General features: G+C 32.0%; 56 protein-coding genes (2 of these 56 running past the window's edge). 30 read left to right on the top strand and 26 right to left on the bottom strand.

Annotated features, from left to right (window positions below; all coding sequences use genetic code 11):
- Together Q7I96_01665 and Q7I96_01660 are read left to right on the top strand one after the other, a co-directional pair.
- Positions 1–1,263, top strand: partial view of an MFS transporter gene (locus Q7I96_01665; protein ID MDO9626319.1) — the 3' portion only. It extends 123 nt beyond the left edge of the window; 1,263 of the gene's 1,386 nt are visible here — the last part of the coding sequence; its start codon lies off the left edge, out of view; it ends in the stop codon at positions 1,261–1,263.
- A gap of 90 nt (positions 1,264–1,353) precedes the next feature.
- Complete coding sequence (locus Q7I96_01660) at positions 1,354–2,085, top strand: CDGSH iron-sulfur domain-containing protein (GenBank protein MDO9626318.1); 732 nt, start codon at positions 1,354–1,356, stop codon at positions 2,083–2,085.
- A gap of 65 nt (positions 2,086–2,150) precedes the next feature.
- On the opposite strand, the gene Q7I96_01655 is transcribed toward Q7I96_01660, so the two are convergent.
- Positions 2,151–2,570, bottom strand: a complete 420-nt coding sequence (locus tag Q7I96_01655; GenBank protein MDO9626317.1) for a hypothetical protein — start codon at positions 2,568–2,570, stop codon at positions 2,151–2,153.
- Between the two features lie 277 nt (positions 2,571–2,847).
- Between Q7I96_01655 and Q7I96_01650 the strand changes: the two genes are divergently transcribed.
- Both Q7I96_01650 and Q7I96_01645 read left to right on the top strand, forming a co-directional pair.
- Positions 2,848–3,348 carry an NAD(P)/FAD-dependent oxidoreductase gene (locus Q7I96_01650; GenBank protein MDO9626316.1) on the top strand — a complete coding sequence of 167 codons (501 nt, stop codon included), beginning with the start codon at positions 2,848–2,850 and terminating at the stop codon, positions 3,346–3,348.
- Positions 3,315–3,509, top strand: coding sequence for a hypothetical protein (locus Q7I96_01645; protein MDO9626315.1), 195 nt, complete (start codon positions 3,315–3,317; stop codon positions 3,507–3,509). Before Q7I96_01650 ends, Q7I96_01645 begins: the two co-directional genes overlap by 34 nt.
- 120 nt (positions 3,510–3,629) lie before the next feature.
- Here Q7I96_01645 and Q7I96_01640 read toward each other — a convergent pair whose 3' ends face one another.
- The 4 genes from Q7I96_01640 to Q7I96_01625 form a co-directional block, all read right to left on the bottom strand.
- The gene (locus Q7I96_01640; GenBank protein ID MDO9626314.1) at positions 3,630–4,439 is read right to left on the bottom strand and encodes a metallophosphoesterase; all 810 of its coding nucleotides are present in this window, start codon (positions 4,437–4,439) and stop codon (positions 3,630–3,632) included.
- 313 nt (positions 4,440–4,752) lie between these two features.
- Complete coding sequence (locus Q7I96_01635; GenBank protein ID MDO9626313.1) at positions 4,753–6,051, bottom strand: DEAD/DEAH box helicase; 1,299 nt, start codon at positions 6,049–6,051, stop codon at positions 4,753–4,755.
- A 287-nt stretch (positions 6,052–6,338) separates the two neighbouring features.
- Positions 6,339–7,013: a Dna2/Cas4 domain-containing protein gene (locus tag Q7I96_01630; GenBank protein ID MDO9626312.1), complete on the bottom strand. Its 675-nt coding sequence runs from the start codon at positions 7,011–7,013 to the stop codon at positions 6,339–6,341.
- Positions 7,014–7,304: 291 nt separating this feature from the next.
- Complete coding sequence (locus tag Q7I96_01625; GenBank protein ID MDO9626311.1) at positions 7,305–7,955, bottom strand: 5-formyltetrahydrofolate cyclo-ligase; 651 nt, start codon at positions 7,953–7,955, stop codon at positions 7,305–7,307.
- Between the two features lie 148 nt (positions 7,956–8,103).
- On the opposite strand from Q7I96_01625, the gene Q7I96_01620 reads away from it, so the two are divergent.
- Positions 8,104–8,622 (top strand): thermonuclease family protein, encoded by a 519-nt coding sequence (locus Q7I96_01620; GenBank protein ID MDO9626310.1) that lies wholly within the window; start codon positions 8,104–8,106, stop codon positions 8,620–8,622.
- Positions 8,623–8,830: 208 nt separating this feature from the next.
- Here Q7I96_01620 and Q7I96_01615 read toward each other — a convergent pair whose 3' ends face one another.
- From Q7I96_01615 to hypE, 4 genes are all read right to left on the bottom strand, one after another.
- The gene (locus tag Q7I96_01615) at positions 8,831–11,050 is read right to left on the bottom strand and encodes an Ig-like domain-containing protein (GenBank protein ID MDO9626309.1); all 2,220 of its coding nucleotides are present in this window, start codon (positions 11,048–11,050) and stop codon (positions 8,831–8,833) included.
- A 750-nt stretch (positions 11,051–11,800) separates the two neighbouring features.
- Complete coding sequence (locus tag Q7I96_01610; protein MDO9626308.1) at positions 11,801–12,064, bottom strand: DUF5654 family protein; 264 nt, start codon at positions 12,062–12,064, stop codon at positions 11,801–11,803.
- A 187-nt stretch (positions 12,065–12,251) separates the two neighbouring features.
- The gene (locus Q7I96_01605; GenBank protein ID MDO9626307.1) at positions 12,252–12,662 is read right to left on the bottom strand and encodes an RDD family protein; all 411 of its coding nucleotides are present in this window, start codon (positions 12,660–12,662) and stop codon (positions 12,252–12,254) included.
- A 273-nt stretch (positions 12,663–12,935) separates the two neighbouring features.
- Positions 12,936–13,952 (bottom strand): hydrogenase expression/formation protein HypE, encoded by a 1,017-nt coding sequence (gene hypE, locus Q7I96_01600; GenBank protein ID MDO9626306.1) that lies wholly within the window; start codon positions 13,950–13,952, stop codon positions 12,936–12,938.
- Positions 13,953–14,614: 662 nt separating this feature from the next.
- Between hypE and Q7I96_01595 the strand changes: the two genes are divergently transcribed.
- The 4 genes from Q7I96_01595 to Q7I96_01580 all read left to right on the top strand — a co-directional run bounded on the left by Q7I96_01595 (position 14,615) and on the right by Q7I96_01580 (position 18,338).
- Complete coding sequence (locus Q7I96_01595) at positions 14,615–14,998, top strand: 30S ribosomal protein S8e (GenBank protein MDO9626305.1); 384 nt, start codon at positions 14,615–14,617, stop codon at positions 14,996–14,998.
- On the top strand, positions 14,976–15,653 hold the full coding sequence (locus tag Q7I96_01590) for a DNA polymerase domain-containing protein (protein ID MDO9626304.1): 678 nt from the start codon (positions 14,976–14,978) through the stop codon (positions 15,651–15,653). Before Q7I96_01595 ends, Q7I96_01590 begins: the two co-directional genes overlap by 23 nt.
- Positions 15,654–15,872: 219 nt before the next feature.
- Complete coding sequence (locus Q7I96_01585; protein MDO9626303.1) at positions 15,873–16,553, top strand: TIGR02253 family HAD-type hydrolase; 681 nt, start codon at positions 15,873–15,875, stop codon at positions 16,551–16,553.
- Positions 16,554–16,781: 228 nt separating this feature from the next.
- A complete protein-coding gene (locus Q7I96_01580; GenBank protein ID MDO9626302.1) occupies positions 16,782–18,338 on the top strand; it encodes an ATP-binding protein in 1,557 nt (518 codons plus the stop codon).
- Between the two features lie 124 nt (positions 18,339–18,462).
- On the opposite strand, the gene Q7I96_01575 is transcribed toward Q7I96_01580, so the two are convergent.
- The 3 genes from Q7I96_01575 to Q7I96_01565 all read right to left on the bottom strand — a co-directional run bounded on the left by Q7I96_01575 (position 18,463) and on the right by Q7I96_01565 (position 22,141).
- Positions 18,463–19,236: an exodeoxyribonuclease III gene (locus tag Q7I96_01575; protein ID MDO9626301.1), complete on the bottom strand. Its 774-nt coding sequence runs from the start codon at positions 19,234–19,236 to the stop codon at positions 18,463–18,465.
- A 150-nt stretch (positions 19,237–19,386) separates the two neighbouring features.
- Positions 19,387–21,372: a ferrous iron transport protein B gene (gene feoB, locus Q7I96_01570; protein MDO9626300.1), complete on the bottom strand. Its 1,986-nt coding sequence runs from the start codon at positions 21,370–21,372 to the stop codon at positions 19,387–19,389.
- On the bottom strand, positions 21,365–22,141 hold the full coding sequence (locus Q7I96_01565; protein MDO9626299.1) for a metal-dependent transcriptional regulator: 777 nt from the start codon (positions 22,139–22,141) through the stop codon (positions 21,365–21,367). Before Q7I96_01565 ends, feoB begins: the two co-directional genes overlap by 8 nt.
- 184 nt (positions 22,142–22,325) lie before the next feature.
- Here Q7I96_01565 and Q7I96_01560 point away from each other — a divergent pair, with 184 nt between their 5' ends.
- Positions 22,326–22,727, top strand: coding sequence for a tautomerase family protein (locus tag Q7I96_01560; protein ID MDO9626298.1), 402 nt, complete (start codon positions 22,326–22,328; stop codon positions 22,725–22,727).
- A gap of 145 nt (positions 22,728–22,872) precedes the next feature.
- Here Q7I96_01560 and Q7I96_01555 read toward each other — a convergent pair whose 3' ends face one another.
- From Q7I96_01555 to thsA, 4 genes are all read right to left on the bottom strand, one after another.
- On the bottom strand, positions 22,873–23,448 hold the full coding sequence (locus Q7I96_01555; GenBank protein MDO9626297.1) for an acetate uptake transporter: 576 nt from the start codon (positions 23,446–23,448) through the stop codon (positions 22,873–22,875).
- A gap of 41 nt (positions 23,449–23,489) precedes the next feature.
- Complete coding sequence (locus tag Q7I96_01550) at positions 23,490–23,693, bottom strand: hypothetical protein (GenBank protein ID MDO9626296.1); 204 nt, start codon at positions 23,691–23,693, stop codon at positions 23,490–23,492.
- A 109-nt stretch (positions 23,694–23,802) separates the two neighbouring features.
- A complete protein-coding gene (gene acs / locus Q7I96_01545; GenBank protein MDO9626295.1) occupies positions 23,803–25,707 on the bottom strand; it encodes an acetate--CoA ligase in 1,905 nt (634 codons plus the stop codon).
- A gap of 303 nt (positions 25,708–26,010) precedes the next feature.
- The gene (gene thsA, locus Q7I96_01540; protein MDO9626294.1) at positions 26,011–27,657 is read right to left on the bottom strand and encodes a thermosome subunit alpha; all 1,647 of its coding nucleotides are present in this window, start codon (positions 27,655–27,657) and stop codon (positions 26,011–26,013) included.
- Positions 27,658–27,945: 288 nt separating this feature from the next.
- Between thsA and Q7I96_01535 the strand changes: the two genes are divergently transcribed.
- Positions 27,946–29,019 carry a hypothetical protein gene (locus Q7I96_01535; GenBank protein MDO9626293.1) on the top strand — a complete coding sequence of 358 codons (1,074 nt, stop codon included), beginning with the start codon at positions 27,946–27,948 and terminating at the stop codon, positions 29,017–29,019.
- A 145-nt stretch (positions 29,020–29,164) separates the two neighbouring features.
- On the opposite strand, the gene Q7I96_01530 is transcribed toward Q7I96_01535, so the two are convergent.
- Entirely contained in the window at positions 29,165–29,590 is a 426-nt protein-coding gene (locus Q7I96_01530) for a hypothetical protein (protein ID MDO9626292.1), read from the bottom strand.
- Between the two features lie 164 nt (positions 29,591–29,754).
- Positions 29,755–30,978: an FprA family A-type flavoprotein gene (locus Q7I96_01525; GenBank protein ID MDO9626291.1), complete on the bottom strand. Its 1,224-nt coding sequence runs from the start codon at positions 30,976–30,978 to the stop codon at positions 29,755–29,757.
- A gap of 210 nt (positions 30,979–31,188) precedes the next feature.
- Between Q7I96_01525 and Q7I96_01520 the strand changes: the two genes are divergently transcribed.
- Positions 31,189–31,974 carry an alpha/beta hydrolase gene (locus Q7I96_01520; protein MDO9626290.1) on the top strand — a complete coding sequence of 262 codons (786 nt, stop codon included), beginning with the start codon at positions 31,189–31,191 and terminating at the stop codon, positions 31,972–31,974.
- Complete coding sequence (locus Q7I96_01515) at positions 31,967–32,917, top strand: pyrroline-5-carboxylate reductase dimerization domain-containing protein (protein ID MDO9626289.1); 951 nt, start codon at positions 31,967–31,969, stop codon at positions 32,915–32,917. The genes Q7I96_01520 and Q7I96_01515 overlap by 8 nt, the downstream gene beginning before the upstream one ends.
- Here the strand turns inward: Q7I96_01515 and Q7I96_01510 are convergent.
- From Q7I96_01510 to Q7I96_01500, 3 genes are all read right to left on the bottom strand, one after another.
- Positions 32,804–33,331, bottom strand: a complete 528-nt coding sequence (locus tag Q7I96_01510; protein ID MDO9626288.1) for a RimK/LysX family protein — start codon at positions 33,329–33,331, stop codon at positions 32,804–32,806. The two genes, Q7I96_01515 and Q7I96_01510, sit on opposite strands and share 114 nt — an antisense overlap.
- A 115-nt stretch (positions 33,332–33,446) precedes the next feature.
- Complete coding sequence (locus tag Q7I96_01505; protein ID MDO9626287.1) at positions 33,447–34,826, bottom strand: cyclic 2,3-diphosphoglycerate synthase; 1,380 nt, start codon at positions 34,824–34,826, stop codon at positions 33,447–33,449.
- 337 nt (positions 34,827–35,163) lie between these two features.
- The gene (locus Q7I96_01500; GenBank protein MDO9626286.1) at positions 35,164–35,469 is read right to left on the bottom strand and encodes a UPF0058 family protein; all 306 of its coding nucleotides are present in this window, start codon (positions 35,467–35,469) and stop codon (positions 35,164–35,166) included.
- Between the two features lie 552 nt (positions 35,470–36,021).
- Between Q7I96_01500 and hisD the strand changes: the two genes are divergently transcribed.
- The 5 genes from hisD (at position 36,022) to hemL (ending at position 42,629) form a co-directional block, all read left to right on the top strand.
- Positions 36,022–37,293 carry a histidinol dehydrogenase gene (gene hisD / locus Q7I96_01495; GenBank protein ID MDO9626285.1) on the top strand — a complete coding sequence of 424 codons (1,272 nt, stop codon included), beginning with the start codon at positions 36,022–36,024 and terminating at the stop codon, positions 37,291–37,293.
- A 144-nt stretch (positions 37,294–37,437) separates the two neighbouring features.
- Positions 37,438–38,757, top strand: coding sequence for an aspartate--tRNA(Asn) ligase (gene aspS, locus Q7I96_01490; GenBank protein ID MDO9626284.1), 1,320 nt, complete (start codon positions 37,438–37,440; stop codon positions 38,755–38,757).
- Between the two features lie 133 nt (positions 38,758–38,890).
- Positions 38,891–40,402: an NAD(P)/FAD-dependent oxidoreductase gene (locus Q7I96_01485; protein MDO9626283.1), complete on the top strand. Its 1,512-nt coding sequence runs from the start codon at positions 38,891–38,893 to the stop codon at positions 40,400–40,402.
- Positions 40,403–40,665: 263 nt separating this feature from the next.
- A complete protein-coding gene (locus Q7I96_01480; protein MDO9626282.1) occupies positions 40,666–41,298 on the top strand; it encodes a cobalt-precorrin-8 methylmutase in 633 nt (210 codons plus the stop codon).
- Positions 41,299–41,369: 71 nt separating this feature from the next.
- Complete coding sequence (gene hemL, locus Q7I96_01475) at positions 41,370–42,629, top strand: glutamate-1-semialdehyde 2,1-aminomutase (GenBank protein MDO9626281.1); 1,260 nt, start codon at positions 41,370–41,372, stop codon at positions 42,627–42,629.
- A gap of 161 nt (positions 42,630–42,790) precedes the next feature.
- Here the strand turns inward: hemL and Q7I96_01470 are convergent, their stop codons facing one another.
- Together Q7I96_01470 and Q7I96_01465 are read right to left on the bottom strand one after the other, a co-directional pair.
- Entirely contained in the window at positions 42,791–43,453 is a 663-nt protein-coding gene (locus Q7I96_01470; GenBank protein ID MDO9626280.1) for a hypothetical protein, read from the bottom strand.
- Positions 43,454–43,688: 235 nt separating this feature from the next.
- Positions 43,689–44,399, bottom strand: a complete 711-nt coding sequence (locus Q7I96_01465) for a DUF4012 domain-containing protein (protein ID MDO9626279.1) — start codon at positions 44,397–44,399, stop codon at positions 43,689–43,691.
- Between the two features lie 383 nt (positions 44,400–44,782).
- Between Q7I96_01465 and mtxX the strand changes: the two genes are divergently transcribed.
- From mtxX to Q7I96_01450, 3 genes are all read left to right on the top strand, one after another.
- Positions 44,783–45,583 carry a methanogenesis marker protein Mmp4/MtxX gene (mtxX, locus tag Q7I96_01460; GenBank protein MDO9626278.1) on the top strand — a complete coding sequence of 267 codons (801 nt, stop codon included), beginning with the start codon at positions 44,783–44,785 and terminating at the stop codon, positions 45,581–45,583.
- 9 nt (positions 45,584–45,592) lie between these two features.
- A complete protein-coding gene (gene uppS, locus Q7I96_01455) occupies positions 45,593–46,360 on the top strand; it encodes a polyprenyl diphosphate synthase (GenBank protein MDO9626277.1) in 768 nt (255 codons plus the stop codon).
- 148 nt (positions 46,361–46,508) lie between these two features.
- The gene (locus Q7I96_01450) at positions 46,509–47,267 is read left to right on the top strand and encodes a TatD family hydrolase (protein MDO9626276.1); all 759 of its coding nucleotides are present in this window, start codon (positions 46,509–46,511) and stop codon (positions 47,265–47,267) included.
- Between the two features lie 122 nt (positions 47,268–47,389).
- Here the strand turns inward: Q7I96_01450 and Q7I96_01445 are convergent, their stop codons facing one another.
- A complete protein-coding gene (locus Q7I96_01445; protein ID MDO9626275.1) occupies positions 47,390–47,770 on the bottom strand; it encodes a carboxymuconolactone decarboxylase family protein in 381 nt (126 codons plus the stop codon).
- 262 nt (positions 47,771–48,032) lie between these two features.
- Between Q7I96_01445 and Q7I96_01440 the strand changes: the two genes are divergently transcribed.
- Positions 48,033–48,302 (top strand): hypothetical protein, encoded by a 270-nt coding sequence (locus Q7I96_01440; GenBank protein ID MDO9626274.1) that lies wholly within the window; start codon positions 48,033–48,035, stop codon positions 48,300–48,302.
- 40 nt (positions 48,303–48,342) lie between these two features.
- Positions 48,343–48,996 (top strand): 2,5-diamino-6-(ribosylamino)-4(3H)-pyrimidinone 5'-phosphate reductase, encoded by a 654-nt coding sequence (locus Q7I96_01435; GenBank protein ID MDO9626273.1) that lies wholly within the window; start codon positions 48,343–48,345, stop codon positions 48,994–48,996.
- Positions 48,997–49,101: 105 nt separating this feature from the next.
- Here the strand turns inward: Q7I96_01435 and Q7I96_01430 are convergent, their stop codons facing one another.
- On the bottom strand, positions 49,102–49,767 hold the full coding sequence (locus Q7I96_01430; protein MDO9626272.1) for a histidinol phosphate phosphatase domain-containing protein: 666 nt from the start codon (positions 49,765–49,767) through the stop codon (positions 49,102–49,104).
- 262 nt (positions 49,768–50,029) lie between these two features.
- On the opposite strand from Q7I96_01430, the gene Q7I96_01425 reads away from it, so the two are divergent.
- From Q7I96_01425 to cca, 7 genes are all read left to right on the top strand, one after another.
- Positions 50,030–50,896, top strand: a complete 867-nt coding sequence (locus Q7I96_01425) for a pantoate kinase (protein MDO9626271.1) — start codon at positions 50,030–50,032, stop codon at positions 50,894–50,896.
- Between the two features lie 247 nt (positions 50,897–51,143).
- The gene (locus tag Q7I96_01420; protein MDO9626270.1) at positions 51,144–51,710 is read left to right on the top strand and encodes a class I SAM-dependent methyltransferase; all 567 of its coding nucleotides are present in this window, start codon (positions 51,144–51,146) and stop codon (positions 51,708–51,710) included.
- Positions 51,685–52,482, top strand: a complete 798-nt coding sequence (locus tag Q7I96_01415) for a 2-amino-3,7-dideoxy-D-threo-hept-6-ulosonate synthase (protein MDO9626269.1) — start codon at positions 51,685–51,687, stop codon at positions 52,480–52,482. The genes Q7I96_01420 and Q7I96_01415 overlap by 26 nt, the downstream gene beginning before the upstream one ends.
- A 154-nt stretch (positions 52,483–52,636) precedes the next feature.
- Positions 52,637–53,761, top strand: coding sequence for a 3-dehydroquinate synthase II (locus Q7I96_01410; protein ID MDO9626268.1), 1,125 nt, complete (start codon positions 52,637–52,639; stop codon positions 53,759–53,761).
- Positions 53,762–54,208: 447 nt separating this feature from the next.
- On the top strand, positions 54,209–54,838 hold the full coding sequence (locus Q7I96_01405) for a hypothetical protein (protein MDO9626267.1): 630 nt from the start codon (positions 54,209–54,211) through the stop codon (positions 54,836–54,838).
- Positions 54,839–55,049: 211 nt separating this feature from the next.
- The gene (gene thpR / locus Q7I96_01400; GenBank protein MDO9626266.1) at positions 55,050–55,616 is read left to right on the top strand and encodes an RNA 2',3'-cyclic phosphodiesterase; all 567 of its coding nucleotides are present in this window, start codon (positions 55,050–55,052) and stop codon (positions 55,614–55,616) included.
- Between the two features lie 237 nt (positions 55,617–55,853).
- Positions 55,854–57,260 carry a CCA tRNA nucleotidyltransferase gene (gene cca / locus Q7I96_01395; GenBank protein MDO9626265.1) on the top strand — a complete coding sequence of 469 codons (1,407 nt, stop codon included), beginning with the start codon at positions 55,854–55,856 and terminating at the stop codon, positions 57,258–57,260.
- Between the two features lie 99 nt (positions 57,261–57,359).
- Here cca and priS read toward each other — a convergent pair whose 3' ends face one another.
- Positions 57,360–57,671 carry the 3' end of a DNA primase catalytic subunit PriS gene (gene priS, locus Q7I96_01390; GenBank protein MDO9626264.1) on the bottom strand. Its footprint extends 669 nt past the window's final position, so 312 of the gene's 981 nt are visible here — the last part of the coding sequence; the start codon falls outside the window, past its right edge; it ends in the stop codon at positions 57,360–57,362.

Genomic DNA, 57,671 nt, shown 5'->3' with positions numbered 1-57,671 from the left:
GATGCTATAGTTCAAAACTGGATACCTGCTTCATATCTTCTGGCAGCAGCTATATTTGCCGTTCCATTTGGTAGAATATCTGAAATATATGGTATGAAAAAAATATTTACCTATGGAATGCTTATTTTCACTGTTTTCTCGATTTTATCTGCATTGGCACCTAATGCCATGGATTTAATCATTTTCAGGGTTTTCCAGGGAATTGGATCTGCCATGATGTTTGTAACAGGTCTGGCCCTTTTAACTCGGGTTTATCCTCCTCAAGACAGAGGAAAAGTAATTGGGATAAATATAGCTGTAGTTTATATTGGACTGTCATTAGGTCCAGTATTGGGCGGATTATTTACCTATTATTTAGGATGGCCTAGCATATTCTGGTTCACAGTACCTATTGGTATTTTAACTCTGGCCATTGTACTGGGTAAACTCAAAGACGAGTGGGCTGATGCTAAGGGCGAGAAATTCGATTTTATTGGCTCCGCATTTTATTCTGTTGCACTATTTTTGTTGATGTATGGATTTTCACTTCTTCCAGATACATCCGGAATCTGGATGCTTTTAATAGGAGTTTTATTATTATTAACATTTGTAAAGTGGGAATTAAGTCATTCTAGCCCGGTATTCAATATGAAACTCTTTAAAAATTATACTTTTGCATTTTCCAGCTTGGCTGCATTAATAAATTACAGTTCAACCTTTGCAGTGTCTCTTCTTTTGAGCTACTACTTACAATACATTAAAGCATTTGATGCCCAGACTACAGGACTGATTCTGGTGGCCCAACCCATAATAATGGCTATTGTAGCACCTATGGCTGGTCGTCTTTCTGATAAAAAAGATCCACAACTTTTAGCTACTATGGGAATGGCCATTACCACAGTGGGACTTTTTATTCTTTCATTAATCAATCAAAATACTAGTTTGGAGCTAATTATTGTGGCTTTAATGATTCTGGGTCTTGGTTTTGGATTGTTTTCTTCACCTAATACCAATGCTATTATGGGCTCGGTAGAGAGAAAATACTATGGAATAGCATCTGCTACGGTTAGTTCCATGCGTTTAATAGGTCAGACATTCAGTGTTGGGATTGTAACTCTAGTTTTTGCTTTTGTAATGGGTAGGGTTGTTATTTCACCAGAATCATATGCTATTCTATTAAAAAGCATACCTATCTGTTTCACAATTTTCACTATAATGTGTTTCATAGGTATTTTTGCAGCAAAGGCTAAAAGAAACAGTAATAATGTTGTTAAAGGAAAATAAAAATTATTTTTTAAAAAATTTTTTTATTTTTTTATTTTACAAACAATTAATTAAAAATAATAAATGAAATATAATTAATAAAGGATTCATATGGCTGAAAAAGATAAAATGAAAATTAAAATAACTAAAAATGGCCCATATATTGTTACTGGTGGGGTTCCCCTTTATGAACAGAAATTAATTACTGATGAGGCAGGACACACCAGGGAATTACAGGATATTCGTCAATTTCCCCCACAAGAAACTTATACTTTATGCCGTTGTGGCGAGTCTAAAAAAAAGCCATATTGTGATGGAACTCATACTGCAGCTGGTTTCGATGGAACCGAAAATGCCCGTAAAAAAACTTATATGGAAAAAGCAGATATATTTGAAGGCCCTGAGCTCAAATTAACTGATTTATATGAATTTTGCGACCATTCCCGGTTTTGTCTAAGGGCAGGGGGCATAAGAGAGAATATAAAAAAATCAAATGATCCAGAAGCTCGTCAAATAGCCATTGAAGAGGCTATGGTCTGTCCTTCTGGGAGACTGGTGTTGTGGGACAAAAAAACAGGTCAAGCTTTTGAAAAAGAATATGAACCTTCTATTGTACTTATACATGACCCTCAAAAGAGCTGTGAAGGACCAATATGGGTCAGGGGTGGAGTTACCATTGAATCTGCTGATGGAACAGAATATGAAATCCGGAATAGGGTAACTCTGTGTCGCTGCGGTAAATCAGAAAACAAACCTTATTGTGATGGTAGCCACTGGATGAATGCCAAGCAGAAATTGAAATTTAGAAAAAAATGGGGCCTTGATGAGAAAAAAGAGGAATAATTTTTTATTTTTATTCAATTTTTTCTTATTTTATATCTTTTAAGACTTTTTTAAAGCAGGATTAATTAAAGTTTTTTTAACCATTCCATGGTTACATCCGCAATTTCATCGGAAATGTCTTCGATATGGTCCTGTTCACTCCAGGTGCATATTTCTCCTTCATCAATATCTCCCACTACATCTTCTATTTTGTCATCATCACTGAATGTTCCATGCTCTGATTCGCAAAAGCTAAACTTTTGGTTGCGATTTTCAAATAGCAGTTCCCAGTTTTCAGAATTTCTTAACTCCCAATACCAGATATAGGTAGTAACAGTTTCTTCTTCAGGATCTTCCTTTTCAAAGTTTTCTTCTTTTTCATATCCAACAATTAGGACTTTTTCATCATCTAAATAAATATTCTTTTCCCAAGTATCTTTAGAACTATTAGCAATTTCAAGGTCTGTTTTTTCTATCTGTTCCACCAGTTCTGCTTTTTTTATCATTTTAATCCCCTGAATAAACATTTGATTTAATACTCCTGAATTAATATAATATTTGTTATTTAAACCAGATATTAGTATCTATAATAATATTATGATTCATTATGATTCCAGTGAATATGGAATGCTTAAATTATTATTTGAAATTATTCATGATGATATTAAAAAGTTTTTAATCAAATTATTTATTAATTAAGTGCTTAAATCAGGTTTATTAATCTTAATCTATTAAATTATTATTCAATAATAAATGTATAATTAAATTATATAAAGCAATATTATGTTAGAAAATATTCCTGAAAAAGGTGCTGCACTACAAAGAGACATGAAAACTTATGCAATAATTCCTTATCTTCCTGGTGGTATCATTTCAGTGGAAGATTTGAAAAAAATGGTAGATATAGCAGAGAAATATAATGCTAAAACATTTAAAATTACTCCTGAACAAAGAGTTGCTGTTATTGGTCTGCCCAAAGATAATCTTGATGATATTTGGAAAGAATTAGGTATGAAACCTGGTGGATTCATTGGCAAAGTGGTGAGATCTTCTAAATTCTGTCCAGGAATAATTCATTGTAAAAAAGGGGAACAGGATACTATTAAGATGGGAATGGCCATTGATGATAAATTTATGGGAAGTTCTTTGCCTAATAAGGCTAAAATTGGAGTAAGTGGATGTCCAAACTCCTGTGCTATGTCTGCTGTCAGGGATATTGGTCTAATTGGCACAAAAATGGTTGGAATGTTATGGTTGGGGGTAATAGTGGAAGAAAACCTATGATTGGGGAAAAAATTGCAAAAAACCTTTGTCATGAGGATGCTATTGAATTAATTGATAAAATTTTTAATTATTATGGGAAAGTAGACACCAAAAGACGGCTGGGGTATTATATAGAAAAAATAGGATTTGAGAATTTCAAAAAAGATTTGCAGATTGACTAATTGTTTGATTTATAATTATTTTCATCCTGTTTGATTTTATTTAATGTCATATATCTATTCTAATTCTTTTTGATTCTCAATAATAAAATAAATAAAAAATCATAACTATAAAATAAAAAATTAAGTGGTTCTTTTTAGGGTTATTACATATATCTGAGGTCTGGCAAAGAACCTGATAGGTGCGTAAACGGTTCCTATTCCATTACTCACAATCATAGTAGAGTTATCTTCATTTATAATTCCGGTACGATATTTATTTCCATAATCTGAATAAACAACCGGAGCCAAAAGGCCAAAAAATGTTACTTGTCCTCCATGGGTATGGCCAGATAATACTAGGTCCACTTTGTTTTTATTTACTTCGGGGAAATAATCCGGATTGTGTGATAATAAAATAACAAAATCCTGCGCGGTAACTGGACCTATAGTGGCATTTTGTATTTGAGCACCATTGTTATAATCCCCAACTCCACCTAATCTGATTTGGGCACCATTTAACTCTATCCATGTTCCTTTGTTACCAATGTAGGTCATATTTGATTTAGGTATGGTGTTTAAAGTCCAGTACTGTGGGTCACTATTCCCTAGAACTGCATAAACTCCTAAAGGTGCTTTTAATTTGGCCAGAGACGAGAATACTGGAGCAATGTAGGTGGAGTTACCACTAACATAGTCCCCTCCTAATAAAATAAGGTCCGGATTTAAGTTATTGACTTGATTTACAAGATCATTGACTCTATTTTTATCAAAAAATGGCCCGTGATGAATATCACTGATAAAAACGATTTTCTTGCCATCGAACTGGGATGGTATTTGACTGGATTCAATGTTCAATTCCTTGGTTTCAATCCAGTAGGGCTCAATGAACATGTAAGCCACAATTAAAAATCCAATTATTCCTAATAATCCTAAAGTGTTCTTTAATTTCATTTAAATCTCTTTTAATCTTTTACTTTTATTTAATAGGGATTTTATCCAATAAAAAGCTTTTCATGAGTTTAATAATTAAATTGACCTATTTTATTAAAATAAGTGTAAATAATTAAAAATTGATTTAAGGGGTTATATTATAAATAACGAGAATATTTTTAATTCAAACAAAGGAATTAGAAAAGATAATTAAGAATGAATTAAAAAGAAAATTTCTATAAAAGAAAATAGTTAATGAAAAATATAAAATCGAATTTAAAAAAATATCTAAAACAAAAATTTAAAAAATAAATTTTTATAATTAAAAATTTACTTAATTAGTGTTTTTATCGTTAGCAATCTTCAATAGGGCAGCTGATATATCTACAGAGTTATAACCGACTTCTATTAATCGCTCCACGTTGTGAACACATTTACTTAAATCTTCATTATCGATAGTTGCTTTAACTTTTTCCAGAATCATATCTGTTTTAAGCTTGTCAACATCTTTTAGTGAAGGAATTTGTTGTTGTTGGATTTTAGTTTTGGTAAATCTTTGGATATCTCTTAATTTGTAGATTTCTTTACCTGCTACAAAGGTAAAAGCCTGTCCTTTTTTACCAGCACGTCCAGTTCGACCAATCCGGTGCACATAATATTCATTGTCGTTAGGTACGTCGTAGTTGAATACTGCTTCCACATCAGGCACGTCGATTCCTCTGGCTGCAACATCAGTGGCCACCAGAATGTCTATTTTACCATTACGGTATTTGTTCATGACCTTATCTCTTTGGCCCTGTCTCATGTCGCCGTGAATACCATCTACGAAGTATCCTCGAGTTTTTAAGTCTTTTACTAACCTATCTACTCGGCGTTTTGTGTTACAGAATACTAAGGCCAATTTAATATCGTGAACATCCATTACACGGGACAGTACTTCTGTCTTCATTTTTTCTTTTGCTTCAAAATAGATTTGCTCGATTTCAGGAGCAGTAAGTTGGTGATGAGCAACTTTAATCAGTTTTGGATTTTTCTGATATTTTTTAGTGAGTCTTAAAATGTCCTTGGACATGGTAGCAGAGAATAATAGGGTCTGCCTTTTCTTAGGAACGTGTCTTAGAATTTCTTCTATATCGTCCCGGAATCCCATATCTAGCATTTCATCTGCTTCATCCAGAACAACCATTTCCACACCATCTAATTTAAGAGTTCCTCTCTGGATGTGGTCGATTACTCTTCCTGGAGTACCAATAACAACATGCACTCCTTTATTGAGTGCTCTGATTTGCCTTCCAATAGGCTGTCCACCATAAATTGGTAGTACTTTAACTCTTTCCATGTGTGCTGAAATTCTTCCTACTTCTTCAGCTACTTGAATACATAATTCTCGGGTAGGACATAATACAATGGCCTGCACGCTTTTGTCCGGAGTGTAAATTTTTTCTAGAACAGGAATCCCAAATGCTGCGGTTTTTCCAGTACCAGTTTGGGCCTGTCCAATAATATCTTTACCGGTTAATGCTATGGGAATAGTGAGAGACTGAATTGGAGTAGCTTCTTCAAATCCCATGTCTACAATAGCTTTTTTAATCTCTTTTGATATATCTAAATCGTTGAATAGTAATTGATCCATATTATCTTCCTTATTTTACAAAATATACAAATTCTAAAAATATGATAATTAATTATTTAAGGCTATTTTAAAATAAAACAAAATTAGCAAATAATCAAAAATCAGTCGTTAACATACTATTAGTAAGAGGATACATTTAAAGTATCCTATTAATATGAGTAATTAATTAAATTTTCTTAGTTTTAATATAATATATTGGGTATTTGATTTATAACTATCTGATTATCTAATTATTATTTTGTCTTAAAATTCTATTTTATAAAATATTTTAGTATAATCCAGCGAATTTATTTAAATTCACAGTAACTACTAAAACGGCACTTAGCACATTTTCGAGGATTATCTGTAGGTAAAAATGCCTTAGAACCATTTAATAAATCTTGCATACGTTTAATAAGAGTTTTTATCTTCTTTTCGGCTGCTGGGTCAAATTCCGCACTCCAAAAAATGTTATCTGTTCCTCTTTCTCTTAGAGCAGCTCTTATTTTACGCCCATTACTTATTTCACTATTTATCTCAATTAGATCTTTAAATGCAAGGCAATAACCAAAAACTTGATTAATGGTGGAATAATAGGCTACGGTACCTGGTTTATCATCGATTATAATAAATTCATCGGGAGTTAACCATATTTCATCAATAAAACCTCTTATGCCATATTCTGGCGAAACTACCCATACTTCTCGGGATAATAATTCTTCCTTTTGGGAAAGTTCCATCATTTCTGCAAATGTGGCGGGGACTGCTTCTTCTTTGAATTTATCTTCCAGTTCCTGGTGAATTTCTTGGCCTTTCATCATTTCTGGGGTGGGTAATGTACTTATTCCTTCCATGTATTCAAGATATATGCTATATTCACAGTAACCCTGTTGATTTAACCAGCTTATTGGAAAATTTAATTTTCCATCTATTATTTTGGCTCCTTTAATAGTAGGATGATTTTTAGAATTTTTATTGTGCATATTAATCCGCTTTATTGTAGTTTATTTTATTTTTGGCCATTTTGGTTGAATTCAATAAATTATTATCCTAAAACGACATAATTGGTGATATTTAAGGTATTATATTGGATAATTTAAGGAGAATTGTAAGAATAATGCTGAATATTATGGCTATAATAATTTCTTTCCAATCAATATTTTTTAAATTCATTATCAGACCTTATTTTAATTGATAAATTCATTATTTAATGTATTATTAATCTTTAATAAACTCATTAATTTTTATTGTAATTAATTTATTATTTTTATTATTTATTTCACCAATGCAATTTTAGGATCTAATAATAATCTAATAACTTCATTGGGAGTAACTATAATGTTAATTTTTTGATCATGGATTTCCACGGGCACATTACTTACTATTTGCAAAGGATGAATAGTGGTGACCATAGGAGTTTGCTTATTTACTGATTTCTGATTTAATAATTCATAAATTTCCTTATCAGCATAACCCCCACCTTTCCCCAGTCTATTTCCATTCATATCCACAGCCACGGATCCTTCTATGACCATATCTACATGCGGAATTTTAGATATTGATTTTCCATATTTAAAGGCCCCTTTTATGGTGGAAGCTATTTCTTTATTATTTTCTTTTAAAGATTCACCTTCAATTAAAAGATATCCATGTTCTAATTTGGGGGTGGCCATGATTAAATCTTTATTTTGGTTTAATGCAAGTTTTCTGATATATTCTTGGGCTGAATCCGGACTGCAAAATATTAATTTAGAATTTGACCATTCTATAGTCCTACTTAATCTTTCTGCAGCAATTTTTGCTCCTTTAAAGTTAGGTATCCTACCATAATCTCCTTCAGGCCTTTTTGAAATTCCATTTTCATTTATTAATTCCCATATATGATTTCTAAGATTTTCTTTTTCTTTTGAAACCTGAAAATTCATTTTAAAACACCATTAATCATTTTTAATTAATTGATTTATTATATTTGGCCTGGGTGGATTCCATAAAACAATAAATGTCTAAATAACAACTGAATACTAAATTTAATTAAAAATAATTATATTGTTTCAATAATATAATCTTACAACAATGCCAATAAAAAACTTCCTTAATAAATCTACAATTATAATAATATGTTTAATTTTATCCTCTATTTTATCTTCAGGATGCATAGGGAATGATTCTTCTTCTAACACAGATAATTATATTTCTAATGATTCTTCTTTAAATAGCTTAGATAATCTCAATAATTCTCTAAACAAAAACACAACTACGGCCCATTATGAGAAACAAGGTTACTGTGATTATGTGGTAGATGGTGACACCATTTATGTTGTTGGGGTGGGTAGAATACGCTTTTCTGGTGTCAACACTCCGGAAAGGGGCCAAGCAGGATATCAAGAAGCAAAAGATTTCGTGAAATCATATTGTTTGGGGAAAACAGTATATCTGGATATAGATGATGCTAAAAATCATGATAAGTATGGAAGGACTTTGGCCGTGGTTTATGTGGGTAATCAGAATATCAACGCCCTTCTTTTAAAGAAAGGATATGCTGAGATTATGTATATTCCTCCTTCGGAATTCCCACGGGGACTGAATACGTAATAACTATTTTTGATATATTAATTTTGATTATTTGAAATATAAAATTCATTCTTTTATTTTATGTTTGATAAAAGCTCAATTAATATCCTAAATTTTTTAATAAGACATTAATAAGTCTTTAATTTTTAATTTTAAATAATTGAAGCAATTTATATTGATATATTGAAAAAAATAAGAAAAGAAAAAATATATGTTATGTTATATTTTTTTATTTTAGGCTCGTTTTTCGTACAATTAATACGTTTAATGTGTTTTTGCTGATCCAGAACCGATTTTTGGCGTGAACTGCTCTTTTTTGTTTGCTTGGGGCGTTTTTCACTGTGATTTTTTGTGTGTATGTTTTGAGGCCGGTTGCGGTCCAGGTATTGGTTATGCTGATTGTTTTTTTGCTGCTGGCAGTATTGTACACGAATTGATCAACGCTTACTGCAGTTCCTATGGGGTAGGTTCCTATGGTGAATTTAGATGTTTTGCCGGGGTTTAGGTAGAAGTTATACTTTTTAAATGTTGGTTTAGTCGTACCTGGTTTGTAAACTGTGACGTAGTAAACTGCGTGTATTCTTGCTTTGCCTGTGTTTTTCACGGTTAGGGTGAAGGTTTTTTCTCCGATTATTTTTGCACTACTAGTTGAACTATTGTACTGGTCGTTTCCAGTGTATTCAGCAGTTATGGTACGTGTTGTGCCGGTTAAATCATTGTAAGGCAAGGTGGCCATACCATTGGAATTAGTGATGCCTGATCCGACAATGGCACCATTAACTTTGAATGTCACGTTTTGGCCAGATATGGCCTTATTATGGTAGGTGTCCCATAAATTAGCAGTTAATTGTAAAGTTTTCCCTTTATAGGCCATTACTTCGTTTAAAGTTAATTTGATTGGTATGTGGTTGAGTGTTAGTGTGCTGTTTGTGGAATTTGTTTGGTAGTTAGTTCCCGAGTATTCAGCGGTTATATTGTATGTTCCAGCAATCCAATTAGATGGTACTTGCCAGTTTAAGGTAGCTAAACCTGATAAAATGTTAGCTGTTCCCACACTGATTCCATTTACTTTGAAAGTTATATTCTCTTCATTCACTGGTGTACTATTGAGATCTGTCACATTTGCCATTAAATTGATTTTTTGGCCAGGGAAACTGGTTATATTGTCCATGACAATGTGAGTGGGTATTTTAACTACATTAATCTTGGTGTAAGCAAATCCATTATCTACAATTGCATATACTTGAACTGGATTATTAACGGGTTTTAATCCATTTGCTGTATAGGTGACTGTACCTGTACCATATTCCAGTGAAGACTGAGTAATAGTTCCCCAAGATGTTAAGAATATTACTGGTATTTGTGCAGGGTATTTTAAAAATTCACTTTGGTGGTCTGTGCCGTCGGAGTCTTTATATAAATCTGCGGTAATTTGAGAAGTTTGTGTATTGAATATTTCACTCGGATTAGAAGTTATAGTAAGAATTAACCACGGATTAGTAGTAATATTACCATAGTTAACTCCTACTGGGCCATTGTTAGAACCCCACCAATTATACTGGGCATTTACATTAACTGGATTATAATTGTAAATAGCAGAACCAAAAGTTGCTGTGTTACCTGCAATCCGACTAAAATTAACAATTAATTGACCATCATAATTATTTTGGATGGCTCCTCCTTGTGTGGCGGTGTTTTGTGTGAGGTTGGTTTGGGTAATGGTGATGTTACCATAATTATTTTGGATGGCTCCTCCTTGTGTGGCGGTGTTGTTGTTGAGTATGCTGTTAATGATAGTTAAATTACCATTATTGTAGTAGTTGTAGTTGTAGATGGCTCCTCCATATGTGGCAGTGTTATTGTTGAGTATGCTGTGGGTAATGGTTAAATAAGCATAAAAGTTTAAGATAGCTCCTCCATTGGTGGCGATGTTGTTGTTGAGTGTGCTGTGGGTAATGGTTAAATTACCATTATTGTAGATGGCTCCTCCACTATATGTGGCGGTGTTATTGGTGAGTGTATTGTTAGTGATAGTTAAATTACCATTATTGCAGATGACTCCTCCCCATAGTGCGGTGTTATTGGTGAGTGTATTGTTAGTGATAGTTAAATTACCATTATTGACTATAGCTCCTCCGATGGTTGCGTTTCCGTTGGTTATTGTTAAATACTGTATGGTTACGTTTATTCCACTGGCGATATTGAATATCTGTGCGTTGTTAGTTCCATTTATAATGGTTCTGTCCTGGCTTTGGCCCATAATGACCATATTTTTATCAATAATAATGCCAGTATTATCCGATCCAGAATATACTCCGTTTGCAACGTGCACAGTTCCATTTTCATTCACTGTTCCCGTTGCATTTTTTATACTGAGTTTGGGCCCACTGGTACCATTATAATTTACTAATTGGCCATCCCAAGAGTCATTTCCTCCAGATCCGTTCACATATATGGTATCACCTGGGGCTGCGGAGGCAGCACCGATACAAGTAAAGGTTAAAATTAAACTTAAAAGGATTAATGGTATTAAAATTCGTTTATTAGAATTATTTTCTTGTTTTTTTATCTTTTCACCCCATTAATTTTTTATTTATTATAATAAATCCTTATTTAGGGGGCTTATTTTATTATAGAAGAAGTATTTGTCTTGAGAATAGAAAAAAGTGAATCCCCCACTTTTGGCAAAATATTGATTATTTTAACAATTTATCTATTTAACTAAACCAGTATTAATTATTTATTATATATCTCGAGGAATAATCATTAAATAAATGGAATATTTTTTTATAAATATTTGAAAGCAAAATTAGAAGTTAATAGATAAATAAAGGCCTTTCCTTTGGAATTTTATCTTTATTTTTGTATAGAACTAGGGATAATTTTTTTTTAGAAGGAATGTATTTATTTAAAAATATTTTCATTCAACTAGATTCTTAAAATAAATCGCATTATCATTTTATCACTTTAGCGCACTTGCGAAAAATATTATTATTAATAAAGATAATTTATAATTGCGATTAGATAGCTTTTCATCTTTTAATTAAGGGGTACATTTGGTAGATAATGTAAAAAGGATTATCAGGGAACTTTTATTATAATTTCTAAATAACTCCCATTATCTCCTATTTTTGTTTTATAATTTTTAACTAAGAATAATAAAAAAATAATATAAAAAATAGTAAAATTAATTTTATTTTTATTCTACAATCCTCACTTCTTGAACTGCAGGCTTAGCGATAAGTTTTCCAATTATTATGGTTGCAATAATGGCCAATACCGTAATAATTATGGCATAAATAAATAAACCAGTTGTTCCGTTTCCTGTTCCGATTAATTGTATTATCAAAGCTTTAATTGCTTCATTCCAGGCCAATGCAGCAATTAATCCGAATGCAGTTGTTATTAAAAGGCCTATGTTTTCTAATACTTGACTTTTCACTTCATTTATATGATCCTTCATTTTTTGCCCTCACTTAATTTCATATTATTATTAATTTTGAATTTTTGGAAGTAAAAAGATAATGGATATGTGAAACCCTATTAATGCATAAATAAAAATTAGAAGTATAAAAAAGCTACTGATTTGATTACTAGAATGCAAAAAGAAATCGAAGATAATAAAAAATGAATAGTATTATTAGATATTTTTAAGGGCTTTCGCTTTCAAAAACAACTTGTGTCTTAGCATATTTATCTAATATCCTAAGAGAGCCGTTTTTAATGAGCTTACCTAATAAAAGGTCAATTAAAACAGGAATCCATAATATTTTAGATAGGTTACGGATAAATGTTTTTTTGTAAGTTAATTCGCCATCAGTTGACTTAACTTCGATTCCCACTAGACTTTTACCTATTGTTTTTGGGTAATGACCTTCTAAATAAGTAAAATAACATATAATTACCAAAGCCAGTAAAATTATCCAGTAGTTAAATATAGTAAAATACCCGCTTACTACTACCAAGGGGTAAATAACAACACTTACAATCCACATTAGTGCTGTAATAACAATGAAATCAATAATAAATGCCCAGAATCTTTTTTTAGTTAAGCTTTCCATTTAAATCCCTATTTTATATTCAATTTTTTAATACATCCTTAAATTCTAAAATTATTGTTCATTATTTGAACTCAATCATGGAAATTATGATGAAATCCTATTAATATTAGTATTAAATTATTATTTGTTAAAATTAATCTTGAATTGAAAATATTTATAATTTCCTAAATGTTCTTACTTACAATTAATGATTATCATGCATTAAAATAAAAATTAAAAGAATAAAAAATTTTAATTAGTTCATTAATTTGATTTAGACTAATTAATAGCTAATTAACAAACTCTAGGTACGGGATCAGCAATTGGTGCTTCTAAAATTCTTGTTCCACCTAAAGAAGTCTCCATTAGAACATGATGGCCTTCAGTGACTTCTCCAATAATTTGTGCTTCAGAGCCGTATTTGGTCTTTCTAATAGCTTTTAAAGTCTCCTCAGCAACATCAGGCTTTACACCCATTACTACTTTTCCTTCATTGGCCACATCAAAGGGATCTATTCCTAACATTTCTGAAACTGCTTTAACCTGTTCTTTTAGTGGTATTTGATCTTCATCAAGCATTAATCCCACACCAGATTTACTGGCCAGTTCATTGACAGCATTGGCCAGGCCTCCACGGGTAGGGTCTTTTAGAGCAGTTACTCCCCCAATTCCCAGAGCAGTTTCTACTATCCCCCATACTGGGGCCACATCTGACTTTAGATCAGTTTCAAATCCAAAACCTTCACGATAGGCCATTAGGGCCATTCCATGGTCTCCTACACTTCCACTGAGAATGATTTTGTCCCCCACTTCTAGTCCAGAGTCTCTTTTAACTTCTCCTCTTTTAGCAAGACCAATTCCCGTTGTGGCAATGACCATCTGGTCTAATTTTCCCTGTTCCATGACCTTGGTATCTCCAGTGATGATTGAAACTCCGGTTTCCTGACAGACTTCATCCATGGATTTTATTATAGTTTCCAGATCTTCTCCAGGGAACCCTTCTCGAATAATCATGGCATTGGTAATGGCCATTGGTTTAGCTCCCATTACCGCAACGTCATTAACGGTTCCAGCAATTGATATTCTTCCAATGTCTCCTCCTGGGAAGAACAATGGGTCTATGGTGTGCCCATCCGTACTTACCACGATTTCATATTCTCCAAGCGGAATTGAGGCCCCATCATCCAGATCATCCAGGCCTACACCACCATTCACACTTTTATTGTGTATGTTGTTTAATATGATATCTGAGATTAAATTCTGCATTACTTCTCCGCCAGCACCGTGGGACATACCAATTTTCATAGAAATTCACCCTTTGAATGTTTTAAATGTGATTAAACTTTATTATAGAAATTAAGATTTATTATAGAATATATCAAATTAAAATACAACTATAATTAATTCATAATTTAATTATACGATATTTACATGATTGAACATTTACAATATTTAAATGTTACAAAAAATTTATTAAATAAACTTCTTAAACCAATTGTAAATTTTTAAACTTTAAATATGAGTTTAGTTAAATTATAATAAATTACATGAAAACACATTTCCTAGCATATGGCTGGTTTCAATAAACGAAAAAAATTTGTATACTGGTTTATTAATAAAATTAGGAATATTGTGTATGGAAATTAAGAACTTAATTGGTTTTCATGTTTTAATATGCCCAACAATCAAAATATTTTTAAAGTTCGATGGATAACTTTAATAAGTAATTAAATTGATATAATTGATATATATTGTTTAAAATAGAATTATTTTAAATAAGATAAATTAAATAGGATACCAGTTGTGTTTTAAATTCAGTTTTTACTGATTTTGGAATTTTAATTAAGGTTTCTAAATGGATATTAAATCTAATAAATTTTAGATAAGTATTCCATATATTATTCTAAAAAGGAAGAATCAACTGTCTTTTTGGATGATATTAATTACAAAAATAACGTTAACAAGGTGAAATAATGGCAATTTGGCAAGGAAAATCAATGAAAAAACCTAGTGGTGGACGAGCAAAAATGAACCGAGGAAAGAAGAAGTGCGAACTCGGTAGAGAAGCTGCTGAAACCAAAATAGGTGACCGAAAAATTAGAAGAATTAGAACTCAGGGTGGAAACGAAAAAATCAGATTATCCAATGATTCTAAAATTAATGTAATGAACCCTTCAACCAAAAAATCTGAAACGGCTGAAATATTAAATGTTGTAGAAAACTTGGCCAATCCCAACTTTGTAAGAAGGAACATCATAACTAAAGGTGCTTTAGTGGAAACCAGTGCAGGTAAAGTTCGAGTTACTTCCAGGCCTGGTCAACACGGTATCATTAATGGTGTGCTCATTGCAGAATGAACTGGAAGCAGAAATTCAATCCCAGAAGGATAAATTTTTAGAATTCATAAACCAGGACCTGCCAGAAGGCATGGAACTGGAATATGAAGGATTTTACAAACGGGGTTTTTTTGTTACCAAAAAGAGATATGCTCTTATTGAAAATGAAAAAATTGTAGCAAAGGGTCTGGAGCTTGTAAGAAGAGACTGGGCTCCTATTGCTAAAGATACCCAGCAAGATATCTTAATGGCCATTTTAAAGGATGGTTCTCCGGAAAAAGCTAGAGAAATCATTAAAAATGTTATTATAGATATAAAATCGGGTGAAGTGGCCATGAAGGATATGGTTATACACACTCAAATCACAAAGAAGTTAAGTGATTACAAGCAGATTGGGCCTCATGTGGTTGCTGCTCAAAGATCTATTGCCAAGGGACGGAAAATAGAGAGAGGATCTATTATTCGTTATGTTATTGTTAAAGGTAAATCTCCCATAAGTAAAAGAGCATTTCCTATTGAAGACACTGAAAAAATGGAATATGATCCGGAGTATTATCTTAAAAACCAGGTTTTACCTGCGGTCTCAAGGATTATGGATTCACTAGGTTATTCCTCAGAAAAACTAGCTGAACTTGCTCAAAAAGAGAAACAAAGCAGTTTAGATGCTTTTTTTTAATCAAAAATTAAAGAATTTTATTATTTGAATGTTTTTAGATATTTTATTTTAGCCCTATTTTTTATTAATATTTTAATATAGTCATTTATTATCATTTAACGAATGAATTAATTTTACAATTTATTCTATGAATTTTAAAAATAAAAGTTTAAAAATATATTATCCTAAAAACAACAACTTATTAAGTTATAATTGCGCAATATAAAATTAGGTGGGATAATGCTAAAAGCGGTCTTTTTTGATATCGATGATACTTTGTTTGACACTTCAGGTTTTGCTAAACTTGCCAGAAAGGCAGCATTAAATATGATGATTGATGCAGGCTTGCCTTTGTCTTCTTCTGAAGCTTATACTCTTTTAAGAGAAATAATAGCCCAAAAAGGCTCTAATTATGATAAACATTTTAATGTTTTAACTAAAACTGTTTTTGGCGAGGAAAAACCTCTTTTAATTGCATTGGGAATGATAAATTACCATAATGTGAAATTTGCACTTTTAAGGCCTTTTCCAGAAACTACTTCGACTTTAATTAATATTAAGGCAAAAGGTTATCGTTTAGGTGTCATATCTAATGGAATCACTATAAAACAATGGGAAAAACTTATTAGATTGGGAATTTACCCCTTCTTTGATGAAGTGGTTACCTCTGATGAAGTTGGTTTTGAAAAACCTCATGGGCGGATTTTTGAGGAAGCTCTAAATCGTATGGGCTGTAAGGCCGAAAAATCAGTTATGATTGGTAATAAATTTAGTGAGGACATTATGGGTGCAGTAAATGCTGGAATGTCTGCAATTCTGGTCAATTCGGAACTCACTCCTGAAGAAGAGAGTTATATTGAAAAAGAAAATCTTGATGTCCAAATTATTTCTAATATCAAAGAATTAGAGAATATTTTATGAAACATAGATTTCATAAGCCTTTTTTTATTTTAAATATTAAAATATAAAACAATTTTAGAACAATTTTTTATTAAGTTATAATCTTTTTATTAGGATAATTAGTTTCTAAATTATTAATTGGGATTATTTCTGCAGATTTCATGATTTTAATTTTAATATAAGCATTTATTAGTAACCTTAATAAATCTATATATTATTATATGTTTAATTTTATTGGGGTTTGGATGAATGACATATTATCACGATGAACAAATGCAAGAACTTTTTGATCAATTAAAACAACCAAAAACATTGGAGGATCTTCGATTATCTGATGTTTTTGTAAGGGACCTTATTTTAAAAATTATTTCAGCTTTTGGGACTGTTAAAACCAGTAGATTAAATGAGTTGACCGGAATTCACTGGGACATTCTAGAAGCTTCACTTCGTAAAATTGAGGAAGATGGTTTTTGTGCTCAAGTAGGTGGAAGTTTTCTTTTTTCAAGTATTGACTACACAGTAACTCAAAAAGGAAAGGAAAAAGTTAGTAGAATTGCTGAAGAAAATCCTTACATGGGTATAGCTCCAGTATCCTATGAAAACTATGAAGATATGATGAATAAACAGCTAAAGGATCGTCATCCAGTCAATGTACCCAAAGATGTTGCTGAAAAAACCTTTAGTGATGTGGTTGGCCTTCGAAAAGCTAAAACATGCCTTATAGAATCATGTACTATTGGTAAGGGCATTTTTGTTTATGGTTCTCCTGGTTCCGGAAAAACTTTTATTATTAGTAAAACTTCTGATCTTTTACCGCCCATTATAATTCCGAAATTTATAGAGTTCGGTGGAAAGGTAATTCAACTTCATGATCCTGATTTTCATAGAAATTGTCCAGAACAACCTGAAGATCCAAGATGGGTCAAAATACACGCTCCTTTTGTTTTCACAGGTGCTGAATTGAGTTTAAATAAATTAGAAACTCTTTATAACCCTAATAAAGGGGTTTATGAAACTTCCCCTATGATAAAAGCAAATGGTGGAATTTTGCTGGTGGACGATTTAGGACGACAAAGGGACGATCACGAACTTATTTTAAATAGAATGATTGTACCTATGGAAAATAAAAAGGATGTTATATATGTTCGGGGAGTGCCAGTAATTGTCCACAGTCACTTTATTCCAGCTTTTTCTACTAACCTTGATGTGAGTATTATGGATGAGGCCCACTTGAGACGTGCTCCACTTCATATTTTCTTGACCCATCCTCCAGTGGAGAATGTGGCTGAAGTTTTCAAACGAAATTTGGATTTAATCGGGGAAAATTATGATGAAAATATAATTGAGAGATTTAAAAAGGTTTATACTCCAGCAGTTAAAGGTGGGGAAGGACTTGAACCTAGTTACGCCCATGCAAGGGATTTGGCCCATATATGCCAAGCAGCACGTATTATCTCTGGTAAGGATATTATTGATATTGGTATTATTGAAGATGCCTTGGAAAAACACGTTTTGATTGCATTGCAACGAATGAATATTGATATTTCGCAAGTGCAAAAGAAAATAAGGACCTTTAGAATAAAAACATCTCAAAAAGAAGAAGCATACAATAATGTTTCTATTTTTGGGGTTGATTCTATATCTTGTGAATCAGATGGAATAATTGCAGATATGGAAGATAGTGTTACTCCTACTCAACTGGCAGAATATCTAAGGGAAAATGATGTTGCATTTGAAAGTATAGATATTATAGCCGAAACTGAAAGGGAACTCAGAAGGACTATCATGGAATATGAAGAAGATTAAGGCAGGAAATAATAAATTATCGGCTTTTTAATTATTTTCATTCTATTTTTTTTACTTTATTTTTTATTTTCCAATATAAAATTATTATTAAAAATAATAAAAGACTATTCTTTTGATAAATTTATTATATTTCTATTTCAATTCCAATAGGACAATGATCAGAACCCATAACATCTGATAAAATATAAGAAGCTTTTATTTTATTTTTAAATTCTTCATTTACAAAGAAGTAGTCCAGCCTCCATCCAACATTCCTTTCTCGAGCTTTGGTTCGGTAACTCCACCAGGTGTATTGTTCTGGCTCTTGGTTGAACATCCGGAAGGTATCCACATATCCATTTTCCAAAAATTTGTCTATCCAGGCCCTTTCCACAGGCAAAAATCCTGAAATTTTACTATTTTCCTTTGGATGAGCAAGGTCTATTTCCTTATGGGCTGTATTGACATCACCACAAACCACAATATTTCTTCCTTCATCACGCAGATTGTTTGCATGTTCAAGGAAAGCATCATAAAAATCGAGCTTGTATTTTAATCGTTCGTCTGACATTTTTCCGTTAGGGAAATAAATATTGAATAAAACAAAATCATCATAATCTGCAATCTGGACTCGGCCTTCCAGGTCAAATTTTTTTATGCCAAATCCATTGTCAATTTTTGTTGGTTTCAGGGATGAATAAATGCCCACTCCACTGTAACCTTTTCTCTCAGCAGAGTTGAAGTAGCTTTTATAACCATCAACATTAACTAGTTTTTTAGGAAGCTGATCTAGATTAGCCTTGGTTTCTTGAATACAAAGAATTTCTGGTTTATCTTCATTTAACCACTCTAAAAACCCTTTTTTATGGATAGCTCGGATTCCATTTACATTCCAGGAATAAATTTGGATTTTTTTCATAGATTCACTTCCAGTATTTTAAATAAACTTAATATTTTTAATTTAATTTTATACATAATTAATATTTATTTTTCAATATTGAATAAAATCTATTTAAATAACAATCCACTTATTCCTGTTTTGTTTTCGTAATTGTTTTATATTTCTATTTTAAAAAATAAATGGAAGTATATAGGCAAAAATGCCCCCTACAATGAATGCGGTAACTAAATTAGCAGTGGTTATCACACTGGATGCTTTTACTCCAAATTCCCGTATTAATATTCCAACTGTTGAAAGACATGGAATATAAAGCATTCCTACTATGGCCAACACAATAAACTGTTGTGAGGTTAAAGCCAGGCTTAAATCAGTTCCCACAAATGAAACCAATGTTAAAAGTATGAATTCTTTTCTTACAATTCCCAGTAAAAGCAGGACTCCTGCAAATGCAGGTAAACCAAGCCAACCAACGGTTAGTGGTGTTAATAGACTTCCTATAAAATTCAGAACTCCTAATACATATAAAACTTGTATTATGGCCCCTCCAATTATAAAAATAGGGAATACTAAATAAATTAACGATTTGGTACGGTTCCAGGTCTGTTTTAATATCATTGATGCGGAAGGCATCCTTAAAGAGTGCATTTCCATAATCAAACTGGTTGATTCTCCCGGCATTGCTTTAAGGGCCAATTTTCCCATAATGAAAATTATAACCAGATCAAGCACATACAATGCCAGAGCCCACCATATGCTGACGAATATGGCCACTAGACTCAATATAATTATTGTTCGTGCTGCACAAGGTGCAAATGTAATGGCGAATGCTGCTAAAAGTCTTTCCCTTCTACTTTCAAGAATTCTAGTACTGTCAATAGCTGGAACACTGCAACCATACCCTAATATGAGTGGAATGAGAGCTTTACCATGCAATCCGATTTTATGCATGAAAGTATCCATCATGAATGCTACTCGGGTTAAAAGGCCGGAATTCTCAATATAAGATAAAAGAATATAAAATGGGACCACAAACGGTACAATGAGAGTTAAACCTGCTACTAAACCTCCAAAAGCACCATTCCATAATATAACTGGTATGTTACTATATGTGCTGGGATCAACTGGCTGGAAAAAACTCAGTGCATTAGTTATTATCCCTGAAATAAAATCTCCAATTATAAAAGTCCATAGAAGCAGCCCTAATATGACCATGGTTGAAGTAATGTATCCATAAAAAGGATGGGTTAAAACATTATCCAACTTATCGGAAAAGGTAATTTTAACGTCAGTCTGAATTTGGGCCCCTGAAGCAATTTTATTAGCCAGCCCATATCTTTCTGATGCCATAACTGCAAAAGCAGGTTCTTGGTGAATTTTTTCTATTCCTAATTCTAGTTGATAGGCAAAGGGGATTATATTGGGAGATTTTGAATTTACTAGATTCTTAATCTCTGGATCATTTTCCAGTATTTTTATGGCCATCCATTTATTAGGATATTTTAATTCCAGATTTTCAGAATCCATTAAATCTTTCAGTAATTTAATTCTGTTTTCAATTTCCCCACCATATTCAATTGCTTTATAATCAATAGGTATTTTGTTCTCTTTCCGGGTTTTTGAAACTTCTAAAGCTTTTTTAATTAATTCTTGGAGTCCTTCTCCTCGAATAGCAACGGTGGGAATAACTGGAATGCCCAATGCTTTCTCCAGTTTTTCAGTATCAATAACTATGCCCTTTTGTTTGGCAATATCCATTTGATTTATACATATTATCATGGGAATTTCCATTTCCATTAATTGTATAGTAAAAAATAGATTCCGCTCTAAAACAGAGGCATCAAGAACATTAATAACTACATCTGGTTTTTCATGAGCTATGTACTCTCGAGAAACTATTTCTTCCATAGAAAACGTGGAAAATGAGTAAATACCAGGTAAATCAATTACATGAATATTATAATCATCAAATAGTAGTTTACCTTCAGCCCTTTCTACGGTTTTTCCCGGCCAGTTTCCTACTGTTTGTTTGGAACCTGTAAGGTGATTAAAAATTACGCTTTTACCAACATTAGCGTTTCCTGCCAGGGCTATGGTAAAATCAGCATTATTATTGGTAATGTTGGGGTTATCTGCATTTTTAGCTGACTTATCCATGAACTGCAGCTCCATCATTATCAATATTTTCAGGTATAAGTTCTACAAAAACGTTATTGGCTATTTCTCTTCCTAAAGCAAGCTTTGATCCCCTAACCGCGATTTCAACCGGGCCTTTAAAAGGTGCAATTTGCATCATGCTTATGGTAGCACCCATGGTTATTCCCATATCCATTAGGCGTCTAATAACCTTGTAATCTCCTCTTATAAATGAAACCTTACCTTTTTCATGTTCATGAAGATCAACAATGGAAACTAAATTCTCTTTTCGATTTCCAACCTGCGCCACTTCTTCATTTTTCCTTTCCATGCATTCTTCACAGCTTTGAAAGCTAAAATTACACGCTGGAATTAACTCTTCATCATCAGGACATTCATCTGGTCTTTCTAAAAGATGGCAAAGGGCTCTTTCTGCATCGTCGGACAAGGTGTGTTCCATATCACAGGCCTGATCATGCACTTTTTCTTTTTTAATTTTTAAAATGTCATGTAAAAATTTTTCAAGTAATCTATGCTTTCTGGTAACACTTTTGGCTTTTTTGAGGCCAGTTTCAGTTAAAATTGCTCCTTTATATGGAGAATATTTTACGTAACCCATAACATCAAGTTTTTTTAGCATTTGAGTGACACTTCCAGGTGCTATATTTAAATTAGTTGATATTTTAGAAGTTTTAACTAACTGGTCTCCTTTACTGAGTTTATAAAGGATTTCCAGATATTCTTCAATGTTTTCGCTTAATGATTCACTACCTGAATTTTTGTCTGACATTTTAGGCCCACCTAAATTAATTAATAATATTTAAATTAAATTCTTATATATAATTTTTGGTTTGCCTAAAATCATTATAAATAATTAGAAATTAGTAGCATTTTTAAATAGAATAAATAACAAATAAATAAAATATTTCATTACATATTTTTTATAAATAAATATTTACCAATAAAAAAAAGGTGTGAGAATATTGCCACTAGTAAAAATAGAAATTTTAAAAGGTTACTCTGAAGAGTATAAAAAGGCCATTCTGGATGCGGTTCATGATGCTTTGGTAGAATCTATTAAAATACCTGATGCTGATCGTTTTCAGCGTCTTTACGAGTTAGAAAAAGAAAATTTTGAATTTCCACCCAATAAATCAGAGCATGTTACTTTAATTGAGATAACTATGTTTCCTGGAAGATCTTTAGATGCTAAAAAAGCATTCTATCAAAATTTAGTGGATAAATTGGCAAAAAATCCTGGAATTGATGGAGATGACATTACTACAGTTCTTTATGAAGCACCAATGGATAACTGGGCTTTAAGGGGTGGCAAGCCAGCCAGTGAAGTAGATATTGGATTTAAAATAGATGTTTAAAAAACTTGATTTTAAAATAAATATTTTTTTATAAAATTATAAAAATAAATATAAAAAATATTGACCCATTGAGCTTAAATAAATCAATGGGCCATTTTTGACATGGAGGCGTCAAATTAAATTTTTTCAAGTAAATATTGGTTTTTTAAGTAGGTAATAACTTTTTACCATAAGTTTCGTTAAGAACCTGGGCTAATCCAACATATATAGCAGCGAAACCAGTGAAGATTCCTTCATAACCAGCTATAATTGTTATTGTAGCATTGCCCGTTATATCTCCTAAGGCTAAAAGGAAGAATAACACAGCCAGTGAGAAAAATACTACTTGTAGCCCTCTGCTAAGTTTAAGAGTTCCAAAGAACATTACTAAGGTAAATAAGCCCCACATGAATAGATATGCTGCTAGAGATAATTTATCCGGTGCAGCAGCTAAATTCAATTTAGGAAGTATGATTAAGAGTACAAAACTCCACCAGAATAATCCATATGACCCGAATGCTACTGTACCAAAAGTGTTACCTTTTTTGAATTCCATCCCACAGGCTAATATTTGGGCTATTCCACCATAAGCAATTCCCATAGCCAGTATCATACTATTTATTGGGAAAAAACCTGCATTATGTATATTCAATAATACGGTGGTAAGTCCAAATCCTAAAAGTCCAAGTGGAGCAGGATTTGACGTCAAATCTTTTAAAATGACGGTTTTTTTATTTTCCATTTTATTATCCTCCTATTTTATTAATTAAAATATTATTGGCATTATTTGGAGTTTTGATACGATGCATAGGTTTTTCGAACACTGTAACAATTGCGCTGGTACATTTTTTCTAATAAATTATTAGAAAGTTCTCTTAATAAATTATATTTTTCTCTCGTGCTGTATGCTGGGCAATTGCTATTGTAGTAGTTCATTTCACTATTCAGATCATATATTCCTATTTGACTTCTTAATGTATGAGGCATTAAATCACCTTATTTCATTATTAACAATTCAATCAATCTTTTAATCCATCTCCTTTTTTTAAAAAATATATTTAAATTTTATTGACATTATTTAGTAATAATTACCATTTTATTCCTCCAAGGTTGAGGTGTCACCTAGATCTTTTCCTTCTTCCTTTGCACGAAGTATTCTACGCATAATTTTACCACTTCTGGTTTTTGGAAGTGTATCAACCTGCACTATATCTCCTATAACTGCTACTGGTCCTAATTCATAACGGATGTGTTTTTTAAGATCTTCAATAAGAATAGTGTTTAATTTATAACCTTCTTTTAGTATCAAGAAGGCTTTAATCACCTCACCTTTAATAGGATCTGATTTTCCAATAACCGCGGATTCAACCACAGCTGGATGGGAAACAAAGGCTGATTCGACTTCAGCAGACCCTACTCTATGGCCAGCAATATTAAGAACATCATCAGAACGGCCTTGAATCCATATATATCCGTCTTCGTCTTTTCGAGCCAGGTCACCTGCCCGATAAACTCCACCAGGAATTTCTTTCCAGTAAACGTTAATAAAACGTTCTTCGTCATTATAAAGGGTTCTAAACATGGCGGGCCATGGTTTTTTAATTACCAGATACCCTCCTTTTCCAAGAGGCACAGGGTTACCTTTTTCATCTACTACATCAGCCTCTATTCCGGGAAGTGGCAAAGTTGCGGTTCCTGGTTTTAAATGGGAAACTGGTAGTGGTGATATCATGTGCATCCCAGTTTCAGTTTGCCACCAGGTATCCATTATAGGTATTTTTTCTTTCCCTATATTTTTGTAGAACCACATCCAGGCCTCAGGATTAATAGGTTCTCCAACACTTCCCAGTATTTTCAACGAAGACAAGTTATACATGTTTGGATACTTGCTTCCGTATCTCATAAGGTGTCTGATTGCTGTAGGTGCGGTGTATAATTTTGTAACACCGTATTTTTCCACAATCTTCCACCAGGCTCCGGGATCGGGATAATCTGGTGCACCTTCATAAACCAGTGTAGTTGTACCCAAAAGTAATGGGCCATATATAAGGTAACTGTGACCTGTTATCCAACCTATATCTGCGGTACACCACCATAAATCACCATTGTGTATGTCAAATACATTTTTCAAGGTCGTGGCCACACCTACCATGTATCCAGCAGTAGTATGCAGGACCCCTTTTGGTTTTCCTGTACTTCCTGAGGTGTAAAGGATAAATAAGGGATCTTCTGAATCCATTTCTTCAACAGGACATTCACCGGATTCACCTTCTACCAGCCTATCGTAAAATATTTCCCTACCACTTAATTCAGAAACATTAATGGGGTTTCCTGTGTGTCTAACCACTACTACTGTTTCGATAGTAGGGCACTGAAGAATGGATTCATCTACGATTTTTTTGAGATCTATTATTTTTCCCCTTCTAAAAGTCCCATCGGCGGTAATCAAAACTTTGGCATCAGCATCGTTCATTCTTTCAACGAATGCTCCTACGCTAAGTCCGGAATAAACTACACTGTGAACAGCACCAATTTTGGTACAGGCCAGCATAGAAATTAGGAGTTCAGGGCACATGGGCAGATACATTGATACGGTATCTCCCTTTTTAATGCCTAAATTTTTCAGAGCATTGGCCATTTTATTTACTTCACGGTAAAGTTCGTAGTAGGTGAGTTTTTTTTCATCTCCCCTTTCATTGGTATATAAAATGGCTACCTGGTTCCTTTTATCAGTTGAAATCCACCTATCAACTGCGTTGTAGGCCAGGTTAATTTTTCCATTGGTGAACCACTTGTAAAATGGTTTTTTACTTTCATCCAGAACTTTGTCCCATGTTTCAAACCATTCAAATTGTTCTGCTTTTTCAGACCAGTATTTTTCCAGGTCTTTTCCTTTTTCGATTTCAGCCTCCCAGTTTTTCACATGGGCTTCTTCCACAATTTTATAGTTTGGTTTAAAAAGCCTTTTTTCATCTAGGAGAACAGAGGTGTCCTTAGTCATATTGCACCATCCTTTCACTTTTCAATGATACTAAGTAAGTTGGCTTTGACATATATATTTTACTATTATTAATCATTATAAATATTGATTAATCATGTTAAATATTAATTTGTCGTTAATATTTCTGATTTATTGATATATTAATAACAAAAAATTAAAGATTATTGCAAATTTATTGAATTATTGGGAATAATGTTGAACATTAGGAAAAAATTAGTTTATAATTTTTTTAAAGTTATTTTAAGACAAATTTTTAAAAATAGAAATAAAAAGAAAAAAGATAGAAGGGTTAATTCCCATCTATTACATCATTGGAGGCATTCCACCGGGCATTCCGCCAGGCATTCCACCCATACCTTCCATTTCGCCGCCTCTACCTTCAAAGGCACCGCTAGCTGCAATCATATCGTCAATTCTTAGAATCATTTCTGCAGCTTCAGCAGCAGATTGAATGGCCTGTTTTTTGACTCTTTGAGGTTCGATTACACCTGCTTCTTTCATGTCCATTACTTCGCCTTGGAAAACATCTAATCCCATGTAGTGGGATTTTTCGTGGGCAGATCGTAAATCTACAAGAGCATCTATACTGTCTAAACCTGCGTTTTCAGCTAGTGTTTTAGGAACGATTTCTAAAGCTTCTGCAAATGCAGCAACAGCTAATTGTTCTCTTCCACTAATGGTATCTGCGAAAGCTCTGAGGCCTTTAGCAATTGCTATTTCTGGAGCTCCTCCACCGATAACAACCTTTTTATCTTCTAAAGTAGCAGCAACTACACCTATAGCATCATCGAGGGCTCGTTCGATTTCTTCAGCCACATGTCTGGTGCTTCCTCTTAAGATAATGGAAACAGCTTTAGGTTCTTTGCAGTCTTCTACAAATATGAGAACTTCATCAAAGATTTTTTTCTCATATACTTTTCCTGCTTCTCCTAAATCATCAGAACCTAAATCATCGATGTTAGTTACCAGTTGAGCACCAGTAGCTTTTTGTAATCTGGTCATGTCAGATTTTTTAGCCCTTTTAACAGCAAGAATGCCTGCTCGAGCCAAGTAATGCTGGGCCAAGTCATCAATTCCTTTTTGACAGAATAAGACATTTGCACCAGAATCTACTACTTTAGCAACCATGTCTTTAATCATTTGCTCTTCATTTTCAATGAAAGCTTGCATTTGAGCAGGGTCAGTTAACTTGATTTTAGCATCAGTTTCCAGATCTTTTACTTCAATTGGGTATTTTAAGAGAGCAACTTTAGCGTTTTCAATCTTTTTAGGCATAGCTGGGTCAGCTCGGCTTTTGTCGATAACAACACCATTAACAATTTCAGATTCGTCGACGCTTGCGCCTTGGATTCTCTGAATGTTTATATTGTCCTTTTCAACTTCCCCATCTTCTTCAACTTGCATAACTGATCCAACAATTAGTTCTGCTAATGATTCTTTAGCTTTTTCAGAACCTTTACCAGTCATAGCAGTCATGGCCACTTTTAATAAAGTGTCTTTATCAGAAGCATCAAATGAAATTTCTTCTAAGATTTCTTGAGCTTTTACTGCTGCTTGCCTGTAACCCATGGCAATGATTGTTGGATGAACATCCATTTCTAGTAAGTTTTCAGCTTTTTTCAGTAATTCTCCTGCGATAATTACTGCAGTAGTAGTTCCGTCGCCTACTTCGTCTTCCTGGGTTTTTGCTACTTCTACTAGCATTTTTGCAGCGGGATGAGCAATATCCATTTCTCGGAGGATGGTTACTCCATCATTTGTTACCACGATGTCTCCTAAGGAATCCACTAGCATTTTGTCCATTCCCTTGGGACCTAAAGTAGTCCGAATGGTTTCTGCTAATATTTTTCCAGCTAAAATATTTAATCTCTGGGCGTCTCTACCCATAAAACGGTCAGTACCTTCAGGTAATATTAATATCTGTTGGCCTTGGCCACCTAACTGTGCCACAATAATCACCTCATAATTGTTCTTGTAATCTATCGATGGGTTAGAGGTTCTATAAATAGTTTCTTATTATAACTTACAATTGATTTATGTATTAAATTTTAATTTTCATCTTTGGTTTGATTTTTTTACTATAATTCCAAAAAGAATATTTTATACATCAAAATCATTTAGAAATTATTAAATATTATTTTAGGCAATTATCTTAAGAGATTAATATTAATAATCTTAATTTTATTTATAAATCTAATTTTCATAGTTTTTTTAATTGATTAGTGGAGAAATAGTAAGATGAAGTGTAAAAACTGCGGTACAGAGAACCCCGATGATGTAGAATGCTGTGTAAAGTGTGGTAAAAGAGTTAATGAGAAAAAATATCGGATTTCCTGGATACCTGTAGGAATAGGGGCTGCTGTTAGCATCATATTATTATTTTTGCTCCGGGCACTGATGGGCGAAGGAAATCTTCTACTAGATTCTTTTACACCCTGGGTCATGCTTTCCGGGGCCATTGCTACTGTTTTATCTTATAAAAATTTGTGTGCAGGATATGATTTTAATCCTCTCATTTCGGGGATAATATCTGGAACTATTGCTGGTTTATTAATACTTGCGAGTACTCTTTCATTTATTGATGTGCTGAGATTCTCATGGATGTGGATAATAGTATGTATCATTTGGGCCTTTGCTGGAACCATCATAGGTATAACAATCAATCTAATACGAGAAAAAGATAAAAGACTGTTTATACCCATTATCATCGTAATCGCAACCATAGTACTATCAATAGGATACGTAAGCAATTCCATGACAACCAATGGGAACTTTAAATTAGCACTTACTGATCAAATCATGATTCTAGAGTTAGATAATATTCTTCAGGCAGAGGCGGATTCTTTTATTAAAAATTCAACAAATTCGAATGGAAATAAGACAGATCTGAAAAAAGCACAGGCAAATTACCAAAAAATGATTGAAATCACCAATAACGGAATTATTTATTGGAATAAGGTTATGCTGAAAAATTCAACATCAGATATCCAAAAAGAATACAGTAAAGAGTTAGAAAAATACCTAGTACTCAAACTACAATACTATAAAACAAAAAAACAAGCCATAGACCTCCAAATACAAGGAAAAACACGACAAGCACAAAACAAATACAAAGAAGCACAGAAACTATTACCACAAATCAAGGCACAAGAAAAAAGAATCAATAATACTCTAGAAAAAGACCCTGAACTACAAAAAATCGTTAAATACGAAATTGAAAGCAATAAGAGGCTTGTTAAAAGATATAAAGAAAAACTGATTAATGACAGTTTCATACCACAATATGTTCTTAAACAAAAATATGAAAAATAAATAATCCCTTTCTTTTTAATTTTAAACACTAAATTTTATCTTATTTTTATCTTATTTTTTACTTTTATATTTATTTAAAATCATTTAGATAATTATTAAATATTATTTTAGGCCGTATACTATTTTAAAAATAAAAAACAATCATTTAAAGCTCTTTTGATCGAGTACTGTCTCGCGGAAATACTTTAGGCACAAAGGTCTTGCAGAAATCAGGAGTTACCCGTATCATTTCAAGTTCCATTTTTTCAACAATCTCTTCTTCCAGCTCTGGACTTTTAGTGGTAGATATGGAAAAAGACTCATCCATAACTTTTAATTCAATTGTTTCATTACCCATAGAAATTTCAAATTCAACTTCGTGTTTATTCTGCATGGAATCAACCACATCATCAAAGATTTCATCAGATAGCTTCAGTAATTTCCGACCTTCAGGAAGATAAGTGTTTTTGGCAGTTTTTATCTGTTTAATACGAACAGGAGCACAACCTTCCGTTTTAATAGTCTTTCTTATTGACCAGAAAAGCCCTAAAACTAATTTCTTCTTGGTCTCTAAAGCATTATCAATTTTCATTGATTTCAAATTAATCCCTCCTTGAAATAAACTTGATAGCTCCCAAATGAAAAAAATAACTCCTAAAGAAAATTAAATTAATAATTTAACTCAAATATATTATACGAATAATTTCTTAATTTAAAAAATATGAATTATAAAGATTTAAATGCACAAATAAGGCTTTAAATCTTTTTAATCTTTTCAGCAACGGATTTTCCTATTTCATAACATTTATCCAAGTTATCTTCTTTTGGAATGAAATCGACATCCAGTGTTTCCACAACTTCAAAACCGCACTTTTCGAGTTCAGTGGACAGTTTTCTGGTGGCTCCTCCACCCCATCCTTTGGAACCAAAGGCAACAGCTAATCTTTTAAGACCAGTTCTATTGAAGCTTAGGCCCTCTAGATAATACATTAAATCTCCTAAACTAGGGTAAACTCCATTATATAAAGTAGGACTTCCAATGAGGATAGCTTTACTGTCCAAGATGTCTTTTACTATTTCACTTCGCTCATCATGACTTAAGAAGTACATAACAACTTCTACGTCTTGACCCATAGCTCCTTCGGCCATGGCATGGGCCATTTTTTGGGTAGAATAATGCATGGTATCATAAACAATGGTGATTTTATCCTTGCATTTTCCAGTAGCCCAGTCAGTGTAGGCACCAATCATTTTTAAAGGATCTGTTAAAATTTGCCCATGTGATGGTGCAATTACTTTAATCTTATCCAGAAGGCCTAATTCTGTGACTTCTGCAAATTTTCTAAGTACTAATGGGGATAAAGGTGTCACCAGGTTGGCAAAAAACTTTTGGGAAGCTTCCATAAGCACATTCTCTGGAATTTCGTGATCATATCGTTGAGTTAAACAGAGATGCTGACCAAAGGCATCATTAGAGAATAGAATTCCATCTTCCACTAGCAAAGTAAACATGCTGTCTGGCCAATGTATCATAGGGGCTTCTAGAAATGCCAGGGTTTTCCCTCCTAAATCCATAGTATCTCCAGTCTTAACAATTCCTATCTCCATGCTTTCCAATGCAGGATAATGATTTTTAAGGCCAGCCACACCTTTTTCAGTACAGTAAACTTTTGCTTCAGGGAATTTCTTGCATACTTCTACTAATGTTCCGCTGTGATCCTTTTCCACGTGATTTTGAATAATAACATCAATTTTAGGTTCCTTACCTTCTTTTTCGAAAGCATCATTAATTCTTCCCCAGAGTTGCCCAGAGGTTCCAGGATAACTGTTGTCAATTAAAGCAACCTTTTCCTCTCCAAATACCAGGTAAACATTGTAAGTTGTTCCACCTAATGTGTATCCATGATAATTTCGGATATCCCAATCCATTACTCCGGTCCAATAGACTCCATCAGCCATTTTTTTTGTGTCTGCTTTCATATTTAACACCTATTAATTAATTAGATTGAATTTTTAGTTTAGGTACCAGCTATTATAGTATAATATTATTATTTCAAAGTATTATATTTTATTAAAACTATTAATTAAGAGAAAATATATTCCATTGATAAATAATGAAACTTAATAATGACTTAATTAATTATTATTCTTACTAAAATTTCTTATTAAAATTAATTTAAGAGGAATAGAATGGATTTATATTTAAAAGAAACAGGAAAAAATAACCCTGAAACTATTGTATTTCTGCATGGTGGGGCACTGGGTGGTTGGATGTGGGATAAACAGTTGGAGGCGTTTAAAGATTACCACTGTTTAGTTCCAGATCTTCCAGAACATGGTAAAAGTAGCGAAATAAAACCATTTACTATAAAAAATGCTGCTGCGGATATACTAGATCTAATCCGTAACAGGGCCCATGGGAGAAAGGCCCATGTGGTGGGAATATCTTTAGGTGCTCAAATTGCGGTGGAAATGTTAAGCAAATCACCGGAACTTATTGATCATGTTCTTATCAGCGGAACTCTTGTTAGAAGAATTCCTGCAACAGATTTTTGGTTAAAACTCTTAAATTATACTATAAAAGCATATATGCCTATAAAAAATTCTGATTTTTTAATCAAAGCAAATATTAGAAGCTATAATTTTCCAAAAGAGTATTTTAAAACTTTAAAAGAGGCCACGAAGTCTATTTCTTCAGATTCACTAAATAGAATTTTACATGAAAATATGCTTTTTAAAATACCTGAAGGTCTGGAAAAAGTAAATAATTCAGTTTTGATTATTGCGGGTGAAAAAGAATATGGGATTATTAAAGATTCAGCCAAAGATTTGAATGATGCACTCTATAATTCTCAATATTTCATTGCTGCTAATATGGTCCATGCCTGGAATTTAACAGAACCTGAATTTTTCAACAGTGTTTTGAGAGCATGGATTATTGATAAAAAACTGCCAGAGGGACTTATTTATGAATAAAATGAAAATAGGATTCATTGGATATGGAAGTATGGGAAGTATGATTTTGAATGGGTTTTTGGATTCGAATTCAATATCTGCTAAGGATATAATGGTTTCCAACCGTACTATTTCTAAATTAGATAATTTAAAGGAGAAATATCCAGAAATGGAAATTTCCCCAAAAAATATGGATTTGGCCAAAAAATGCAATCCCATATTTCTTTTTGTAAATACTGGTGAAGTAAAGAATGTACTAGATGAAATAAAAGATGGAATAGCGAAAGATGTCCATATAATTCATATATCTGCGGGTTTAAGCTTAAAAACAATTGAAAAAAGTTTTTCTTTTAAAATAACACAAATAATTCCCAGCTTAACTTCAGAGCTTAAAGAAGGTGTATCTCTGGTATGTCACAATGGAAAAGTTAATTCAAAGGAAAAAGAGTTCGTAGAAAGTCTTTTTAGCAGAATTAGTAATGTAAAAGTTGTGAGAGAAGAAGATTTAGACATTTCTACGGATCTCACTAGCTGTTCCCCTGCTTTTATGGCATATATTTTCAAGGAATTTGCTGATATTGGGGCTGCTAGAAGTGAATTAACTGAAAAAGAAGCAGAAGAAATGGTTTTACAGACTTTATTAGGTACAGTTAAACTTTTAACTGAAAAGAAAATGAGTTTTGAAGAAATAATATCTCGAGTGGCCACTAAAGGTGGCATTACTGAAGAAGGGATAAAATCACTGGAAACGGATCTTCCATTAGTTTTTGATAACTTATTTAAAAGCACTTTTAATAAACGTGAAAAATTAAAAAGAGATTTAGATAAGCAATATAATGTTTATCTGGAATTAATCCTCAATTTTGTATTCAAATTCCCAGAATGGTTTTCCTTTGGTTTCTTTCTCTTCCAAATGTTCCATTTCATGAGAAACTCCGTAAGCACTAGGCCCTGTAAATTTTAAAGGATTATTTATCTTTTTAAGTCTAATTTCTGATTCTATAGGGTCCAAAGTAGCTTCTAGAATGTAATCAGCATCAACTGAAACTTTATATGGTCTTTTAACCATTTCACGTTCCTGTTTATTACTGCATTTCTCTAAACGGTAAACAGTACCTTCTTGTGCTAAAATAACTGGATTTAAAAATAAATAAACTCTTTCTAAAGTATAACCTAACTTTTTTTCTTCATCATAATGGGTGAGCTTTTCTTTGATGGACATAACTTTTTTAGAATTTTTATTTAAGCTCCAGTCACCACCAAATCTAATAGAAAAAATAAGGGGTAAAAAAGTATCTTCTGGCAGTTCAAGTTTTTTTATAACTTTTTTTTCATTTAAACTAAATTTTAAAAGCTTTTTTAATTCTGAGGATTCCAATATATCACCTAAAAATCGAATAATGGATTTAACTTGATAAAATTAAAAATAAAACTCTAGGAATTCAAAAGAACTCCTTTTTTTTAACTTCTATATATTATATTAATTAACTTAATTATTTTGAATTAAATGATTCAATAGAACGGTCTACCACTTCAATAATTGCTTCAGAAAGGCTACCGTATTTTTCATCAATTACGATAGGGATGTTATCACAGTAAACAACTTCCAGTCCGGCTTCCAGAGAATCTTTAGTAGCCACATCCACTGCCGCTGCCTTTAGCTCAGTTAGCATCACGTCTGCTTTTTCAATGTATTTTTCAATGTCTTTTTGTAAAAGAGGTCTATTAGAAAGGTGAGGTGTAGTTCCTACTACTTTGCAACCATATTCTTTTTCTAAATGTTCTACTAAAACGCTTTTAATTGAATCTGGTGCGGTGGTGGCAAATAAAACGTTTTTACCTTTCACATCTCCCAGTGGTTTTGGCCTAAATACTGTAGGAATAACTTTTGCTGTAGGATTAACTTCTTTCACAAGCTCTTCAACCTGTTTAACTTTTTCAGCACTAGCCATAGGCTCTTCGCACATGGTCAAAACAACTAAATCTGCTAATCCTATTCTAAACGGACCAAAAAAGTTTTCTATATTAATTAGGGGTTGGTTAACACCTACCAGGACTATGTGTTTGTCGGTCTTTACTGGGGGTATGGCTGCTCCACTTCCTTCCATAATTACAAAGTCAGCATCAACTTCATTGGCCAGTTGAGCACCTTTTTTCATGTTGGTAATGAAAACGTCCCCTACCATTCCGCCACCACATCTGCGGCATCCAATAGTGAGTATTCTACTCATTAAAGCATCTTCCCAGTGATCTGATGCAGCATGTACTCCTTTATTTGATTGTTCCATTAAAAATTGAGGAGTTATTTCAATTTGATCTCCACGGACAATTTCGGGTTCTTCTGGCCCTCCACGGCCCATAGCAACCACGCAAGGATTATATTCTTTTTTATGAATTAATCTGGCAGCATAAGCAGAAACTGCTGTTTTACCAATTCTTTTACCGGTTCCCAGGATTTTTAAAGAAGGTTTTTTCAAAACTTCGTATTCAGTCAATGGTTGGAATTTAAAATCAGGCCCTTCATAAGGGACTCCTAATGATAATATTATTGAAGCAATCTTGAATCTTTGGGAATAGTCAACTACTGGTTCATCTGATAAATCCATTACAACGTCTACATCATATTTTTTCACAGACTCTGAAATGAGATCATAAGGAATTTCATTAGTGTGTGGGCCAAAATGAACTGGCCGCCCCATCTTTTTAGAGAAAGATTCTTCACTAGTTTCCCTTAATTTTTCAGTTCCTCCAATAAATACCAGAGCTACAACTTCTAAATGTTCTAAACTATCCAAAGTATCAATTGCTGATTTAGTGACAGGTAGATAATGTTCTCCATCCACTAGACACATCATTTTTTTTATAGCCTTCATATTAAAACTCCTTTTATTAAAAAAAGATAAAAAACAAAGATGAGGTAGATTTAATTATTAAATAAATTGTTTTTAACATTATTAAAATTTTTTGGTATTGATTAAAAATTATAAGCTTAGAATATTTAAAAAAAAAAGAATAATAAAATCTAATTAATATTAATTAGTTAAAATAAAAAATAAGATTATTTGGATATTTAAAAGTTTATTTGCTCCTAAAATTGTATCTTTGAAATAATCCTTTAAATAATCAGTAAAATGGTCTTAAATAAAAATTAGGCATCATTTAAGATAAAACAAGTGTTAACTCCTTTTTAATGCATTTATCTGGATCCATTTATTTTGCTAATTGAACCTCAACCTTAATTAATTCTTTTTTAGATCTCTTTGCAAGTTCAGATAATCCATTTACTACATTAGATGGTAAGGTTCCTGAATTCTCTTTTGCTATAATTTCAGAAATTGCGCTTGACAGAACAAAAATTGCGTATTTATGTTCAGCTTTGGTTCGGTGGATATGATGTGGGCTTATATTGAGCGAAATATAATCTTCACACTCGCTTTTTATTTCATAGCCATTTTCCAAATATTTTAAGACATATACCAAAAATTGGTGGAGTTGTATCATTTCATCTTTATACATGGGTACCAGCCTCATCTCCTATTTAAAATTAGAATACGCACCTTATAGATGCTAGCTTTCTTTGAGAACGCTTAGATTAGTATGATTTTGTAGTATGAAATTAAATAATATTGTGATAAAAATTATCTAAATTAAAGATAATATTTAGTGAACATTCTTTTTTTATAATTGACATTAGATAAGGTTTTCCTTACTAAATAATTTCTAATTGATAATACTAATGACTTTTACTTAATCCTTGTTTGTTTCATATAATCTTATCTAGTTTCTAATTACTTGATTTATTATTACCTATTTAAAAAAATTATTTAATAAAATTTAATTTAAAAATAATCACTATTATTCAATTATTAGAATTATTTTTTTTATTATAAATAAATATAATAATGATTTCTTATAATCTTAATTAGTATTATGGCAATTTATATTTAATAAAAATTTATTTTATAAAATCAATTACTAAAACTATTCATTAAAAAAGACTTTATTTAATATTAAGTGTTATAACTATAAATTAGTTTATAAGATTGATACAATTTTACTGTGATTATAATGGAAATTATAGAATATAAACGTGAAGATGTTATAGAACTTGTTAAACGTTCTCAAATTGATGTTGATGATGTTTTGATTAGTGTGCAATCCATTATTAATGAAGTAAAGATTCATGGAGATAATGCACTGAGTAAATTCACAAAAAAATTTGATGGCGTTAAACTAAAGAATTTCAAGGTTTCTCAAGATGAAATAGAAACTAGTTATCAAAATTTGGAACCTGAAATTATAAATTCGCTGAAAAAAGCTTCTGAAAATATAGAAAAATTTCATCACTCACAGCTTCCTAAAGAATGGTTCCAAGAGGTTGCTCCAGGAATATGCGCAGGCCAAATAATAAGGCCCATTGAAAGTGTAGGATGCTATATTCCTGGTGGAAGAGCTGTTTATCCTTCAACAATATTAATGACAGTTATTCCGGCTAAAATAGCTGGTGTGGAAAGAATTGTGTGCTGCACTCCGCCTCAAGCTGATGGTGAAATTGGAGATGCTTTGTTAGTGGCCGCAGATTTAGCTGGTGCTGACGAGATTTATAAAGTGGGCGGTGCTCAAGCCATTGCTGCATTAGCTTATGGGACCGAAGAAATTAAGAAGGTCAATAAAATTGTAGGGCCTGGAAATATTTTTGTAACCGGGGCCAAAAAGTTGGTCTATGGCGAAGTGGATATTGATTTTCCGGCTGGACCTTCTGAAGTTCTAATAATAGCTGATGAGGCTGCTAATGCAGATTTTATTGCTTTTGATATTCTGGCTCAGGCTGAACATGATCCAAATGCTTCCTGTGTTCTGGTGACCACTTCCAGTGATCTGGCTAATGAAGTACAGAGTATTGTTCTACAAAACATTAAATATATGGAAAGAAGCAATATTATAAAAGAATCTCTGGATAAATATGGCAAAATTATTTTAACGAATTCTACTCAAGAATCTATTGATTTTACCAATGAATATGCAGCAGAACATTTAATTATCATGACTAAAGACCCTGAAGAAACACTTAAATCAGTTAAAAATGCAGGATCAATATTTTTAGGTGAATTAACTCCTGTTTCTGCAGGGGATTATGGTTCTGGAACTAATCATGTTCTTCCTACAGCAGGATGTGCTAAGATGTATTCTGGCCTTTCCACTGAATCTTTTTTAAAGAAACCAACTGTTCAAAGATTATCTAGGGAAGGTCTGGAGAATTTAAAAGATGTTGTTATTCCTTTAGCTGAATATGAAGGTCTTTTTGCCCATGCAGAATCATTTAAAAAGAGATTAAAATAATTGATTAAAATTTTCAAATATAGTTTTTAATATTCAACATGGTAATATTTTAATTTAATATTAATTTAAAATATTCTAATAATGTTTCAAATAAAAAAATAATACTTATTTAATTAATAAATTCAATTTTAGAGGTGTTCAACATTGATGAATTCATTAGGCGATTTAAGAAGAAGTCATTATTCTAAAGAAATTAATCCAGATATGAATGATGAGGAAATCCTGGTTATGGGATGGACTCATGAGATTCGAGATCTGGGTGGAATTATTTTTGTTCTTTTAAGAGACCGTGATGGTTTAGTCCAGATTACTGCTCCCAGCAAAAAGATTGAAACAGATCTTTTTGAAAAACTGCGAAAAATTAAGAAAGAATCTGTAATTGCGGTTAAAGGAAAAGTTCAGGGATCTCCCAAAGCTCCAGGTGGAGTGGAAGTTATACCTTCCGAATTGTACATATTAAATGAATCTAAACAGCCATTACCTCTGGATCCTACTGAAAAGGTTAGAGCAGAGATTGATACTCGTTTGGATTCCAGGTTTTTAGATCTTAGAAAACCATCTATTAGTTCAATTTTCAAAATTAAAAGTACTATGCTCCATTCTGTAAGAGTTTTCTTAGAGAAGAATGGATATTTAGAAATTAACACTCCTAAGTTAGTAGCTTCCGCTACAGAGGGTGGAACAGAATTATTCCCTATCACCTATTTTGAGAGGGAAGCATTCCTTGGCCAAAGCCCTCAGCTTTACAAACAGATCATGATGTCTTCGGGATTTGATCGAGTTTATGAAATAGCTCCGATATTCAGAGCAGAAGAGCATGATACCCTCAGACACTTAAATGAGGTCATTTCAATTGATATAGAATCTTCTTTCATGGATCAACACGATGTGATGGATGTTTTGGAGAAACTGGTTATTCAGTCTATTACTGATGTTACTGAAAACTGTGAAACAGAACTTGAGGTTCTGGGAAGAGATTTGCAGGTTCCAGAAACTCCATTTGAAAAAATCGAGTACGATGAATTGATTGATATGGTTAATTCTAAGGGAGTTCCAATTGAACATGGAGAAGACTTATCCCGAGCGGCAGAAAAAGCTATGGGCGAAATCATGGATGGATATTATTTCATTACAGGATGGCCAACTGAAATTAAACCATTTTATGTCCTACATGAGGAAAAAACACCTGAAAAGAGCCAGGCCTTTGATTTAATGTATAAAGATCTGGAAATATCTTCTGGTGCTACCAGAGTTCATCAGCATGACCTTTTAGTGGAAAAAATTAAAGGAAAAGGATTAAATCCGGAATCTTTTGAGAGATACTTGGCAGCTTTTGAATATGGGATGCCACCTCATGCTGGATGGGGATTAGGGGCTGAAAGGTTCAATATGACTTTAACTGGCCTTAATAACATTAGAGAAACGGTTTTATTCCCAAGAGATAGAAGAAGGTTAACTCCTTAATTTCTATCTTTTTCTAATATAATTATTTGAATTTTAAGAATTTCAACAATTTTTTTATTTTTATTATTTTTAAATATGTAATTTTCAATCAACAATAATCGCTGATTAGAACTTAAAGGATTTTGAAAATATCATGAAAATTAAAAATTCTTCTATTGATGACTCATCTAATGGAAAAAATGGAAATATTATTAGTTATAAGATTGCAGTTATTGGTGGAGGCCCTGCGGGTATAATGGCGGCAATATCTGCTGCAAAAATGTTATCCAAGAGCAGGAGTAGTCATAATAAAAAAATTAATCATAAATCTAAAATTAAAACTAAAAAAAATAATGAATTTCACGATGTTGTGTTAATTGAGAAAAATGAAACACTGGGCAAAAAACTCCTTTTAACTGGAGGAGGGCGCTGCAATATTACTAATAATTCAGATCTAAAGACTCATATTAATGCTTTTGGAAAAAATAGTTCTTTTTTAAAGCCTTCGCTTTATAATTTTGATAATAAATCTCTGCTGACTTTTTTTAAGGATAAAGGATTGGATTTCAAGGTTGAATCTCATGGAAAAGTCTATCCTGACGATGATAAATCTTCTTCTGTATTAAAATTACTAGAAGAATATCTCCAAGAATATAATGTAAGACTATTATTGGGTCACAAGGTTAGCAATATTGAAAAAAATGAGGATTATTTTGATATTTCTATGGAAAAACATTTGAAACCTCAGAAAACGTCAAATGAATTTCAGAGTAATATTAACCAAAAAAACTTTAATAGAAAAAACTCATCTATTAAATCATCTAAAGTTATTTTAGCCACCGGGGGCCTATCTTATCCATCAACGGGTTCTACTGGGGATGGAATGAAATTTGCGGAAAATTTAGGCCATAAATTAACTAAATTGAATCCTGGTTTGACACCACTAAAAGTTCAAGAGGAATGGATAAAAGATTTATCTGGGTTAAAATTTGAAAATATTGGCCTTAGCTTTAGAAAAAGTTCTAAAAAAAGAGTTTCGTATATGGGGACTATTTTATTTACTCACTTTGGCCTATCAGGTCCCGGAATTTTGGATTTGAGTCGAGAAATTTCTTTACTAACTAACTCTCATATTAATTCGCAAAATTTCATTAAAAACAATGAAAGGAACAATAAAGAGAAAATAGGACTAAATAATTTTCCAATGGAAATCTTTTTAGATTTAATTCCTGAAATATCAGTTGATGAATTAAAGGATAAATTTAATTTAGAATTTTCCAAAAATGGTAAAACTATTATAAAAAATTATTTAAAATCAATTCTTCCTAATAAGCTTATAATTCCATTTTTAACTAATTCAAATATAGATCATAATATACAACTCAGTAAAATCTCGAAAAAAGAGAAAAATAGACTAATTATTAATCTTAAGGACTTAAAAATTTATATAACTGGATTAATGCCTTTTAAAAGTAGTATGGTAACCTGTGGTGGAGTATATCATAAGAATATTCATTCAAAAACCATGGAATCAAAATTAGTCAGTGGCATGTATTTTTCTGGTGAAATAATTGAATTTTGCGGCCTAAGTGGGGGATACAATTTGCAAATGGCTTTTTCTACTGGCTATACTGCAGGTAAAAATGCTGCAACTTCATTAATCTAATTTAATTAACTTCATGAACCTGATAAGGATTTATAGTTAATTCATTTTAATAATTTTAATTTTATTATTTTAGAAATTATCTTTTTTAAAAAAATTTATTATATCCCTAACATAATAATGTATAGAATAATTAAATAAGTCTGCATATAAATTAATATTTAATAGAAAAATTCTAATGAGTTGTCAATTTTATTGATTATTCATTAATAAAAATCTAAATTTAACTAATAATATTATTTATACCTCAAAATTGAGTGATAATCATGTTCATGGGTGCATCTACTAAACAGGGCTACGAAATTGCCAATAAAAGCCGGGATATAGTTAGGTCATTAATTGGTGACAAAACCGCCTCACTATCCCCTGAAGAAAAATCTATTGTAGAGAGAATTGTTCATTCCACGGCTGATGTGGAATACGCGGATTTAACAATTATAACGGATGAATTTGTTTCTAAAAGTGTTAAATCGTTAAAAGAAGATTTGGATATTTTAACGGATATCAATATGGTTCGTGTTGGTATAAATAAATATTCTGGTGATGTTAATTGTTTTATAAGTCACCCTGATGTCATTAAAATGGCCAAAGAAAGTGAAATTACCAGAGCGGCAGCAGCAATGCAATATGCTGCAGATATGGGTTTTGAGGGGATTGTGGCCGTTGGAAATGCACCTACTGCTCTTTATAAACTCATCGAACTGATTGAAAATGGAGAAATGGATGTTAAATCTGTTGTTGGAGTTCCTGTTGGTTTTGTTGGTGCTGCTGATTCAAAAGAATCACTTTTAAAAACAAATATTGATAGTTTAATAACCAGAGGCCCTAAAGGAGGCACTCCCGTGGCTGTAGCTGCTATAAATTCCCTTATTAGTATTAGTAAAACTGGCCAGGAATAATGGTTAGTTTTGTTTAAAATTATTTTAAATATTTTATAAAGCTTATATTCTTGATTAAATGAGGAAAAACAATGAAATCTGAAGATTTATTTAAAGAATCCCAAAAATACTTGCCGGGGGGCGTAGATTCTCCAGTCAGAGCATTTAAACCATATCCATTTTTTGCAGATAAAGGAAAAGGTTCAAAACTATGGGATGTTGATGGAAATGTTTATACTGATTACTGCCTGGGTTATGGTCCTTTAATAATGGGCCATGCTCCTGAGAATATAATTGACTCAGTTTACGAGCAAATTAAAAATGGAACCACATTCGGCGCTCCTACCGAGAAAGAAATTGAATTGGCCAAATTAGTAATAAATAAAGTTCCCTGTGCAGAAATGGTTAGATTTGTAAATTCTGGAACGGAAGCAACTATGAGTGCCATAAGACTGGCCCGAGGTTTCACCGGGAAAAACAAAATTATTAAATTTGAAGGATCTTATCATGGTGCTCATGATTATGTTCTGGTAAAATCAGGTTCGGGAGCTGCATGTTTACCTGATTCTCTTGGTGTACCAGAGGATACCACAAAAAATACTCTTTCTATTCCCTTCAATGATATGAATGCACTTTTGGCATTAATTGAATTGGAAGCAGATGAAATAGCAGCTATTATAGTAGAACCAGTAATGGCCAATATTGGCTGTATTGAACCTCAGAAAGGATATTTAGAATTTTTACGTGAAATAACTGAAGAAAATAATATAATGCTTATTTTTGATGAAGTTATCACTGGTTTCAGACTTTCAGAAGGAGGAGCTCAGGAATATTTTGGTGTTACTCCAGATTTGGTAACTATGGGGAAAATAATTGGTGGTGGATTTCCTATGGGTGCTTTAGCCGGTAAAAAAGAGATAATGGAGTTCATAGCACCTTGCGGGAGTGTTTATCAAGCAGGAACTTTCAATGGAAATCCTGTTTCAGTAACTGCTGGATTGAACACACTTGAATTACTTGATAAAAAATTCTATTCTGGTTTGAATGAAAAAAGCCAGTCTTTAAGGGACGGAATCAGAGATATTTTAGAAGATAACGATTTTAATTTGAAGTTAGTTGGTTTAACATCCATGTTCCAGATTTATTTCACTGAAATTGAGGTAAAAAACTATAATGATGCTAAGACTTCTGATGTTGATAAGTTTTCTATTTATTTCCAAGAACTTCTTAAAAAGGGAATTTTCATACCACCATCTCAATTCGAGTGCTGTTTCTTATCACAAGCTCATTCTCGTGAAGATATTGAAAATACATTAAATAGTATGGAATCTGCTTTAAAAATAGTATTTTGAATTATCAATTCTTTGATTTAATTATTTATATTTATAAATTATTAAATTACAAGATAGTTTTTGAATTCTATTTTTTTTACTTAATTATTTAACATTATTTGAATTAGAATTTCAAGCGGCCAAATAATAAACTAAATTTAAAAATTAAATATAAAATGGTTTTATTTAAAGAAATAAAGAGATATTGCTAAAATAAGTAATATTATTGCTATTACTGACGCTACTTTTAGTAGGGAAATGTTTTCTTTGAAGGAATTAGATGAACTCTTTTGGTTACGAACACTGGTTCTTTTCTCTTGAATACGGGCCATAAGCTTTTTTTCTTCCTTTTCCATGGTTTCTTTAAGGTCTTTTTCATCAAACGGGTAAATGTCACTATTTCCAGAAATATTGTTTCTAGGGTTTTTTGGTTGAATAAATACTGATTTAATATTTTTATTAGGATTTTTTCCCCACATGGGGAGTTTTCCATCTTTAATCTCATTTAAAATCTCTTCCTGGATTTCAACTTTTTTGGAAAGCTCTTCGAACTGTTTTTTCCTTTTTTCAGCTTTATTCTTCAGATTAATTACCATTTCTTGAATTTCTTCATAATCAAGTTGGTCTTCTTCTAATTGTGTGGTATCCGTTCCATTTTTCTTTTTAGAAATAAAATTATGAGTTTCTTGATAGTTTAAATGCCCCCCGCATTCACACAAATCAAATTCTGAAGGTGATTCGCCTTCCTGTAACTGGTAATAACCATTACAATTCTCACAAATAAGATATCCGCCTATTGACATATTATCAATGCCACTTTCAAATAAATCCATATTTGAAACCATATCATCCCCCCGAGGACTCAACCCAATAAATAAATATCGTGTTAAAACTTGTAATTAATAAATTAATATAGTATACTATTTTGTAAATTATATCCTATTAATTTTTCTATTAATAATTAAAAAGTAGTCTCAAAATAAAAATATTAATAATGGATCTTACTTTAATTTAATAATAAAATTCTATTGAGTAATCAAAAAATAATAAAAAATAATAAAAAATAATAAAAAACTCTATTTAAAGAGTTTTTTGAATTCCTTCTGAAATCAAGAACTGGGCAAATGCGCCTTTAGGATAAACATAGATATTTCCTTGGCTATATTGATTGACTCCAACATTAATCAGGGTTAAATACTTACTTTTATCATTTTGTGTGGTATTTAATATAGCAGTCATCATTTTTTGTACTGCATTTCCACGAGAAACACCGCCTGCCTGTTCATCTCTAATTAACTGAAGTGAATTTCCACTCACATCACCAAGTCCTTCCACATATATAGGACCAATAGATCTTAAAGCGGCATCGACGGCCTCAACTTTAACTACTAGTACCACATCTGTTTTTTGGCCAGTATTAATTTCTACTATTTCCTGGGCCAGTTTAACACCTTTTTCTGTGTCATTATCCCATAAAGAATCGTGTAAACGTAATTTTGTTTCACCAATACTTTTTAAATAATCTGGAACTGGAGCAGTAGGGTGCATCATTCCTCCAGGGTAAACTTGAGTTATTTTGGTTATATTCCCATCATTTAATTTAATTATTAATGCCATATCTACGGCACCCATTCCTGGCCGGCCTTCACTGGAATCCGCACATAAGACTAGCACATTATGTTCACCTAGGGTTACATTTTCTGAAGTGGAAACATAAAGTTGATAGGCACTTACGGACAGTCCAACAATGGCCAGAAACAATATTATAATAATAATGCTCTTTTTATCCATACTTTAACCTTCTTTAATAAATTTTCTTTATAATTTTTATTTTTTTGTAATGGTATTTGAAATATTTAGTTTAATATCATGTATTTTAAAATAATTATTAACAAAAAAACAGTCTTTGTTATTTCAAGTCATTTAATTAATAAAATTCATAATATGTTAATATTCAACTAAATTAATTTATTAGAATTCAATATAAATGTTCTTGTTAATAAATAAGATTACGTTATAATAAATATATGTTTATATATAATATATTTTTTTATAGAAAAATAATAATAAAATAAAAATCAAGTGGATTTAATGAGTCATTATTCTTAAAATTTACTAAATTAAAACATTTATTAATCGAATTTCCATACTGAGCTTTAATAAAGGAATTTAAAATGAAAACAATTGTTATTGGTGTTGGTGGGAATAAGAACATTATTGAAGCTGCTAAAAAAGTAGGGGCCGAAAATCCAGAAATTAATTTTATTTTCACCAGTTCTGAAAAAGAATTATTGTCCATATTTTTAGATAAGAAGGCAGATGCTTATGTAAGAGGCTCTTTAAGTGCTTCTTTAGTCATGAAACACATTAAAAATAGTTCGGATAAAGCAGAAATTAACAATGAAATAATTGAAGAGAATAATTTTTCAAAAAAATCTGAAGCAGATGAAAAATTAATTAATTATGGAAAAATTAATCGCGCATCTGTTATAAAATTGGATAGTAATTATTTTCTATTGGCCCCGGTGGGAATTGATGAAGGCCAGAATATTGAAGAAAAAATGATTATTGTGGAGCAGGCCTGCGATTTTCTAAAAAAAATAGCTAAAGAACCAAAAATTGGTGTTTTATCTGGTGGTAGGTCTCAGGATGTGGGAAGAAGTTCACAAATAGATAAATCAATTATGGATGGAGAAAAATTAACTTCAATCATAAAGCATAAATACTCTGTTAAGCATTACTACATATTAATAGAAGATGCAATAAATGATAAATGTAATCTAATTTTAGCTCCAGATGGTATTTCTGGAAATTTAATATTCAGATCCTTGGTTTTACTTGGCTCAGCAGAGAGTCATGGTGCTATTACCTTGGGAATAGATCAGATATTTATAGATACTTCTCGATCACAAAGTGTTGAGGGGTATATTAGAGCAATAAATTTTGCGCATTACTTAGCCAAATTAAAAATGTAGGAGCGGTAAATGTCATCATTAAAACCTGTTTATAAACTTTACGAATGGTATATTTCCCGGAACCTCAAGGAAGAAAATATGCCTAAACACGTGGCCATTATCATGGATGGAAATCGCAGATACTCCAAAATCCAAGGCAATGTTCCTGTTATTGATGGACACAAAAGAGGAGTAAGCACTTTAGAAAAAGTACTGGACTGGTGCGTAGATTTAGGCATTGAAATAGTCACAGCCTATGCATTTTCCACTGAAAACTTTAATAGGTCCGATAAAGAAGTAGAAGGCCTTATGAAACTTTTCCAGGAAAATTTTGAAGGAATTGCCAGCAATAAAAAAATTCATAAAAATGAAGTTAGGGTAAAAGCCGTGGGAAACCTGGAATTGCTTCCTGAAAATGTTCGGCAAGCTATAAAAGTGGCAGAAGATTCTACCGCAGCATATAATAAACGCCAAGTCAATATTGCTATTGGGTATGATGGACGTTTGGAAATTATTGATGCGACTAAAAAAATAGCGCGTGACGTTAAAGACGGAAAAATAAATCCTGAAGATATTGATGAAGATTTAATCAATAAGAATCTTTATACTGCTGGCCTGGAAGACCCTAATTTAATTATAAGGACTAGTGGTGAAGAAAGATTAAGTGGTTTCTTGTTATGGCAGTCCTCTTATTCTGAACTTTATTTCTGTGATAGTTTATGGCCTGAACTTAGAAAAGTGGATTTTTTAAGGGCATTAAGATCTTATCAACAGAGAGAAAGACGCCATGGAATTTAATTCAAATTCTTCATTTTTATTAAGTATTGAAACTTATTAATTAAATTTATTAAAATTCATTTTATTTTTCAAAGTTTATTTGATATCAATATTCCCATAGTAGATTAATAGTCAAATTCACCAAATTAATTTAATAAGGAGATAATTTATGATCGATACACATTGCCATGTTGATTTTAAGGACTTTAATAAAGACAGAACAGAAATTATAAAGCGGGCCCAAAAAAAACTTACCTGTATTGTAAACTCTGGTGTAACTTTAGATGGTAATAGGAGAGTATTAGAACTTTCTGAGGAATATAAAAAATTTGTTTTCCCTTCATTAGGATTTCACCCAGTTAATTCTTCTAAATCTGATCAATCTGTGGTGGAAGCAGTTATTGAAGAGCTCCACGAAAATATTGATAAAGCAGTGGCTATTGGTGAAGTGGGAATGGATTATTATCATGTTAAAGATTCTGAAGGTCGAAATAGACAAGAAAAAATATTTAATCAGTTCTGTAGCCTGGCTGAGGAATATGAGCTTCCTTTAATAGTGCATGCCCGAGATTCTGAGGAAAAAGCCTTTAAAATAGTAAAAAAATATAACTCGATTCCTGAAGTGATTCTTCATTGTTATAGTGGTAGTTTAGAAACTGCAAATAAAATAATAGAAGAAGGTTACTATACTTCCTTTTCAACTATGATATGTTATTCACAACATCATCAAATTCTTGCTAGAGAGATACCTCTTAAATTCATCCTAACTGAAACGGATAGTCCTTATTTGTCTCCTTTTAAAGGAAAGAAAAATGAGCCGGCCTTTGTTGAAGAGGCTGTTAAAAAAATTGCAGAGATAAAAGGAAATAAGTTTTCAAAAGTGGATAATATCACAGAAAAAAATGCTAAAAAAGTTTTTGATATTTAATTTGCTTGATTAACGGAATTACAATGAAATTAGATTCTTAATAGACTAATTTAATTTTTCATTGAGAATTAAATTAAGAATAAGTTAAAACAATAATTCCTAATTTATTTAACTCTTTATGTCTATTTTTTAGCATCTAGTTCTTCAAATACCTCTTTTGCTGCTGTAATTCCATTTATTGCTGCGGGAAACCCAGCATATGCAACCATTTGAATTATAATTTCTATTATTTCTTCTCTACTACAACCAACATTCAACGCACCATGGATGTGGCTTTTTAATTGAAGTGGTGCTGTGGCCATGGCAGTAAGTGCAGCTATTGTTGCTATTTCCCTGGTTTTCAGATCCAATCCTTCACGCGTGTAAATGTCGCCATAGGCAAATTCAGCTATGAATCTAGCTAAATCTGGAGCAGTATCATCCAAACTCTCTTTTAAAATCTTATAAGAATCTTTATTCATTATTTTTAGCTGTTTCAAACCTTTTTGGTACCGTTCAGACATTTTATTCCTCTATTTTTTCCTATTTTTGTAATACAATCTGTGCTCTAATATTATTATTGTTTATAATTTAGATTTATTAATTTATTTAATTTTAGAACATTAAATAATTCTTTTAAATATCTTTTAAATATCAAGAAGCTATTTAATTTTTATAAAACATTAAATCAGGAATTATAACCACAAAATTTAATATTTCTAAAGCTAAATGAAGAATGTAAGTATATAAATTTAAAATTAATTATAACATAGATAGGTTGATATCATGAAAGATAAAATTATATTTTTAGCCACGATTTTACTGATGTTTAGTTTTTTAAGCGCAGTAAACGCGGAACCAGTTACAAAAACAATTGATAACATTACCAATAAAACCAATGAAGCACTGAATAATGCTTCTGATATTACTAATCAAACTGCAAATGAAGTTAAAAAAACATTGGATCCTATTCAAAGTATTATGAATGAAATTAACTCAATTATTCAACAGATCCAACAAATTCTACAGTCTTTACAGAACATAACTGGACAATAATTAGTTCATATTCTCCTTAATTTATTTTTTAGGTGATTATTTGAGGCCTCATGTAATTTTAAACGCAGCTATGACATTGGATGGGAAAATAGCCACTCGAACAGGAAGTTCTGAAATTTCAGGCCCAGAAGATTTGAAAAGAGTTCATCAAATTAGAAAGGATTCTGACGCTATCATGGTGGGCATTAACACTATTTTAGCGGATGACCCAAGATTAACTGTGCATAAAATTTCATCTAATCCCTCAGATAATCCTCTAAGAGTAGTGGTTGATAGTAAAGCACGCACACCACTCAAAGCCCGGGTTTTAAACAATGATTCTTCTACAATAATAGCTGTTTCAAAAAAAGCACCTTTAGAAAAAGTAGAAAAACTCAGAGAAAAAGTAGAAGTGATTATTTGTGGGGATAATAGAGTTGATCTGGAACAATTAATGAAAAAACTCAAAATTAAAGGCATCAATAGTCTCATGCTGGAAGGAGGATCTACATTAAACTTTTCTATGCTCAAAAATGGATTAATAGATGAAGTAAGGGTCTGTGTTGCTCCCATGATGGTTGGTGGGAAAGATGCCAAAACATTGGTTGATGGTGATGGCTTCGATTTTATGGCTGATGCAGTCAAACTGGAATTAAAAAAGAATTTTATTTTGGGCAAAGATTTAATTTTAGAATATCATGTCTTAGATAAGTAGTAAAAAAAGAATAGTATCTAAATAAAAAAATATTTAATTATTTTTGCTTATAATTAAAATTAGATTATAATAATATTATATCATAATTTACTTTTTTCTATTTAATTATAACAAACCTTTATTTTTTAAAATTCTTTCAGGATTTGTAGTTAATGCTTTTTTAACTTCTGTTTCGGGTAAACCAGCACCTAATCCATAACTATAAGCTGTTTCATAATTAATAAGGTCGTTTGGAGAGTGAGTATCAGTATCTATAATTAAATTCGCTCCTACTTCCAGGGCAACTTTTCCCACATGCCCATTTCCCAATGAATGCCCTCGCCTGGAGCTTATTTCAAGCGTTATATTATTTTCTTTAGCTATTTCAGCTTCTTCATAAGTAATCAGTCCGGGGTGTGCTAATATGTCCACATCTGGACAATTTACAGCCGCCCAGTTGGTTCCTTCAATAACTGGTTCCACTAATGTTTCCCCGTGAACTACTATAACTTCTGCACCCAATTCTTTAGCTTTTTTAGCCAATTTAGGAATAATTTCAGCAGGAGCATGGGTAATTTCAGCGCCAGGAACAATGGTAATGCCCCAATTATCGTTTATATCTTGTACAGCATTAATTATGCGGCCCACACAATCCATATTGGTTGCATCTACATGGTCTGTAATGGCAATAGCTTTATGATCTAAAACACATGCTCTTCGAGCAATTTCAGATGGTAAAAGTTCTCCATCACTAAAAAGACTGTGAATATGTAAATCTATTCTTTGTGTAATTTTAATTCCCCTTAATTGTTTAATTAAATAATAAACATATGCTGAAATAATGATTATGTTAATTATAAATAATTTATAAATTAATTAATATATTAAATTTGTTTATTAACCTAACTATTATATTATTTAATAATCTATTTTTATAAAATAATAGTTTTACAAAATATCGGATAATATCTGTTCAATAATCTAATATAATTAATATCATATATTAATAGCCAAATACTGTTTGAAAATTTTAAAGTTTTAAAATTGTGATAAAATGGAAGTTTCAATATTTGTACCATCCCATATTACTGGCTTTTTTCAAATTATAAATCATAATAATCCTTTAAAAAAAGGTTCCCGTGGTGCAGGCGTGGTTATGGATAAAGGAGTCATAACTAGAATTAAAACTTCTAAAACAGATAATAAAATAGATATAAGTATAAATAGAAAATCTGAATCTTTCAATAATTCTATTACTCTGAAAACTGTTGAATTACTACAAAAAAAATTTTACATTCAAAGTGGGTTTAAAATAGAACATGAAATTCAGGTTCCCATAGGATGTGGATTTGGAACGTCTGCTGCGTGTGCATTAGGAACTGCATTAGGGTTAGCATATATCTTTAATTTACCAATGACTTTTAATGAGGCCTCAGGAGTAGCTCATCAGGCCGAAGTAGAATTAGGGACGGGGTTAGGTGATTTAATCTCGGAAACTTCTGGTGGAATCGTTATCAGATTAAAAGAAGGCCCCCCGGGATTTGGAAAGATTGATAAAATCATCAGCGAGCCTCTTTATGTGATATCAAAAACTTTAGGAGATATAGACACTTCTTCTATTATTCAGAATCCATCTCATCAGAGAATAATTAATCGCACTGGTGAGGGAATGCTTAAGAAATTATTATATGATCCAACACCTCAAAAATTCATGTCATTATCTAAAGAATTTGCTGAGAAGACTGCGCTGATGAATGAAAATGTAAAAGAGATGATTGATATTTTAAATGAAGAAACCATAGGGGCCTCCATGGCTATGCTTGGAAATACAGCTTTTGCCTTATCTAAAACTCCAGATACTAGTCTTGAAAATAGTATTGTAAGTAAAATAGATTTTCATGGAGTTCGGTTTTTAGAATAAAAAATTTGGTATGGATTATTAAAATTGGGATTCTTAAAAAATAAAATTATCTGAATCATATGATGCAAATATAATCTGTAGTTAAAATTAATAAAAATTATCTAACAATAATTTCATAAAAATATCAATTTACATCACTTATTTAATAATGGTTCAACAAATTATATATGATTCTACTTATCTAATAACAAATTATAGAAAGCGTGTTATTGCTATTTTATGGGCAATGAACAGATATGTGGATTCTATGATTAAAATCGTATATGATATTAAGGTTTACCGGGAGAATATCCAACAGATTGTCCAAAAAAACGATGTTGTTGTTGAATTAGGATGTCATATTGGTAATTCTACTCGTATACTTGCCGAATTGGCATCGGATGGTAAAATAATAGCAATTGATAATAGTCCAGAGGCTGGATCCAGCATGGAAAGGGTCATGGCGGATTACAATAATGTAGAATTCATTAATGCAGATGCTAGACTTCATGAAACATTGGAGGAAGTATTTCAAAAAATTAAAAAATGCGATTTACTGTCTGTTGATTTAGGTGGTGGCTATCACCCGGACACGACTTTCAAAGTATATTTCATTTGGGCTTCCACATTAAAGCCAGAAAAAACTATTATCCGTAATAGAGGTTTGTTGGATTTTGCACTTTCAGCAGAAACTCAAGAAGTTATCAAGTCACAAAAGGGTTGGTTGGAGTCCAGCGGCGATGCAGGGATTCCTCCCAGGCTAAAAGAATTTAAACACTGGTCACAAAAGATATATCAGGAGGGTGTTGATGATAGGAAAGAAAATAAGGATTGAAAGAATTATTGACCGAAAAACAGGAAAAAGTGTAATTGTTCCCATGGATCACGGTGCTTCCATAGGTCCTGTACCCGGGATTATTGACATGGCTAAAACCATTGATGATGTCTCAAAAGGTGGCGCAAATGCAGTTTTAATGCATAAAGGAATGGTCGGAAGGGGCCACAGAGGATATGGGAGCGATATTGGTTTAATAATACACCTATCTGCTAGTACTGGACTCAGCCCACACCCTAACCATAAGGTTTTAGTCACTTCAGTTGAAAAGGCTTTAAAAATCGGTGCAGATGCAGTTTCAGTGCATGTAAATGTGGGTTCTGAGCGAGAACCCGAAATGCTTATTAAATTAGGTACTATCTCTGAAATCTGTGATGATTGGGGAATGCCATTGATTGCTATGATGTACCCTCGAGGAAAGCATATTAAAGATGAACACGATGCTGAAGTTGTTAAAATAGCAGCCCGTGCTGGTGCAGAATTGGGTGCAGATATTATAAAAACTAATTATACCGGAGATCCAGATACCTTCAAAGAAGTTATTGATGGTTGTCCAGTTCCATTGGTAATTGCTGGTGGCCCGAAAGTTGAAACAGATAGACAACTTTTAGAAATGGTTAAAGACTCTGTTGATGTTGGTGGGGCGGGTGTTGCAATAGGAAGAAATGTATTCCAGGCTAAATCACCTCAAAAAACAACTAGGGCTATTTCTGAAATTGTTCATCATAAATTAGAAGTTGATGAGGCTTTAAAAATATTAAATGGAAACTAAATTTAGTGGATTGATATTAAGCCTAATTTAATATCTAATTCCATTAATTTTTAATATTTACAGGAGTCTAAAATTAATTAATTCCATTAAATCTATTTAATAATTGATCATATCTTAAATTATTTAGATATATTAAATATTAGGACGGTAAACTATGAAATTCGCTTGGATAATGCCTCCAGGAAGGACCTGGGATGAAAAAAAAGGTTACATAACCACAGCTTTAGAATCTGGCATAGATCATGTTCTAGAAATGGTGGAACTAGACAATATTCACAAACTGGGTAATATAACCGTTATTTCTGATCAGGAAGAAGCAGACATAATTTTAGTTGGAAAGAATGGAGAAGGAGATAGTACGTTACATCTTCCTAATGACCTAGTTGAATCTAAGGATATGGCTGCTGCTTCCAGCTTCAAAAGAAAAGGAAAGATTGTAGCGGCCTATGTAGAAATAGCCAGTAAAAAACACGAAGAATTGGCCCGAAATTTAGGTCGAGTAGTGGATTATCTAATTTTAGTGGGAAAAGACTGGACAATCATTCCTCTAGAAAATATCATTGCTGATCTCCAAAGCGAAGATGTTAAACTGATTGCTGCAGCTTCTGACTATAACGAAGCTAAACTGGCTTTAGAAACACTGGAACATGGTACTGATGGTATTTTGATTCAACCTCAAGATTTCTCTGAAATAAAGAAAATAGCAGAATTAATTGAAAAAATAGAATCCGAAAAGTACGATCTTCAAGCAGCCACCATAACTCGCATAGAACCGGTTGGTTCTGGTGATAGGGTATGTGTGGATACTTGCTCCATGATGAATGTGGGAGAAGGAATGCTGATTGGTTCTTATTCTAAGGGATTATTTTTAGTTCACAGCGAATCATTAGAAAGTGAATATGTTGCTTCTAGACCATTTAGAGTTAATGCAGGCCCCGTACAGGCCTATGTAATGACTCCAGGTAATAAAACCAAGTATTTATCTGAGTTGGAAACTGGGGACGAAGTTTTAGTTGTGGATGATGCTGGAAAAAGTAAAACTGCCATTGTTGGAAGAGTTAAAATTGAGAAAAGGCCCTTAATGTTGCTGGAAGCTGAATTTGAAGGTATTAAAGTCAAAACCCTCCTGCAAAATGCCGAAACAATTCGCTTGGTAAATGAAAATGGAGACGCTGTTTCAGTTTCTGATCTTGAAGAAGGGGACAAAGTTATGGTCTATTTAGATAAAGGGGCCCGACATTTTGGAATGTCCATTGAAGAAAGTATAATTGAAAAATAAACTTTAATTAATTTCTAGATCATTATTTTTCTATTAACTCTAATTTTTTATTTTACTTTTTATCAAAAATTATTTTATGTAGCTTCATTTATTTAGTTACTTAAATCTTTTAAATATTTATTTCATCAAAATCTTTTTTTGGTTATAATTTATTTTAAAATAGATTCTAAAATGGTCTACAATAAAAAATTTAATAAATAATTGTATTCAATAAATAATATTCATTAACAAATAATATTTCTAAAATATGATATTTTTATAACGCTCTGGGGGAGTTTCATTAGTTATAATGTAGAAATTATCAGTCCTAAACAGAAAGATGAGCTTTTAGCTGAACTGAATTTTAATTACACTTTTGAACGAAAAGCAAATATCCATGGAGCATGTATTAAGCTTCTAACGGATAATTCTGATTTTAAAGAAGAATGGGAAGATAATTTCAAGTTTATGAATGAGGATATTAGGCCGCATGCTAAAATTATTTCGGTGGATAATGGTGGAGATTTAAAGGTTAGATATGAACCCCAGGCTCATATTTGTATTATTGAAAACTGTGATTATTATGGTTGGATAAAAAGTATTGCCTTAGCTGCTGTTTCTGACTTTTTTGAAGAATATAATTCTGAAAATCGCATATATTCACTCCACGCTTCCGCTGTAGATTTTGGAGGGCATGCAATAGGTATTATGGGCCCACCGGGGACTGGAAAAACCACATTAACTTATGGGATGCTAACTGAACGACATTTTAATTATATATCTGATGACTGGTTTTTTACACGTATTTTTAAAAATGACACGGTTATTTACTCATCAGAAAAGAATTCTTATATTCGGGATGATATTGCTGATGTTTGGCCAGAGTTTTCAGATACTATAAATCGTGTTAAACTTGATAATCGCCAAAGGGGCCTGGCAGATGTAAAAAATCTTTTTCAGGGAAGAGTTCGTGAATCTTCAACATTACATTCCATGATACTACTGGAGAGAGATTTAAACAAAAGCCCTTTTAGAAAATTAAATGTTTCTGATGCGCTAGATTACATGAAAAGCACTGACTTTTGTAATCCTCACTAATTAATTAGGAATGAAAGAAAATTTAATCTTCGAATGAATTTATTCAAGGATATCTTTTCAAAAATGGATGTCTACATGTTAAATACAATTGAATCCCCTCAAGAGAGTTTAAATAGGATAATGAGTTCAATTTCAGAGGTTTAATCTGCAATAATCTTGTTATATTGAATAAACACTAATTTAGATATTTTAATGCCAAAAGGTGGTAATAATGGTTATTTCTCAAGATGTACGAGCTTTTTTAGCTGTTGATATAGATGAAAGTTTAATTGATAGAATTGTGGAAATTCAAGAGATTTTTAAACATATAAATGCCCCAGTTAAATTTGTAGAACCTGAAAATCTTCATTTCACCCTAAAGTTTTTTGGAGATGTAAATGAAGAAAAAATAGAAGAAGTTAAGGATATAATTGTCAAAAGGGTAGAAAATTTTTCACCTTTTGAGATTTTGATTAATGGAGTTGGTGTTTTTCCTAGTTTAAGATATATACGAGTTTTATGGTTAGGTGCAGAAAATTTTGATTCATTTTCAAAATTGCAAATGGATCTAGATCAAGAATTTGTTAAAATAGGCTTTGAAAAGGAAAGAAACTATGTTCCCCATCTTACTATTGGTAGATTAAAAGGTTCTGGAAATAAAGATGCTTTAGTTAAAAAAATCGAGGAACTAAATGATATTGGTGTGGGAAAAACCACAATAGATAAATTTATTCTTAAAAAGAGTGAACTTACTCCTGATGGGCCAATTTATACAGATTTAAAGGTATTTAATCTTTAAATGTTTTTCAAACTTCAAAATCTTTTTTTCGTTATTATTAGATTTAATTTTACTTAATAAATTCTATTTAATATTTTAACAAGAATCTAAGAATTATTTATTAGGATTAATCATCTAATAAATTATAATTAAAAATAATATGTGGATAGGAATAGGTTATATATTAAATTAATAATTTATTAAAAACCAATTTTACTTAATTGATATATAAACGTTAATATAATTAGGAGAATATGAATGGATTTTGATGCTCTTTTAAATGAAATAAAACCCAATAAAATTGAAAAACAAAAAGTAGAATCACTAGCTGACTCTATGATTAATTTTATTAATAATTTGGCCCAGGAAAAGGGGATTCATACTGAAGCAATTTTAGTTGGTTCAGTTGCTAAAAATACATGGCTTTCTGGTAATGCAGACATTGATATTTTCCTACATTTTCCTCTGGAAACTCCACTGGCTGATTTAAAAGAGCAAGGACTATATTTGGGTCATGAATGTATAAAAAAAATGTTTGGTGAATCAGAAGAGCGTTATGCTTCTCATCCTTATGTCACGGGATATATTAATGGATACAGTGTAGATTTTGTTCCATGTTACCTCATTGAGGATGCAGAACAACTAAAATCAGCTGTGGACCGTACTATTTTACATACTCATTACATTAAAGAGAATTTAAAAGAAAACCAGATTGGTGATGTTTTAATCCTTAAAAAATTCATGGAAGGTATTGAAACATATGGTTCGGAATTCAAGGTAGGTGGGTTTGCAGGATATCTATGTGAATTGTTGATCTTGGAGTATGGGACTTTTAATAAGGTTTTAAGAGCAGCTGCATCCCAATGGAAAAAAGGACTCATAATTGACCTTGAAAATTTTGGTACTGGTGGTATTTTCACAGATTCTTTAATTGTTGTGGATCCTACAGATAAAAAACGAAATGTGGCGGCGGCATTAACTACTCAGAAAATGGCTGAATTCATGGTGGCCGCACGGAATTTTTTAAAATGCTCCACTAAAGATACTACTCATAATACTACTAATAATCTGGAATACTTCCGGTCTGTTACTTACTGTAATGATTTAGACTCAATAAAAGAAGAATTTGCAGATAATGGAACAAAAACATTCTTAATCCATTTCAATCCCCCGGAAATACCTTCGGATGCAATTTATCCTCAATTAAAAAAGACTGAAATGTCATTAAGCTCAAAACTTGAATTAGAAGGATTCAAGGTATTTAAAAGTTCCTACTGGACCAATGAATCTAATATCGCACTTATAATACTGGAATTTGGAGTATGGGAACTTCCAAATTATAAAATTCACGAAGGGCCACTGGTATGGGATGAACTCCATCAAGAACGATTTTTAGATAAATACTCTTATGGGGCCTGGGTGGAAAATGATCGTTGGAAGGTTCAGGTTCCCCAAAAAAATAATAACGCAGAAAAAATGATAGAATTTTTCTTAAAACCAGAAAATATTCATCATCTAAAGATAGGTAAACACCTTAAAGATGAAATTTTAAAAAACAATGTGATTATGGATATTAATGAATTTTTATCATCTGAAAATATTCCTAAGGAATTATTAGAGTTTCTAGATGATTTTCTGAACCCTGGAAAAAATTTGTGGAGATAATAATTATTTTATTTTAGATATTTAAGTGACTAATTACTAATTATTTTTTAATTATTATTTTTTTAATTAGTTAGGGGGTTCTTTTTTAATTATATTTGATCAGTATCCTTTTCTTTCACTAACAAATTTAGGGACGGCTTTTTTTAATGGATCAAATGTTTCTATATTCTTTACTTCCATACAGCGCATACTTACCTTAGAATGGAGGGAAGTGGGCATTCTCAAAATTCTTTTAAGATCTATACTCACTTTAGCATCAACCAGACCCATATTAAGTTTTGATATTCCTTCAACCAGATTTCTATATCTTATTGGTCCGATTTTATTTTTGAATAGGCCCCATTCATCCTTTTGAACCATTTCACGATACTTTAAAACATCTTTCATTAACTTAGGGTTAACTTCTTCCAT

Source organism: Methanobacteriaceae archaeon (genome assembly GCA_030656015.1).
Lineage (GTDB): Archaea > Methanobacteriota > Methanobacteria > Methanobacteriales > Methanobacteriaceae > UBA349.
This window is presented reverse-complemented; position numbering and strand designations above follow the sequence as displayed.

What these genes read in the sequence shown, in the direction of transcription:
- Q7I96_01605 (MDO9626307.1), bottom strand. Translation starts at nt 12,662, where the DNA reads ATGGAAAGCTTAACTAAAAAAAGATTCTGGGCATTTATTATTGATTTC.
- Q7I96_01620 (MDO9626310.1), top strand. Translation starts at nt 8,104, where the DNA reads ATGCCAATAAAAAACTTCCTTAATAAATCTACAATTATAATAATATGT.
- Q7I96_01565 (MDO9626299.1), bottom strand. Translation starts at nt 22,141, where the DNA reads ATGTCAGACAAAAATTCAGGTAGTGAATCATTAAGCGAAAACATTGAA.
- Q7I96_01655 (MDO9626317.1), bottom strand. Translation starts at nt 2,570, where the DNA reads ATGATAAAAAAAGCAGAACTGGTGGAACAGATAGAAAAAACAGACCTT.
- thpR (MDO9626266.1), top strand. Translation starts at nt 55,050, where the DNA reads ATGGTTATTTCTCAAGATGTACGAGCTTTTTTAGCTGTTGATATAGAT.
- Q7I96_01535 (MDO9626293.1), top strand. Translation starts at nt 27,946, where the DNA reads ATGAAGTGTAAAAACTGCGGTACAGAGAACCCCGATGATGTAGAATGC.
- feoB (MDO9626300.1), bottom strand. Translation starts at nt 21,372, where the DNA reads ATGGATAAGTCAGCTAAAAATGCAGATAACCCCAACATTACCAATAAT.
- mtxX (MDO9626278.1), top strand. Translation starts at nt 44,783, where the DNA reads ATGAAAACAATTGTTATTGGTGTTGGTGGGAATAAGAACATTATTGAA.
- Q7I96_01480 (MDO9626282.1), top strand. Translation starts at nt 40,666, where the DNA reads ATGTTCATGGGTGCATCTACTAAACAGGGCTACGAAATTGCCAATAAA.
- Q7I96_01575 (MDO9626301.1), bottom strand. Translation starts at nt 19,236, where the DNA reads ATGAAAAAAATCCAAATTTATTCCTGGAATGTAAATGGAATCCGAGCT.
- Q7I96_01515 (MDO9626289.1), top strand. Translation starts at nt 31,967, where the DNA reads ATGAATAAAATGAAAATAGGATTCATTGGATATGGAAGTATGGGAAGT.
- Q7I96_01485 (MDO9626283.1), top strand. Translation starts at nt 38,891, where the DNA reads ATGAAAATTAAAAATTCTTCTATTGATGACTCATCTAATGGAAAAAAT.
- Q7I96_01465 (MDO9626279.1), bottom strand. Translation starts at nt 44,399, where the DNA reads ATGGATAAAAAGAGCATTATTATTATAATATTGTTTCTGGCCATTGTT.
- Q7I96_01590 (MDO9626304.1), top strand. Translation starts at nt 14,976, where the DNA reads ATGGTGTGCTCATTGCAGAATGAACTGGAAGCAGAAATTCAATCCCAG.
- Q7I96_01405 (MDO9626267.1), top strand. Translation starts at nt 54,209, where the DNA reads ATGAATGAGGATATTAGGCCGCATGCTAAAATTATTTCGGTGGATAAT.
- Q7I96_01610 (MDO9626308.1), bottom strand. Translation starts at nt 12,064, where the DNA reads ATGAAGGATCATATAAATGAAGTGAAAAGTCAAGTATTAGAAAACATA.
- Q7I96_01470 (MDO9626280.1), bottom strand. Translation starts at nt 43,453, where the DNA reads ATGGTTTCAAATATGGATTTATTTGAAAGTGGCATTGATAATATGTCA.
- Q7I96_01550 (MDO9626296.1), bottom strand. Translation starts at nt 23,693, where the DNA reads ATGCCTCATACATTAAGAAGTCAAATAGGAATATATGATCTGAATAGT.
- Q7I96_01645 (MDO9626315.1), top strand. Translation starts at nt 3,315, where the DNA reads ATGGTTGGGGGTAATAGTGGAAGAAAACCTATGATTGGGGAAAAAATT.
- hemL (MDO9626281.1), top strand. Translation starts at nt 41,370, where the DNA reads ATGAAATCTGAAGATTTATTTAAAGAATCCCAAAAATACTTGCCGGGG.
- Q7I96_01410 (MDO9626268.1), top strand. Translation starts at nt 52,637, where the DNA reads ATGAAATTCGCTTGGATAATGCCTCCAGGAAGGACCTGGGATGAAAAA.
- Q7I96_01420 (MDO9626270.1), top strand. Translation starts at nt 51,144, where the DNA reads ATGATTAAAATCGTATATGATATTAAGGTTTACCGGGAGAATATCCAA.
- Q7I96_01500 (MDO9626286.1), bottom strand. Translation starts at nt 35,469, where the DNA reads ATGTATAAAGATGAAATGATACAACTCCACCAATTTTTGGTATATGTC.
- Q7I96_01555 (MDO9626297.1), bottom strand. Translation starts at nt 23,448, where the DNA reads ATGGAAAATAAAAAAACCGTCATTTTAAAAGATTTGACGTCAAATCCT.
- uppS (MDO9626277.1), top strand. Translation starts at nt 45,593, where the DNA reads ATGTCATCATTAAAACCTGTTTATAAACTTTACGAATGGTATATTTCC.
- Q7I96_01625 (MDO9626311.1), bottom strand. Translation starts at nt 7,955, where the DNA reads ATGAATTTTCAGGTTTCAAAAGAAAAAGAAAATCTTAGAAATCATATA.
- Q7I96_01425 (MDO9626271.1), top strand. Translation starts at nt 50,030, where the DNA reads ATGGAAGTTTCAATATTTGTACCATCCCATATTACTGGCTTTTTTCAA.
- Q7I96_01530 (MDO9626292.1), bottom strand. Translation starts at nt 29,590, where the DNA reads ATGAAAATTGATAATGCTTTAGAGACCAAGAAGAAATTAGTTTTAGGG.
- hisD (MDO9626285.1), top strand. Translation starts at nt 36,022, where the DNA reads ATGGAAATTATAGAATATAAACGTGAAGATGTTATAGAACTTGTTAAA.
- Q7I96_01525 (MDO9626291.1), bottom strand. Translation starts at nt 30,978, where the DNA reads ATGAAAGCAGACACAAAAAAAATGGCTGATGGAGTCTATTGGACCGGA.
- Q7I96_01505 (MDO9626287.1), bottom strand. Translation starts at nt 34,826, where the DNA reads ATGAAGGCTATAAAAAAAATGATGTGTCTAGTGGATGGAGAACATTAT.
- Q7I96_01440 (MDO9626274.1), top strand. Translation starts at nt 48,033, where the DNA reads ATGAAAGATAAAATTATATTTTTAGCCACGATTTTACTGATGTTTAGT.
- Q7I96_01580 (MDO9626302.1), top strand. Translation starts at nt 16,782, where the DNA reads ATGACATATTATCACGATGAACAAATGCAAGAACTTTTTGATCAATTA.
- Q7I96_01520 (MDO9626290.1), top strand. Translation starts at nt 31,189, where the DNA reads ATGGATTTATATTTAAAAGAAACAGGAAAAAATAACCCTGAAACTATT.
- Q7I96_01450 (MDO9626276.1), top strand. Translation starts at nt 46,509, where the DNA reads ATGATCGATACACATTGCCATGTTGATTTTAAGGACTTTAATAAAGAC.
- Q7I96_01635 (MDO9626313.1), bottom strand. Translation starts at nt 6,051, where the DNA reads ATGGATCAATTACTATTCAACGATTTAGATATATCAAAAGAGATTAAA.
- Q7I96_01660 (MDO9626318.1), top strand. Translation starts at nt 1,354, where the DNA reads ATGGCTGAAAAAGATAAAATGAAAATTAAAATAACTAAAAATGGCCCA.
- Q7I96_01650 (MDO9626316.1), top strand. Translation starts at nt 2,848, where the DNA reads ATGTTAGAAAATATTCCTGAAAAAGGTGCTGCACTACAAAGAGACATG.
- Q7I96_01585 (MDO9626303.1), top strand. Translation starts at nt 15,873, where the DNA reads ATGCTAAAAGCGGTCTTTTTTGATATCGATGATACTTTGTTTGACACT.
- Q7I96_01630 (MDO9626312.1), bottom strand. Translation starts at nt 7,013, where the DNA reads ATGCACAATAAAAATTCTAAAAATCATCCTACTATTAAAGGAGCCAAA.
- Q7I96_01640 (MDO9626314.1), bottom strand. Translation starts at nt 4,439, where the DNA reads ATGAAATTAAAGAACACTTTAGGATTATTAGGAATAATTGGATTTTTA.
- Q7I96_01415 (MDO9626269.1), top strand. Translation starts at nt 51,685, where the DNA reads ATGATAGGAAAGAAAATAAGGATTGAAAGAATTATTGACCGAAAAACA.
- cca (MDO9626265.1), top strand. Translation starts at nt 55,854, where the DNA reads ATGGATTTTGATGCTCTTTTAAATGAAATAAAACCCAATAAAATTGAA.
- Q7I96_01595 (MDO9626305.1), top strand. Translation starts at nt 14,615, where the DNA reads ATGGCAATTTGGCAAGGAAAATCAATGAAAAAACCTAGTGGTGGACGA.
- acs (MDO9626295.1), bottom strand. Translation starts at nt 25,707, where the DNA reads ATGACTAAGGACACCTCTGTTCTCCTAGATGAAAAAAGGCTTTTTAAA.
- Q7I96_01445 (MDO9626275.1), bottom strand. Translation starts at nt 47,770, where the DNA reads ATGTCTGAACGGTACCAAAAAGGTTTGAAACAGCTAAAAATAATGAAT.